Here is a 57,426-nt window from a genome sequence, read left to right on the forward strand (position 1 = left end):
TTCCTCGGGGCAGGCGATTTTCAGGCCCTGGCGCTTCTCCACGATGTGGATGAACTGCGATGCCTCGAGCAGCGATTCATGCGTGCCGGCGTCGAGCCAGGCGTAGCCGCGGCCGAAGCGTTCGGCGTGCAGCTCGCCATGTTGCAGGTACCATTGGTTGACGTCGGTGATTTCAAGCTCGCCGCGCGGCGACGGCTTCATCTCGCGCACGATATCGACGACGCGTTCGTCGTAGAAGTAAAGCCCGGTTACGGCGTAGTTGGATTTCGGCGCTTTCGGCTTCTCCACGATCTGCAGCGGCCGATGCGCGGGATCGAACTCGATGACGCCGTAGCGTTCGGGATCGTCTACCCAGCAGGCGAACACCGTCGCGCCGCTTGCCTGCTGCGCGGAGGTGCGCAACAGTGCGCGCAGATTGTCGCCGTAGAATATGTTGTCGCCGAGGATCAGCGCGGAGGATCCGCCGGCCAGAAAATCCCGCCCGATCAGGAAAGCCTCCGCGATGCCGCCGGGGTGATCCTGGACGGCATAGGAAAGCTCGATGCCCCATTGGCGCCCGTCGCCGAGCAGGCGCCTGAACTGGTCGATCTCCTCCGGCGTGGTGATGATCAGGAGCTCGCGCAGGCCAGCCATCATCAGCGTCGTCAGCGAATAATAGATCAGCGGCTTGTCGTAGACCGGCAATAGCTGCTTGGAGGTCGCGAGCGTCAGCGGATAAAGCCGCGTGCCGCGGCCACCTGCCAGAATGATGCCTTTGCGATTCATGCGCCGAACCCTTCGCCGTTGGCGGGGATTTGGCAGCCTCGTTAGCATGCGCCAGCGGGCCTACAAAGGGCCTTTTCTTGCTCTCCATAGCAGAAATATTTCAATGGCTTACGCCTGAAATGACTGCGTTGCGCCGTCTATGCTTGTGGGTTAGGAATGGCACCATCGCGGCGGTTGGCAACGCAATGTCGGTGACGGCAGCGCCATTCACGATCTGGACTGCGACGGAGATCATGGCCGACCGCCTTTATTGCACCTACTTCGATCACAACTACCTGCCGCGCGGGCTGGCGCTCTATCATTCGCTGCGACGCCACGCACCGGGTGCGGAGCTTTGGGTGCTGTGCTTGAGCGAGGCTTGCTATCGGGCCCTGAAGGCACTTGATCTTCCCAACCTGGTGGCGGTGCGCATGGCGGAGTTTGAAGCCGCTAATCCCGACGTCGCCGCGACCCGGCCGTCCCGCAGCCAGATCGAATATTATTTTACGTCTTCACCGGCCTGGATCCTCTTCGTGCTGGAAAGCAGCCGGGACGCGGAGTGGACAACCTATCTCGACAGCGACCTGTTCTTCTTTGCGTCGCCCGATCCGATCTATGCGGAAATGAAGGATGCCGCGTTCGGCATCGTTCCGCATCGCTTCTCCCGCGGCCTGGAAGATCAGCGCAGGTTCGGGCTCTACAATGTCGGCTGGGTCAGCGCGCGCCGGCGCGACGACGGCATCGCGGCGCTCCGCTGGTGGCGCGAGCGCTGCATCGAATGGTGCTACGACCGGGTCGAAGGCGACCGTTTCGCCGACCAGCGCTACCTCGATCGCATGCCTGAAATGTTCAGTGGCGTTCACGTGATATCGCATCTCGGCGCCAATCTCGCGCCTTGGAACATTGCCGATTGCCGCCTGGAGTGGAACAACGGCATGGTCGAGATCGAGCGGCGCGATCCTTTGCTGTTCTTTCATTTTTACGGGGTCAAACGCAGCGGCGGCCATTATTTCAATAGCCACCGGGTCTATCACGCGCCATTTTCCGGCCTGATGAGAGAAAAACTGTACAAACCGTACGTGGCGGCGCTCGACGAGGCCGAGCGAACATCGGCTCCTTACCTGCAGGGGGAGCAGATCGAAGCGATCCGAAAGCCGGTGGTCGCCAATCCGGTCGATCGGCTGTTCAACGCGTTGCGCAGGATGCGAATGATGGCCTATCGCGGGCTCGATATCGTCACCGGACGGGCTATCGCCGTTCGCTAGTCCGATCCATGATTTCGAGAGATTATTACGAATGCGGTTGCTGATCCTTGGCTACTCCTCGATCGTCGAACGGCGGGTGATGCCCTCCGCGGCGAAGGTCGGCCGCATCGAGGAGATTTCGATCGCAAGCAAGAGCCGCAAGAGGCCCGAGGGCTGGCCGAAGCAGGGGCAGTTCTTCGACGACTACGAGGCTGCCTTGCGCAGCAGCGACTGCGATCTCGTCTATCTTTCGCTACCCAACGCATGGCACGAGCACTGGGTCATGGCCGCGCTCGCCGCCGGCAAGCACGTCGTGGTCGACAAGCCGGCGCTGATGACATTGACGGGCAGCGAGCGCGCCGTGAGCGAGGCGCGGCGCGCTGGTCGCCTCGTCGCGGAGGCGACGGTATTCGGTTATCATCCGCAGTTCGAGACGCTGGCGGCCTTCATCGCCGAGACCGGTCCGTTGACGCAGGCGGCCGCGCAATTCATCATTCCGCCGCTACCGATCGGCAACTTCCGCAATCACGCCGAACTGGGCGGCGGCTGTCTGCTCGACATGGGACCTTACGCCGCCGCCACGATGCGAATCCTCGGCGGCGACGGCGTGGCTGACGTGACGGCGCTGGCCGGCGGCCGGCATGCCGAAACCGGCGTCGACATGGGATTTTCGGTGCTGGCCCGGCTTGGGAATGGCGGGGCATTTTCCGGTCATTTCAGCTTTGAGGGCGAGTATCAGAACCGCTTGCTCGTTGTTGGCCGTTCGGGGTCCGTGTTAATGGAGCGCGTCTTCACTCCACCCGCCGATCATCAGATGGAATGGCGCCGGCGCGTACGCAATGCCGATGATGTCGTGACCTTCGAGCCGGCCGATACGTTTGCACGTTTCCTCGAGGCGGTGACGGCAGCGATTGCGAGCGGCGATCACGAACGATTCCATCGCGATCTCCTGAGCGACGCAACGTGCCGGGACATGATCGCAACCGCACTCGCATCGCAAAATCCGGCGCAACCGTTCATGTGAGAGACATGCCAATCAACGTATGGGACTATTTGCGGGAATACGACGAGCTGCGCGAGGAGATCCTCGCTGCCGTCGACCGGGTATTCCGCTCCGGGCGGCTGGTGCTCGGACAGGAAGGCATCAGGTTCGAGCGTGAGATGGCGGCCTATCTGGGGGTCGCGGGCAGTGTCGGCGTGAACAGCGGAACGGATGCGATCTACATCGCGCTGGCCTCGCTCGGGGTCAAGGCCGGCGACGAGGTCATTACCGTGCCCAATACAGCGGTGCCGACGGTCTCGGCGATCCGCACGCTCGGCGCCAGGCCTGTCTTCGTCGACGTGCGCGAAGACGATTTCCTGATGGATGTCGCTCAGGTCGAAGCCGCGATCACGCCGCGCACCAGGGCGATCGTGCCGGTGCATCTCTACGGCCAATGTGTCGACCTCGATCCGCTGATGGCGATTGCCGAGCGGCACGGGCTGAAGGTGATGGAGGACTGCGCGCAGTCGCAAGGCGCGCTCTACAAGAACCATCAGTCCGGCAGTGTCGGTCACGCCTCGGCGTTCTCGTTCTACCCGACCAAGGTGCTGGGCGCCTATGGCGATGGCGGCATGGTGCTGAGCAACGACGAAGCGGCGATCAAGCTCGCGCGTAGCCTTCGCTTCTACGGCATGGAGACGCAGTACTATTCCGAGCGCCACGGTTATAATTCGCGTCTCGACGAGGTGCAGGCCGCGATCCTGTCGCTGAAACTGCCGCGCATCGAGGGCTGGATCGAGCGGCGGCGGGAGATCGCCGCGCGCTACAATCGCGGGCTTGCCGGTAGCGGTCTCGTGCTGCCGCGCGAGAACGCACACAGCCGCCATTCCTACTATGTCTATGTGGTGGAGCATCCGACGGACCGCGACGGGGTGCTGGAGCGGCTGGCGAAGCGCGACATCAACTGCAATGTGTCGTACCGTTGGCCGATACACACCATGCGGGGTAGCGCCGATCTCGGCTATTCCGAGGGGCAATTCCCGGTCGCGGAGCGCAAGGCGCAGCGGATATTCTCGCTGCCGATGTATCCGCATCTGAAGGAGGAGGAAGTCGATACCGTGATCGAAGTTCTCAGGGACGTGGTCTGATGGCCGAGCGCGCGCATCTTGACTGGTTTCGCAAACGGCTCGCAGCATCCGCCGCGATCGAGCCGAAGGATCCTGCGCCGATCCTGGCATGGCGGGACGAGCGCTGCCAGGCGATCCGCTTCAAGGCCGAATTGATCGGCCTCGACGAGGTTCGCGGCTGGTCGCGCGACGCCCAAGGTAATGTCCGGCACAAGAGCGGACAGTTTTTCAGCGTTGAGGGCGTACGGATCGAAAGCGGTGACTTGCGTGAGGTCACTTCGTGGGATCAGCCGATCTATACCCAGCCTGAAGGCGGCCTGCTGGGGTTGATCACCCGTGAGACAGGCGATAGCGGCGTGCAGTTTCTGCTGTATGCCAAGGCCGAGCCGGGCAACCTCGGCGTGCTCCAGCTCTCGCCCTCCGTGCAAAGCACGTGGTCCAACATCAGGCGCGCGCATGGCGGCAAGCTATCGCCGATGCTGGAGGTGCTCACCGCCAAGGCCGGCGTGCGGATCATCTACCGGGCCGCGCACAATGAAGAGGGGGGCCGGTTCTGGCGGAAGTCGAACGAGAACATCATCGTCTTCGTCGACGATGAGAGCGTGATCGAGTCCGACATGGCGATGTTTTGCTGGGCGAGCCTGAGCCAGCTCAAGGAGCTCGCCCTGATCGACAATGTGCTGAGCCCCTTCGTGCGGACGATCATCGCGCCGCTCTAGCACGAATGACGAACGGTCACGCCTTCGAAAACAGGTAGGTTTCTGTGGTCGAGTGGTGACCCGTCACGTCGGAAACGTCATAGGGGATGCAGGGCCATTGGCGCGCGAGCCGAAGCCCGGCATTGTTACAGAGCGACATCAATTCGCGCTTGCCGAACACGATTTCGACGACCGGTGCGCCATAGGCGAATTTGCTCAAATAGGTGGTTTGATGATCGTCGAACATCGGCACGGTGTGTAGCACGCAATACCGGCCGGCAACGCGCGCGGCTTCCCGGATCGCCGCCGGATAGTCGATGATATGCATCAGCGACACGCCGTTGAAGACGATGTCGAATGCATTGTCCGTATGCGGTAGCCGGGTCGCATCCGCGACCTCGAACGTAACGGACGGATAGTTTGAGCGGGCGCGCGCGATCATCGCCTCCGAATAATCGATGCCGGTGTAGCTGAGGCCGCCGGGAACGAGGTTGGCGAAGACCTCAGAATAGTAGCCGCTGCCACAGCCGATTTCGATCAGGCGAGGCCTGGCAATGCCGGTCGCCGCCACGGCCTCCGCGGCGACGGTGAAATCGAGCCGTGGTTCGCCGCTCTTCATGTCGGCGATCAACGCCCGATAGGCGCGCTCCTGGCGGGCCACGGTGCGCGCGGAAAGCCAGCCGCCCGATGATGCGGCTACATTGCGGGCTTCCTCCAGCCCGCCCAGCACCTTGTAGTCGGTCGAGGTCAGGATATGGCGGCGCAGGATCGGCGTCGCCTTGACGACGCGCTTGCCAATCTGCCTGACGAGGCGCGGCAGCTTCATCGCGATGGCCGCAACGTTTCGACGAAACCCAGGATCTCGGCGGCGCGATGGCGATAGGTATGCTGCGCCATGGTTCTCGCCTGGCCTGCGGCGGCCGTTGCGGCGCGGCCTTTGGCGTCATCGAGGACGCGGCCGATGACCTCAAGGCAATCGTCGACCGAGCGCCAGACGGCGACCTCGCGATCCGGCGCGAACAAGGTGTGCAGATTGTCCTTGAAGTCGGTCAGCAGGAAAGCGCCGACCCCGGTCGCCTCGAACAGGCGCATGTTGCCGGCTTCGCGGCCTGCCATGTCGATGTGGGAATTGAGCGTGATCTTCGAGCGCCGCAGCGCCTGATACATGTCGGCACCCCACACCTCGCCCTGGAAGCAGCGATGCAGCGGCGAAGAGGCCGGCAGCGTCCGCGGCGGGTTGCCGAACAGCTTGAGATCGTAACGTTCGGCGACCGCCTCGAGCAGCGCAATCCGCTGCTGGTGATCCGGCGACACCGTGCCGACAAAGGAAACCTCGATGTCGACGGCAGGCGCCGGTGGCAGCGCATCGAGAATGGCGGGCTCGAACGCCAGATGATTCACCTCCGCGCGCACGCCGAGGCGGCGGAAGAAATCCACCGTCGCCGAGAGCTGCGACATCATCAGATCGTAGACGGACCAGTCCACGCCGCGGGACGGCGCAATGCCGATCTGGCCGATCAGGATCGGGTTGCCGATCGCCTTGATGCGCCGCATCAGCCTGGGGTCGACGTGAAAAGTGTCCTGGTTGAGCACCACGTCGGGTGTGAAATCCTCGATCTGGGCAAGCAGGATTGCCTCGGCCTGCGCGTCAAGGCGCGGGCTGAGGCCGACCTTGCGGGCCAATGGCCGCAGCATCGGCTTCAGCGGCGTCACGGCGCGTTGCAGCCATGCCGGCATCGAGGTGCTTCCGCTCGTCGTCTCGGGCCCCGCCGCCTTGACGGCCATGCCATGCTCGCGCGCCCAGGCGGTCTGGAGCCAGGCATTGTTGACGTGGATCTCCGCCGCCGAATGGCCGAGCGCGGCAAAATTCCGCGAGTAGAAATCGGCGACGCCGAACAGGCTGTTGTTGCGCGCCACCATCTGGTCGGCGTAACCGGCGCTTCCGAGCCCCGGCTGGCGGCGGTACATCCAGCTCAGGAAGCGCGGGTAGTCCGCATTGAGCACGAGGATGCGCATGAGTGGCTAGACCGCGCGCCGGAAGCCGTAATTCTTGTCGATCCACGCCTTGTAAGCGCCGCTGGTGACGTCGCGCCACCATGTTTCGTGGTCGAGATACCATTGCACAGTCTGCTTCAGTCCGCGCTCGAAATCGACCTTGCAGCGACTGCCGAGTTCGGTTGCCAGCTTGGTGGCATCGATCGCATAGCGGTGATCATGGCCGGGGCGGTCCGTCACATAGGTGATGAGCGTACGGCAGGAGCCGGCGGCCGCGGCAGGACAGGTTGGAAAGCGCGCGGCGAGACGGGTATCGGATGCGAAGGCCGCATCGATCGTGTCGCAGATCAGGCCGACCACGTCGCGGTTGTTGCGTTCGTTGCCGCCGCCGACATTGTAGGTTTCGCCGGTGCGGCCGCGCTCGATCACGTTCATCAAGGCATCGCAATGATCGGAAACATGCAGCCAGTCGCGAACATTGGAGCCGTCCCCGTAAACCGGTAGCGGCTTGCCTTCCAGCGCGTGGATGATCATCAGCGGAATGAGTTTTTCCGGGTGCTGATAGGGGCCGTAATTGTTGGAGCAGTTCGTGATCAGCGCAGGCATGCCGTAGGTCGCGACGAAGGCGCGGACCAGGTGGTCGCTGGATGCCTTGCTCGCCGCGTAGGGCGAGTTGGGGCGATAGGGCGAGGATTCGGTGAAGGCGGGATCGGCCGGGCCGAGTGAGCCATAGACTTCGTCGGTCGAGACGTGGAGAAATCGCGCCGTATCAAGCATCGCAGCCGCGCGCCAAAAATCGAGCGCCGTTTTCAGAAGCGTGAACGTGCCGAGCACGTTGGTCTGCAGAAAGGCTTCGGGATCGCTGATCGAACGGTCGACATGCGACTCGGCGGCGAGATGCGCCACGCGCGAGAATTTGTGTTCGTCGAACAGGCGCTGCATCAGCGCCGCATCGCCGATGTCGCCCTTCACGAACTCGATGCTTCGATCGGCAATCAGCGGCTCCAGGCTGCGGACATTGGCCGCATAGGTCATGGCATCGACGATCGTCAGGCGGTCGGCCGGCTGCGCCGCCCGCCATGCATGCACCAGGTTCTGGCCGATGAAGCCAGCGCCGCCTGTAATCAGAACGCTCTGCATCGAAACCTCCGGTCACGAAGCCGCCGGCTCGATTCTGGGATCGAACATCGTGCGCGGCATGACGTACCACAGCAGAAACAGGAATACGGTGCCATGTGTCAATAATGCCGTCGTAAACGGCACATTGAGAAAGGTCTGGGGAAGCAGCGCGCCCGAGACCATCACGAAGGCCGGCGGCAGTCCGGCGGACACGCGATTGCCGAGCGCGATGACAAGCCCGCACAGCAGCGCCACCAGCGGCGCGAGATACAGCCCGACCGAGGCGATGCCTTCGGTCGCAAACAGGGACGCGTTGATGTTGCCGAGCTGGTAGGTCTTTTCCATCACCAGCGATAGCTGTTCCTGATAGGGGCAGCTCACCAGCGGCTTGACGAAGGATACCTGGCAGAACCAGGTGAGCGGATGGCTCGCGAAGAAGTCGTTATAGAGATCCATGGCGCTGGACGGCGCCGCCATCATTCGGATGTTTACCAGGCCGAAATAGAGCTGCGTATGGTTGTTGAGTTGCACCGACACCAGGATCACGCCGAGCAGCATCGGCAGGAGGGTCGACAGGATGGTGGCCGCGCGGGGATCGAAAAGCCTCGAAAGTATCAGCACGACAACTATCCACGCCGTCGAGAACAGCGCAAACTTGCTCAGCGTGATCGGATAGAACAGCAGCATCAGAACGAGCGGCACGACCGCCCACCAGCGGCGATTGAGCGCCAGGTAACAGGCAAAGGCGAACGGCAGCAGCACGGTAGATATAATTCCAGTCAGATAACGTATCGGCGCCGGAAAATAGAGTTCATTGCGAAAGTCGTAGATCTGCCTGATCGACACCAGATTGAAGTTGTAGAAGGAAGCCGCGACGATGGTGCCGATCGCCAGGGCCAGAATGGAATTCAGAACGTATTGGAGGGCGCGGGGCGAGAGCACATGCTTCTGCTTGAGCGGCCTGTTGATGAGCAGGGCGGGCAGCAGAAACGCCAGCGCGGAAGCGGCGGCCGAGAGACCGGCCAGCCGGTAGTCGTATTTGAATCTGGAGAAGTTCAGGAGCCAGATGAAGCCGAGCACCATCGTGAACAGGCTGAAGCCGACGAAGTAGCCGAAGCTGAAGCGGGCGAATATGAACAGCAGCGAGACGGTGGAGAAGGCCGCGACTGCAGCTATTGCGGGACGGAACCAGATGTCGTCGTACAACATGTACGACTGCCAGTTTGCGACCTGGACCAGCGAGAGACAGCATACCACGATATGAAGGCACACGAGCACGTACAGGCTGAAACGCGAGCCGGAGGCCAGCCGGATGCGTTCCACGATGGCTACGGCAGGCCTGCTTTCTGGTGAGTGCATCATGAACATCGCGCCGCCACGCGGTGTGTCTGAAACGAAACAGTCCTGTCCGGCCTATGTCAGTCCAGCGTACGCTTGAAATAGGCGATGGTCTCCTTCAGGCCATCGGCGAGCGGGACCTTGGGTTCCCAATTCAGCAGCGCCTTCGCCTTGGAAAGATCGGGCTGGCGCTGCCGCGGATCGTCCTGCGGCAGCGGCTTGAAAATGAGCTTGGAGCGCGAATTGGTGTAGCTGATCACCTTCTCGGCCAGTTCCAGAATGGTGAATTCCGAATTGTTGCCGAGATTGATCGGTCCCGTGCAGTCGTCGCCGGTCAGCATCAGCCGGGTAATGGCCTCGACGAGATCGTCGACATAACAGAACGACCGGCTTTGGCCGCCGTCGCCAAACACGGTGATCGGCTCGCCCCTGAGCGCCTGGACGATGAAGGACGAAACGACGCGGCCGTCATTGGGCTGCATCCGCGGGCCATAGGTATTGAAGATGCGGGCCACCTTGATCGGAAGCGAATGTTGCCGCCAATAGTCGAAGAACAGGGTCTCGGCGCAACGCTTGCCCTCGTCGTAACACGAGCGAATCCCGATCGGATTGACGTTGCCCCAGTAATCCTCGGTCTGCGGATGGATCAGGGGATCGCCGTAGATTTCGCTGGTCGAGGCCTGAAAGATCGGGGCCCGCAGGCGCTTGGCGAGGCCGAGCATGTTGATCGCGCCATGCACGCTGGTCTTGGTAGTCTGCACGGGATCGCGCTGGTAGTGGATCGGCGAGGCCGGGCAGGCGAGGTTGAAGATCGCGTCGACCTCGATGTAGAGCGGGAACGTCACGTCGTGCCGGATCGCCTCGAACATCGGGTTCGACAGGAGGTGGGCGATGTTCTTCCGGCTACCCGTGAAGTAGTTGTCCGCACAGACCACTTCCGCGCCGGCGGCGAGCAGCCGTTCACTGAGGTGGGAGCCGATGAAGCCGGCGCCGCCGGTGACGAGGATGCGGCTGTCTTTGTAGTTTCGGTCAAACGACATCGTGGTTCCCGGGGTTGCTTCACGGTCTGCGAGGGGCTGGCGGAGTGGTATCGGCAACGGCAAAGTTCGCCAATAGCATTATCCGGGATGGCAGTATCAAAATACCTTATACCCCAGTAAGTCCTTGAAGGGACCAGCAGGGCGACCAAGGCGCCGCCGATGGGCCAAGATCCGCCCACAAGCACCCGGCCGTGGGTCTCGGAGGCGCGGGCCGCCCGAATCCGGAGCGGTTTTCGCGGGTAGCGGTCTTCAGAAGTCTCGCCGCTTCAGCCAGGCGCGCGTGCCCCAATGCGCAAAGCACGAGGCGGATTTGACCGGCGAAAGCTGTTCCACGTTGCGGTAGATGTGCCAGACCCATCCGGCCGACCGGAGCGGGCGGCTGGAGACCGATGAGCCCCGCACGCGGTAGCGGGCGAGGTCCTCATTGAGCCCGTGGGCGAGGTGTCCCGGCTTGAGGATGCTCAGCCAGAGGCAGAAATCGTCATACGGCTCGTTCTTCATGGCGATGTTGCCGGCGATGTCGCGGTCGACCAGCGCGGTCAGCGTGGCGATCGAGGTGTTCTTGAGCAACTGCTCGTAGTTCAGGGAGGCCGGCACCTCGATCAGGCGGCCGGTGAGCGATCCCGTCTCATTGATGCGGCGGAATGCCGTGTAGCTCAGCGCGGCGCGCTTGGCCTGGGCGAAGGCGATCTGCCGTTCGAGTTTGGCGGGCAGCCACAGATCGTCGCTGTCGAGAAACGCGACGAAGCGGCCCTGCGCCTGGTCGATCGCGGCCTGGCGCGCCAGCGCTGGGCCCCCGTTACGTGGCTGGCGGATCAGCCTGATGCGCGGATCGCTCGCCGCATGGCTTTCCACGACGGCGGCCGTCTGGTCGGTCGAGCAGTCGTCGGCGATCAACAGCTCCCAGTCGGTCATCGTCTGGGCCTGGACCGATGCAATGGTTTCGCCGATCAGCGCGGCCACGTTCCATGACGGGGTGATGATCGAAACGAGCGGCATCGTAAAAAACCTTTCAATCCGCGCGGCGCGGTTCGCCGATCGCAGACAGCAACGAGGCCGCAAACGTATCGAGCTGTTTGGAATCGCTGATATAGAGTTCGCCGGGAAACGATTGCCGCCAGGCGGTTTCGAAATAGGGTGCGGTGTCGGCGGGGTCGAACGGCGGCGCCGCCAGCGCGTCGCGAAGCCGCTGCGGAACGTCGGCCAGGCGGTCGACGGCGAACACCAGCGGGCAGGAGCGGTAGAACGCATCGCCCATCACCACGACCGGCTTGCCGAGCAGCACCGCTTCGGCGCCCGACTTGCTGTTGACCGAGACGATCGCATCCGCGCGGCCAAGCACGGTGTAATTGTTGGTCTGCGGCGGCAGCAGGACGAAATTATCGAAGCGGCGCGCCAGTTCGAACAGGCGGCTGGCCGGAATCGCACCAATCTGGGCCGGGTGTTCCTTGACGACGAGGGTGTGCGTATCCGGGATGATGCGCAGCAGGAAGTCGATGGTCGCGACCTGGTCGAGATATTCCGGCGAGCGAAGTGTCAGCGCCATGTCGGCCGGCACGTGCAGGGGATAGTAGACGAAGGGGCCGTCCGGCATCGGGCGGTAGAGCTTTCGAAGCCGCGTCGCGCCGACCGCCATGGCGGCATGGGCGCGGGCATGGCGGAGATTGTGTCCGAACTCCTGATGCTTGCCGAGTGCGAACTGATCCCAGAGCTTCTCGACCAGGCGGCGTGCATTCCGCGCATTGGCGATCTTGTTGAACGCCGCCGAATATTGGTGACGGTCCTTTTGCGGAATCACGATGGATTGCTGCCGCAAGGTCTCATCGAGATAGCCGCGCACGTCGGTGGAGACGGAGTCTGCCGGCGTCCGCATGGTATCGGGGGCGGCAAGGCTGTCCGGCGTATAGTAGAGCCTGCCGCGAAAGAACGACGGCTCGATGAACCAGTTGCGGATGCCGCGCTTCTTGGCGGCGTAGAAGCAGGCGATCACCGAGAGAAAGCCGCCGAGCTCCTGAACGGCAACGGCCTGCCGCCCCGCGGCGGCGAGGCGATCTAGCGCGGCTTCCATCGCGTTGGTGTAGATCATGAACCGCCGGCGCAGTGCGGCGGTATCGCGAATGCCGAAGGTGACGCGCTCGTGGCTGAACAGGAAGTTCGATCCACCCAGGCCGTATTCGGCGATCCGTGCGGCGAAGGCGCGCTCGTCCTCGACCGGCGCGCCGCCCTCGAGGCCGGTGCGGTACATGTTGACGACGGGGATACCTTTCGCCTCCGCCATTTCGGCGCTGCGATCGTCGAATGCGAGCAGTTGCACCTCGCGCCCGGCGGTGCGCAACCGCTGCGCCACCGGAATCCAGAACCGGGTCTGGTATTCGGCAAGGGTCGTGATCAGGATTGTTTCGGACGAAGCGGTCATGCGCGCGTGGGACGTTTTTCGATGGCGATACTGGCGAGGGGCAGGCCGGTGGTCTGGCACCGGGCGCGCGCGGCGGTGAAAAGCGAGGGGGCCTGGCCGTCGTGGACGGCGATCCGCTCGAGCATGGCGGCTACCGTTGACGGCGCGATCCGCTTGTCGCGCCGGGCCGGACTGACGAAGGTGCGTAGCTTCTCGGTGGCGGCTGAGCCCAGCAGCACGCTCGCGGCACCCTTGGCGATTTGTCCGATACTCGGGTTCGGCCGCGTGCCGCGGAGCGCGCTGGAAAGCGACACAAAGGCATTACGGGGATGCGCGGCGCCGACCAGAACGTCGGCGACGCGCTCGGCGGCGAGGCCATCGTTGCGGTAGAAAAAGGCATCGATATCGGCGGCGTGGACGCCTGCGAAATCGAATCTGGCCGTTTCCGCGTCGAGGTCGTCGACCATGGCCAGCAGTTCGTCGAACGAGGCCGCCGCGCGGCTCACGCGCGCAGGCAGGCGGGCATGTCCGGCGGTTGTCGGCGTGTTCAGATATTCGAGCTGGATCGGAAGCTTTTCAAGCAGAACCGCTTCGACCGCCGTACCGCAATTGAGGTGAATGATTGCCGCGGCATTCTGGATCATGTCGAGCACGCTGCCGGTGCCGTCGACGGTCACATTGGAATATTGGCCCAGCGCATTCCGATAGACTTCCTCGCTCTCGAACGGGTGCGGCCGCACCAGAATCGCCTGGTCCGGCCGCGCGGCCGCAAGGCGGGCGATCTCCGCAAGGTAGTTGGCAAAGACCTGTTTGAGATCGATCAGGAAGCGGTCGATATAGGCGCCATCCCATCCGGCGCGAACCATGGTTTCGCGCTCGGCGCCGGGCTTGCTGGAGAAGCGGGAGTTCACCAGCGGGAAATTGGCGTTGACGAGCAGATAGCCGCGCCGCTTGCCGTCGAGCAATTTCCGCCATCGTGGCGCAGCGAAGTCGAAACGCGGGCAGCCGGTAAGGTGAAGCTGGCCGGGCGGCATGGTTTCGGTGTCGTTGAACGCCTTGTGCAACTGGCCGCCCCAGAAGAAATATCCCGACAGGATATCGGCGTAACCGCTACTGCGGATGTGCGCGGCCATCGCGGGCGGCGAGTTGCCGCCTTTTTCCGCCAGCACGCCGCCCTCGGTGTCGAGAACATAGAGCGCCAGTCCCGCCGCGGCAAAACTGCGCATCAGGTCGAGATTGGCGGCGCGGGCGTAGTTGGCGACCAGCGTATCGAGACCGAGCCGCGGCACGTCGACGCCCTGTTCATACATCGGGATGATGACGACGGAGGCGCCGCGCGAGGCAAGCTGATACGCAGCCAGGACGCTTCCCGCCAAGTCACGCTTGGGGTGATCGACCACCCATCCGATACGCACGATCGTCAGCTCCCCCAGCGCGCCCGCATCAGAGGCGCATCGCCGTGCGCTCGATTTCGTTCAAGGAACCGACGGCGCGGAAACGGGCGGGCGGCTCCGGATAGATCCGCGGCGGTTGAATGTAGGTCGCGGTGTAGAGCAGGCGGGTCCGGTCGGACAGGATGCGGCTGCCCATATGCAGGCAGCGTGCGGTGTTGACGATGAACGAGGACAGGCGCGGCGCGACCATTTCCTTGACCTCGGACCGACCCACCCGCGAGAAGACCTTGTCGTCGCTCATGTGGCTCTTGAGCGTGTTGCGGAACGGCTTCGAGGCCGGCGCCGGAATGAAGGTCAACGGTCCGTCGGCGGTGTCGCGCACGTCGGTGAGATAGATGAACAGCTTGCAGACCCGCTTGTCGTCGTGGTCGAGATGCCAGAGCTGGGAATAGCTCAGCGGCTGGTTCTCGGTCGGCCGCGACAGCGTTAACAGGACATCGGACAGTTGCGGCAATTCGTGCATGAAATCGCCGATGATGCGCAGCGCCGCGGGCTGCAGCGCGTAGCGCACGAACGGATGGTCGGTGGCGAAGGCGCCGTCGACCAGGTCTTCATCGAGCAGGCTCACCCAGAATGATTTGTGCCCAAGCACCTGCTTGCCGGCCAGTTCGTCGAGCCGGTCGACCTTGTTCTGCGCGACGGTGGCGACGGCTTCCGCCAGGCTGCGGTCGACGATCGAGGTGACGTCGACATAGCCTTGTTCGCTGAGCTGGCGGCTGGCCGCGCTCCATTCCGGCTTGACCGGCAGGGTCTTGAGCAACTCGATCCGCTTGGCGCGCGCGCCCAGTTGCAGGCTGGTGAGGGCGGTCTTCGTCACCCAGCCGAGATCGGTCCGGTTCATATGCCAGAGCAGGCGGCGGAACTGGCTGATCTTCTGCTTCTTGGCGACCGGTGCGGCGGAGGCGGCGTTGCTCATGGTCATATCGGCTCCCAGCAATACAGAAACCCGTCATTGTTGATCGATGGAGCAAATGGCATCCGCTCGCGCGCGATGATGCGAATCCGGCCCTGGCGTTCGAGTTCATCGAGCGTCGTGAACAGTTGCGTCTGGTAATCGACCGACCGGATGTAGAGCAGGCTGACCAGATCGCGGGGATGGGTGAGGCTCAGCAGTTCGGTCGTCGGCTCGATGTTGATGACGCGCTTCGGCCCGGCGGCGATGATGTTCTCGATCACTTTCCGCACGTCATAGGGAATCTGCTCGATGCAGAAATAGGTCAGAACGACCTCGTCCTTGATCTGTGCAAGGTTTGGATCCGAAGCGTCGGTCAGATCAATGCGGTCGAAGGAAATCTTGTCGGCCAATCCGAAATGATCGGCGATCTCGCGCCCGGCGGTGATGCCGTTCGGCGAGATATCAAAGCCCTTGAGCGTCCACTCGGGGTGGCTGTGATGAAGCGAAAACAGGTTGTAGCCGTAGCCGGTTCCCAGCTCCACGATTCCCCTTGCGTCACGGCAGTAGGGCGCGACCAGGTCACCCAGCGCGCCGATGCGATACTCATAATACTTCTGGGCGCTGATCCTGAGAATGCGATTGTCGACTTTTCTCAGGTGCTCGTTCATGTCCGGCGGGGCAAGAAAGCCGGGAACGTCTTTGGCCTTGAGCCACGCCTTGTTGGAAAGGATCTTCTGCCAGTGCAGCAGATTGTATTCGGAGTTCACCTTGTCCTGGGTGCGCTCCATCCGCCGCAGGATCAAGCGATAGACGCTCTTGGCGACATCGATGGAATAGGTGATCGCGCGGTCCGGCAGCGACGCCGGAGACGGCGATCCCAGGATGTCGTTCGCGCCAGTCGTCTTCATTCCGTAGGTCCAGTCAACGTTCGGTCAGTTGCTCTTTGGCGCCAGGCCCATCAGGTGGCCGATTGCGGGGAAAACGGCGCGGTGCCTTGCATCCAGGACGAGAAAATACTGTGCAAGCCAACTGGCAAGGCAGAACGTTCCCGCTACCAAGGCCAATTTTATCAGGCTGTCAACCCGAATATAACCGGCAACAAACCACAGCAGAATGCTTCCAATTATCAGGATGATGGCCTGGGTTCCGACCGCTTTGAGGAAGCTTTGGCGTTCGAGATTCAAGGCCCGGCGCAGCGTGCTGATCTGCCACGGCAGCACGGCGAGGCTTCCGACCGCCTGGCCGAGAATCAGCGACCGCTCGGCAAAGAATCCCAGCGTCGCGGCGGTGACCACGGCCCAGATCAGCAGTTGCAGGCTGAGCAGCCAATTCAGTCGGGCCTGCACGCCCGGGCGCGTCAGGAAGATAACGTTACCGATCACGAGATACTGCGTGCAGATCGGAATCACGAAGCTCAGGCCCATCCACAGCGCGTAGGGTGCGAGCAGGGGGCCGATCCACATCTGCAGGATCTCGGGCGAGAGGATCGCGGCGGCCGCGAGCGGCGGCAGCGTGAACATCGGCAGCATGATCAGGCCGAGTTCGCCGAGGCGCTGGAATGTCGTCGAACTGCCGCGCTCGTCGAGACGGCTTGCGACCGGCAGCAAGGCTGAGGTGAGAAGGCCGACCAAAACCTTGGATACGCGCGCGAGCCGGACCAGCGCGTCATAGGTGCCGACAGCCGTCGGCCCGAAAAACAGCCCGGCCACGAACGGCTGAATCGGCCCGGTGATTCCGCCGATCAGCTTGCCCTGGAGCAGCAGCAGGCATCGGTGCAGCAGCTCGCGACGAATCGGGGCGGTCCATGCGGCAAACCGCGCGCCTTTGGTCGTCAAAGCGGTAACGGTGGCAACCAGCACCGCGAGCGCCCGCAGCACGAGGGTGGCCAGATAGATGTAGGCGACGATTTCGAATGAGGCTGAAGCCGTGGAAGCCCAGACGGTCAGGCCGACATAGGCCAGGGTCGACGTGAATTCCGAAAATCGCAAAAGGTTGTAGCGCTCGAATCCCTTGACGGTTCCCTCCCAGACCAGCGCCGGCACCAGCACGAGATTGGCGAGCGCGGTGTAGTGCAGGATCTCGATGAACTTGTCGACATGGGCGGGGTCGACCTTCATCAGGACGGTAAGATACGGCGCGCCGAACCAGATCGCGCCGCACAGGGTGATGGCCAACGCGATCGACAGCGCCGTCAGGAACGAAAGCTGGCGGCCAACCAGGTTCCAGTCGCGATGTTCCCTGGCGCGGGCCACCACCTGGGTCGCGACCTCGGACAGGCCGAGGTCCAGAACCGCCATCATGCCGGACGGCAGCAGCAGCCGCGTGATAACGATGAGCCCGAACTCGGTGACGCCCCAGGTGCGGATGATCACCGGGATGACGATCAGACCAAGGATGGCGGCGGCGCCGAACGCGACGGTAGAGATGATCGTATTGTGGATCAGCCGCTTGATCATCGGGACCGCGTCACCATGCGCTCAGCCCGCCATCGACCGCGATATTCTGACCGGTGACGTAGGATGCGGCATCGGATACCAGGAACAGCATGGCGCCGACCATCTCGTCGGCGCGCGCCATCCGGCCGAGCGGGACCCGCGCGCCATAGCGCTGCTTGAACGTGTCGTTCTGTCCGCTCTCGACGCCGCCGGGGGTGAGCGTGTTGACGCGCACACCCTGCGCGCCCCAATAGGTGGCGAGGTGCTTTGTCAGCCCGATCACGCCAGCCTTGGAGGCGGTATAGACCGCGGGCGTGTTGATCGCGCGTCCGAGATATTCGGAACCTTCATAGATGCGCTGGTCCGGCGCCATCAGGCCGTAGATCGAAGCGGTCTGGACGATGCTGCCGTAGCCGCGTTCGGCCATCCGGGTTCCGAACACCTGCGCCACATTGAACATGCCGTCGAGATTGACCGACATGATCTCCCGCCAGGTTTCCAGCGAGAACGTCGCGACGGGCGCGAAGAAGGCATCGACGTCGCGGGTCTTGCTGGCGGCATTGTTGAGCAGGATCGAGACCGGACCAAGGGCGGCTTCGATGGCATCGGCGGTACGGCGGATGGCTTCAGGCTGGGTGATGTCGCAGGCATAGCCCATTGCATCAACGGAGAAGCGCCTGCCCAGCTCGGACGCCGCGGCCGCGACCGCCTTTTCGTCGAGATCGATGATCGCAACCTTGGCGCCGAATTCAGCCAGACCTTCGGTGAAGCGGCGTCCGAGGATTCCGCAGCCACCGGTCACGACGGCGGTGCGTCCCTTGAGGTCGAACAGATCCTTGAACGCGGTCATGATTGGGTCTCCGGGAGCGCCAGCCGTTTACGCAGCAGCAGTTCCACCAGCGTGAAATCGAGATCGGAATCGATGTCGACGGATCGCTCTTCCGGCATCTCGAACAGTTGCGTGTCCGGATAGAACACCGCCGGGCTTTCGAGGAACGGCGCAACGCGCCAGACATAGATCGAGGCGTTCATGTCGAAACAGCGCGGCGCATCCTGCCGGCGTACGATCGGGGGATCAGCCGATTTCGACAGGCCGACCGAACCATCGGCGCGCTCTTCAACCAGATTGAAATAGGGCGAACGGCGCGCCGGCGCGCCGGTGATGACGCTGCGCGCACCGGACCTGTTCAGGAGTTCCACCGCGCCGGCAATGTCGGACGGGAGCCGCAGCGGCGAGGTGACGTCGAGGTCGACGAATACATCGGGTGTAATTCCGGTGCGGGCGATTGCCTGTTCGAGGCAATGGCGTATCGCGGGAATTTTCGGGGCAGTGTCGGTGGCCATTTCGTCCGGGCGTTTGACGGCGAGGTCAGCGCCCGCCTGCAGCGCCGTTTCCAGCAAGAGATCGGAGTCGCTGCTGAATGCGATCGCTTCGAACAGCCCGGTCTGCCTAGCCTGCTCGATGCTCCAGGCGAGCAGGGGCTTTCCCAAGAGTTCACGGGCATTCTTGCCGATGACCCCCTTGGAGCCGCCGCGCGCGCACATCGTGCAGATCGACTTCATGCCGATACCCACATGCGCGACCGCAAGGCGCGTTCACTGGCGTCGATCAGATCCATGACGGCGAGCCCTTCGGCGAAGCTGCAGATCGGCGCGCGGCCCTCGATGGCGGCACGGTGCATGCTCCGGTAGCTCTCGTCGCGCTCGCTTTTGTATTCATGGGCCTTGCCGTTGACCGTGAGGCGTCCGCCGAGGATGTCGGCCTCGATGGTTTGTTCCGGCAGGTTTACGCGAATTTTGCGGATGCCGGGTTGATCCAGATAGTCCATGTGCACCTGAACCGCCTGCGACCGCTGCATTTCGAGCAGGAGTTCGAAATGATCGTCCACATCGACGTCCCGCGCGCCGGATGAGCCGCCGAGCGCCGCGACACGCTGCCACGGACCGAACAGCCATAGCAGATAATCCAGTTCGTGGCTGAGGTCGCGGAGTACGCCGCCGCCGGCTTCCCGCGTCGCCGACGCCGTCGTGCGGTGGTCGCGTCCCGGCCGCCAGTCGCGGAGATCCTGCCCGACATAGGCGGAGACGGTGATGGCGCTTCTTCCGCCGAGTCGCTCGGCAAGGGCGGTCATGACCGGATGAAAGCGCAGATTGTAGCCAACCACGAGGCTGGCGAAGGGATAATCCGGCGCAGGCGCGGCCTGCGCGAACAGCGGCTTCTCAACCAGGGCGGTCCCGCGGAAATCCGCCTCGGCGAGCTGACGAAGCGATTCGGCATGCTGCGATGTCTCAGTTGCGATAACCGCATATTCCGGACGGGCCGCGGCAATCGCGCCGGCGATGGAAGTGTGGTCGCCGTCGCCGCGACGGCTGACTGTCGTCACGCCGTGGCCGAGTTCTTTCAGCACGCGCGCATGCCGTTGCCCGATCGAACCGAGGCCGACGACAACGGCATGGATGGGGCTCACGGGAAGACCTCGTTGAATTCCGCGTGCGCCTGCTCAAAGTCTTCCATCCGGCCGATATCGAGCCAGTATTCGCGAATCGGATAGACGGCGACGCGGCCCTTGTTGGCGACGACGCGCTCCAGCACTGACGGCATGTCAATGCGCACGCCGCGTTCGACATGATCGAACACGGTGGGGCCTACGACATAGATGCCGGCGCTGACGTACCAGGATTCGGTCGGCTTTTCCCTGATGGTCTCGAGGTAGCCGTCGCTGGCGGTAACGACGCCATAGGGTACGTGTACCTTGTGCTCGCGAACCGCCATCGTGGCTTGCGCCGCGGTGCCGTTGTGGAAGTCGAGCAGGGCGCCGTAATTGATCGTGGTCAGGATATCGCCATTGGTGACGACAACAGGCAATTCGGGCCGCTGCGGCAACAGGCCGAGCGCGCCGGCGGTGCCCAGCCGTTCGGCTTCATGAACATACTGGATCGCAGCACCGACTGCGGAGCCGTCGCCGAAATGCTCGACGATCATTTCGGCCCGATAGTTCACCGAGATGAAGATGTTGCGGAAACCTTGCTGCACGACATTGCGGATGATGGTCTCGAGCAGCGGCCGTCCGCCGACATTGAGCATCGGCTTGGGCCGCTCGCGGGTTAGCGCTCCGAGCCGTTCGCCGAGTCCGCCCGCCATGATCAGAACCGGGTTTGGATAATGCGGCGCCTCGATCAGCTCGTCGAAGGTCTCGACACCGATCAGCTGGCCATTGCCATCGAGCAGCGGCAACTGCTTGATGGATTTCTGCCGCATCAGGTGCAGCCGCTCCTCGCGCGACAGCGTCGCCGGCGCCGATACGGCCGAGCGGTTCATGACCTCGGTGGCAAGCCCCGAGAGCTGCATGCCGCGCAAGAGGCCGCGGCGGATGTCGCCGTCGGTGACGATGCCGACGAGGCGGCTGGAAGCATCCAGTACCAGCGCTACCTGGATGCTGCCGCTCTCGATCGCGGCAATGGCTTCGCTCACCGTCGCGTCCGTTCCGACAATGGCTTTGCGCCAGGATTTCATGCCTTCAGGACCTTACAGCCGTGCTTTTGCCCGCGCCCGCGCGGCCAGCAAGAACCCCGGTATATCGCGGCTGCCAACCGGGGCGTCAATCCCCGCTTGAACGGATGCCAAGCCTTGATTCCAGCAACATAATTCGGGCCTCGGCCCGCGTGAGCTGCGCCTTGAGGTCGCGCCCAAGCCGCTGACCGCGCAGCGCATTCGGAACCGTGGCGGCGCCGAGCGACCCGTCGGGCTGAACCGCCGCCCAGCGTGTCAGCCGCAGGAACGTGTCGCCGGATTTGACGAGGATCCCGCCTTCGTCCCGCCCGATCACTTCGCCGGGCGCGCCGGCATAGGGTCTTGCGCCGTCGATCTTCTCGGCGGCGAGGATCGCATAGGGCGCGTCCTTCCAGGTCGTGCGCGCGCCGGGTCCCGGAGGCACCAGCGCGCGGATGAAGCGCTCGATGCTATCCGTGCCGGTAGTCCAGTCGATCTCCTCGTCGCCCTCGCGGCGCCGGCAGCAATACATGCCGACCGGATCGATCGTGTCCTGCACGATGCGCTGATCCCGGTCCTCGTAGACATCCGAGATCGCCTGGACCAGCGTGCCGGCACAGAGCTCTTCCGCCGCCGTCAGCAGCGTGGCGTAGGTGTCGGTTGGCCTGATCGGCGTCTTGACCTGCAGCACGATGTCGCCGGTATCGATTCCGAGATCGACCCAATGCACGGTGACGCCGAACTCCTCTTCGCCATTGATGATGGCCCAGGTCAGCGGATTGCGTCCGCGGTAGAACGGCAGGGCTCCGGCATGGCAGTTCAGCGTGCCGCGCGGCGGCAGGGCCAGAACCTTCTCGCGAAGGATCTGGTCGTACGACATCGAGACATGCAGATCGGCGCCGAACTTGCCGATCTCGGCAAGGCTCTCCTCCGAATTGACGGACGCCGGACACAGCACCGGGATGCCGCGGCTTTTTGCCATCTCGATCAGCTTTGGATCGGGCCTTGAGGCGCGCACCGCGACGAAGACGACGGTGTAACGGGAATCCTGGGCCAGCGGCAGGAGCGCGCGTTCGGCCCACGGCCCATCGCCGAAAAACCCGATCTTCATAACGGGTCTTCCTCGTCATAGGCACGCGCGGCCCTGGTGCCGATCAGCGACCAGTATTCGATCGGCGGGCGGCCTGAGCCGGGCCGCTTGCTCGCGATATCGCCGGGTCCCAGCACGTCGCCGGCCTTGATTGGCCTTGCCGCCACCAGGCTCTTGCGCGCGATCGGCATGTTCTTGATCTCGGAATTCTTCGGCGTCTTGATGCCGTCGCCGATCGCGCCCTCGATGTTGCGAATCGCCGAGACCATGCGGGCGAAATCATCGGGCTCCAGCGAGGCGGCGTGGTCCGGCCCCTCGGCGTTGCGGTCGAGCGTGAGGTGTTTTTCGATGATGGTGGCGCCGAGCGCGACCGCGGCCAGCGATACTTCAAAACCGTCGGTGTGGTCGGAGTAGCCGACGGGCAGGGCGAACGCCGCGCGCATCGCCTGCATCGCGGCGAGGTTCACGTCTTCGGGCGGGCAGGGATATTCGGTCGTGCAATGAAGCAGGCTGACTTTCGCGGCGAGATGCTGCCGTGCAACCGGATCGCGCCACGCCGCGCGGAACGCGGCAATGCCCGGGGCTTCATTGCTGCCGCCATAGCCATGGGCCAGTACGCCGAGAGCTTCCTCGACCTCGCCGAGCGTTGCCATGCCGGTCGACAGGATCAGCGTCGAGCCAGCCCTGGCGAGCGTATGCAGCAAGGGCGCATTGGTCAGGTCGCCGGAGCCGATCTTGATGCGCGGCAGGCCGAGCGACAGCAGGAATTCGAGGGATTTGGGATCAAAAGGCGTCGAGAGAAACTCGATGCCGCGCGCCTTGGCGCGCTCGATCAGCGGGGCATGCGCCGATGGCGGCAATTCCAGCCGCTTCAGCATGGCGCGCTGGCTCTCGGCCGCATCCGTAGTGCGCTGCTGATAATCGGCCTTCTGCGCCGCGCGCCCCGCCAGAGAATTGGCGTTGAAGGTCTGGAACTTCACGATGTCGGCGCCGGCATCCGCCGCGGCGTCGACCAGGGCCAGCGCGGTATCGAGGCTGCCGGAATGATTGACGCCGGCTTCAGCGATGATGAGCGTGCGGCCCGTCATGTCGCATCCCCGATGTCGTGAAAGCCTTTTTGCAGCAGCGCGCGAAAATCCGAAATCGCGGCGATGCCGTCGGCGATGCGCCGGCTGGCTTCGCCATCGCCATAGGGGCTGACCGTCGGCTGCCGGCCGCGGCCGAGCGCCGCTGCAATGGCCGCACTGATGGCCTGCCGTTCCGGCGCCGCGTGGAACACCGAGGCGGCGCGCTCGCGGCCCTTCTGCCGGTCGCCGATATCGACGCTCGGCGCATTCAGCGAGGGCGCTTCATAGACGCCGCTCGAGGAATTGCCGACGACGACGTCGACCTGGTTCATCAGGCTGATGTAGCGAAACTGGCCGAGGGAGGCGACGGCGATCGCGTTCGGCCGGCCGGCGACGAATGCCTTGATCCGCTCGTTCAGCGCGCGGCCTTCGGCATCGGCATTGGCCAGCGTGAAGAACAGGCGGTAGTCCGGGTCGAGGGAAGACAGTGCGGCGAACAGTTCGTCGAGCGAGCCGACCGAGCGGTCCGCTTCCACCGTGACGGGGTGGAAGGTCACGAGAACGTTGCGCGCGCCGAGCGCCATGCCGACTTCGCGGCCGATGGTCTCGCGGTCCATCAGCTTCAGCCGCTTGATCGAATCGATGCCGGGCGATCCGACCGTGAAGATGCGCGAGGGATCCTCGCCGAGCTGGGTCAGCCGCCGCGTGGAATCCGCATTGGTGGTGAAATGCAGATGCGACATCTTGCTGATGGCGTGGCGGATCGATTCATCGATCGCGCCTTCGGTGACGTCGCCGCCGAACAGATGCGCCATCGGCAGCCGCATGTACATCGCGGCCTGCGCCGCTGCGAAGGTTTCGTAGCGGTCGCCGAGCACGACGACGAGGTCGGGCGCGAGGCGGGCAAACGCATCGGCGAATCCGATGACGCCGAGGCCGACGGATTTGGCGACGCCAACGCCGGAATCGCTGCTCAGCAGCGTCTCGACGGTGTCGTCGACGTCAAACCCTTCGGCGCGGATATTGTCGATGGTGTAGCCGAACTCGGGGGAGAGGTGCATGCCGGTAGCGACCAGCTGCAGTTTCAGCCCGGCCGTCTCACGGATCGCGCGCATCGGCCATATCAGCAGGCCGAAATCGGCGCGGCTGCCGGTGACGAAACAGATTTTCCGGGGCGTGTCAGTCATCGCGGGCCTGAATGCTGGCGCTGCTTGGAAGGTTGATCAGCCGGCGCTCGATCGATTCGGCGGTGCCGAGATCGCCGCGCGGGCAGGTGGCGAACATCGGCAGCCGGTGCATTAGCGTCCAGGTCGGACGCGCGCCGAAACCGGAGGCGTTGAGCGCGGTCAGCACGTCATCGCGCAAGGCGGCATGCGCCTCGTCGAGCAGGATGGTGTTGAGCCAGTAATTGCTGGTGGTTCCTTCCGGCTCGCGCGAGAACTGCACGCCGGGAACGCCGGCGAAGGCGCGCTGATAGGCGGCCGCCAGGCGGCGCTTGCTCTTGAGGAAGCCGTCGAGCTGTTCGAGCTGGGCGCAGCCCAATGCCGCATTGAGGTTGGGCAGGCGGTAGTTGAAGCCGACTTCGTCGTGCACGAAGGCCCATTTGTGCGGCAGCTTGGCGGTGGTCGTAATGTGCTTGGCGCGGCGGCCAAGCTCCTCGTCATTGGTGAGGATCGCGCCGCCGCCGCCGGTGGTCACGATCTTGTTGCCGTTGAAGCTCAGCGCCGCGAGGCGGGCCTGCGAGCCGACCGCGTGACCCTTGTAGGTCGAGCCGAGCGATTCGGCGGCGTCCTCGACCACGGGAATGTCCCAGTTGCGGGCGATGGCGACGATCTCGTCCATGTCGACGGGATGGCCGAAGGTGTGCATCGGCGCGATCGCCGCGATCTTGCGGCCGGTCTCGCGGTTGATTGTGCCTTCGGGGCCGCGCTGCGCTATCGCATCGAGGCGGGCGCCGAGCGCCTGCGCATCCATGCCGAGCGTCCTGAACGAAGAGTCGATGAAATGCGGGCTCGCCCCGCAATAGGCGATCGCATTGGTGGTGGCGATGAAGGTCAGCGCCGGCGACATCACCTCGTCGCCGGGTTCGACGCCGGCGAGCCTGAAACAGGCATGCAGGGCCGCGGTGCCGTTGACGACAGCGATGGCGCGCTTGGCACCGGTGACTTCTTCCAGCATGCTCTCGAAGCGGTCGACGAACTTGCCGACCGAGGACACGAAGGTGCTCTTGATGCATTCCTCGAGGTAGGCGATTTCATTGCCGGCGAAGACCGGCTCGTGCAGCGCCAGCGTGCCATTGGGCGTGCCCACGGCGCGCTGAACGGCAGCAACGATCCTCTGCACGTCGAAGCGATCGGATTTCGTTGCCGCGATGCCCACATCCGCCTCATACATTGTAGACGTCTGCCTTGTAGCGCGCGAGGTTGGCCGGGTCCATGAACCATTGCGCCGTCTTTTCCAGCCCGCGGCGCATGCCGTCGAGCCCGCCGAATTCAGGCGACCATCCGAGCTGCTGGCGGGCCTTCGAATTGTCCGCCCACAGCCGTTCTACCTCGCTGTTGGCGGGCCGCAGCCGCGCCTCGTCGGTCTCGATTTCGAGTTCGGCCTGCATCACTTCGGCGATCATGCTTGCCGTGGCGCCGACGGAAATCTCGAAGCCGCTGCCCAGATTGATCGTCTGTCCGACGCTCTGTTCGGCCGGCGCCGTCAGGCCCGCGATGAGACCGCGCGCGGTATCCGTCACGAAGGAGAAGTCGCGCGTCGGGCTGACCGCGCCGAGGCGGATCTTGCGCTTGCCGGAAGCGATCTGGCTGATGATGGTAGGGATCACCGCGCGCGCCGATTGCCGCGGCCCGTAGGTGTTGAACGGCCTGACGACGACCACCGGCATGTCGAAGGAAGCATGAAACGACAACGCCATCTGGTCGGAAGCGATCTTCGAGGCCGAGTAGGGGGATTGTCCGACCAGCGGATGGCTTTCCTTGATCGGCACGAATTGCGCGCTACCATAGACTTCGCTGGTCGAGGTCTGGACGAAGCGGCGCACACCCGCATGGCGGGCAGCCTGCAGCACGTTCACCGTGCCGCGGACGTTGGTTTCGACATAGGAGTCCGGTGCGGCATAGGAAAAGGGAATCGCGATCAGCGCCGCCAGGTGCATGACGTCGGTGCAGCCGGCGGCAGCTGATATCATGAAGTGCGGGTCTCTGATGTCGCCGGCGATCACTTCCACCGATTTCATGATGTCGGCGGAAACGGTATCGAGCCAGCCCCAGGAGTTGAAGGAGTTGTAGAGCACAACCGCCTTGACCTTCGCGCCCGCGCGAACCAGTTCCTCGACGACGTGCGAGCCGATGAAGCCATCGCTCCCCGTAACGAGTACGCGGGCGTCCTTCAGATCTTCCATGCCGGACCCCAGAAAGGCGATTATTGCAGTCTTCGCAATGCGATGGCGCTATAGCACAATCGCTGCTCGCCGCAAACGAACGCGACTGATAACACGGGAAAACCCGGGGCATTCGGAGCAATCGGGCCGGCGGTGCGGACGCGTCCCGGATCGGGATCTGCGGCAGTTATGGCGCGCTGGCCGGCGGATGCGGCAGCAACCGCTTCACGAAGGTTTCGAGGTTCCCACCCGAAAACAGGTGCCCTCTCAGGCCGGCAGCATGGGCTGCCTCGAGATCGCTCACCTTGTCGCCAATCAGCAGGCTGTCATCGGCCCTGACGGCAAAGCGGCCGAGAAGATCCGTGATCATCCCGCAGCCGGGCTTGCGCCGATCGTTGACACGGCGATATCGCTCGACGGTCCCGTCGGGGTGATCCGGGCAGTATTCGAAGGCATCGATGTGGGCGCCGATGGAGGCCATTTCGTCCGCCATCCAGCGGTGCAGGGCGTGCACGTGGCCTTCCTCGTAGAAGCCCCTGGCGACGCCGGACTGGTTGGTGACGACGAAGGCGAAATAGCCCGCATCGTTGACCGCCTTCACGGCTTCGCGGGCGCCCTCGATCCACTGCAGCTTGCTGGCTTCGAACGTGTAGCCCGAATCATGATTGAGGACGCCGTCGCGGTCGAAGAAGACCGCGGGGCGCCGCAGTCTCTCGGCCAATTCGACATCGGCGCGCGCGAGATCGTCGGGGATGCCGATGTCGATGAAGTAACCGCGATAGGCGGTTCCGGTCATGGCGCCGTTGGCGGCCAACGCAGGGAATACGTCCTGCTCGAGCGAGGCGGGAAGTTTGTCGACGCGGCCAACGATCGAGCGGTCGATCACGTAGACGCCGGCGTTGACCGGACCGGTCGCGCCCTGGCCGGGTGCAATGAAAGACCTGACGCGGTCGCCATCGAGCACGACGCGTCCGTATCTGTCACCCACGACGTCCGCACGCAGCGCCATGTGAACGAGACTGCCATTCGCACGCGCGACCAGATCGAGGATGTTGAAGTCGAAGAACGAGTCGCCGTTGAGCAGCAGGAAACGTTCCTGCAGCCGCCCGGCGGCGTGAACCAGCGCGCCGGCGGTGCCGAGCGGAGCCTCTTCCAGCGACACGGCGAGGCGGGCGCGACCCCGGACCGTGCCGTCGTAACGCGCATGAATGCTCTCGGCCCTGTAGCCCGCGAGCAGCAGGATTTCGTCGAATACGTCGTAGCGTGCGAGTTCGTCGATCAGGCTGTCGAGGAACGGCCGGCCGCCGACCGGCAGCATCGGTTTCGGCGTCGTCTTGGTCCGCTCGCCGAGCCGGGTGCCGAGGCCGCCGACCAGAATGACAGCCTGTCTCAGCACAGTGCGTCCTCGACGAAACCGCAGAGCCGGGCGTGGCGCGCGCCCACGCTTAGTACTGGTATCCGACGTGCTCCGGCTGATCCCGGAACGGATCGATGCAAATTCCGGCATTGGTGCTGAGCAGGTTTCGGCTCCGGGCGAAGTGCGGCCGCCACGGGATGTCGGAGGGAATCAGCACGAACGTCACGACGTCGCGATGGCCGTGTTTCGGAGAGGTGGCCTTATGGATGCAGCCACCATTTTCGAACAGCAGCCGGGTCCCGGTCGGGCCCTCGAGCACCCGCGTGGTGCTGCGGTCGTCAAGGCGATCGACGAACTGGTTGATGCGCCTGCGGTCGAAGAAGCCTTCCTTGCGCAGCCCGACGCTGAACGGCTTGTCCTTGACGCTGAGCGCACCGGTGTCGGCGACGACGTCGTCGAGGTAGACCATCAGCTTGATTTCCTGCTTCGGGCAATTGTCGAGATGCCACAGGAAGCTCGAATCCGGCTTATCCGGTGTCGGCAGCGTGCGATAGAACGACACGGCGAAAATCTTGAAATGGCTGCCGTAATAGTTCTCGACGATGGCTTCCATGTCTTCGTCGATGAAGTCGATGATTTCAGGGATGAGCTCGAGCCCGTCGACCATGCGGAACATGCCGTAGTTGACGACGTATCCGTTGTTCTGCTCGTCGAAGCGGCGATTGACGGTTTCCCGGATCGCCTGCAGCTTTTCGGCCGTCATCCTGGCGGGGGGCGGGAGGGCGGCAAAGCCCTCGGTCTTGAAGCGGCCCGCCGCGGCGAGCTGTTCGGTGGTCGGCTTGGAGCGGGGTTTCCAGCTGCGCCGCGCCGCGCCCTCATAGGCCGCGTAGCGCATGTTGACCCTGAGCGAATGATTGTTGCCAAACAACGCAACGCGGGTCTGCGTACGTGCCCTCGACGCGATCTTGCGAAGCGATTGCATTTTCGGATCTCCGATTCCGACGATTTGGCCTGTTATTGAATTTATTGTTGAGCTTGGGGTTTGGTCAAACGGAACACGACGGAGGAAGTGTAGCTGCCGTCGTTCTCGAAATCTTCCTTCCAGAATACGTGACCCGCGTTGGCGCCGAATATCGCCAGCAGGTCGTCGGGGCCGTTGCTCAGATTGTTCTTGCCGAACCGGTTGCCTGCGCCGAGCGCAAGATGTTCGTAGACGAAAACAATCAGGGCGCCGTCCTTGGCGACGCGGATGGTCTCGGCAACGGCTTTCGGAATGTCGTCGCTGTAGGTGATCACAAACGCGCTGTAGACGGCGTCGAAGGAGCTGTCCGGAAATTTCAGCTCGTGCATGTCCATCAGGCGCACGGCGGGCGAATAGGAAAACAGATCAATCGCGGTCAGCTTGGCGGGGTCGAAGCCGTAGGACGCGAGCAGTAGCAGTTCGGCTTCGTTGCGAGGGCCGACGACAAGCGTCTTCAGCGCGCCGAGCTTGAGCCCGCGAATCGAACGCAGGATGGCGATGACGCGCTCGGTCCGTCCGCGGTTGATGATGTTGATGTTGCCGAGGTTGTACGGCAGCACCTTTTCGGCGACGAACCCGCTCTCGACGCCTTCTCCCTTGACCAGTTGCTGCAGCTTGTGTCCGGTGAGGCGCCAATAGAGCCGCCGAAGATGGAAGCGGAGCGCGAATACCGGCGGCGTCAGCAGGACATAATTCCTGATAGACAGCAGGACCGGAGATTTCGGTACCAGGGACCGTCCGACAAAGTTTCTAAACCTCCGCGCGTGCGAGGTTTCGACCCCGGCCCTTTCGGCCTTTTCCACTGTCACACCCATCCTGCAACGATTTCTGGCCGGGCCCCGCTCAGCCTGCATTTGGTCGGTCTCTTAACGGCATTTCGGCCGAACCGCAAGGATCGAGGCCCGATTCCCACGCCCGATCCGTGTTGCTCCTTTGAGCGGAATTCACCTGACAAAGTCGCCGCTTTGATGCTCTCTAACTAATCGGACCTAGGCCGCTCTTGCCTTGCGGAAGCTCGGAACCCGAAACAGGGCCCACGGAACCAATGGCAGTCCTTCCCGTGCGAGGCGCGCCTCCAACAGCAGCGCAGCGGCCAGAGCTGCGACCTTGACCCAGTAGAGCGGGGTCGAGACAAAGTTCAGCATTCCGCCGATATACATCACATAGAATCCGAACAGGACGTACAGCGACAGAAACGCGGACGCGTAGCGGCCCTGGATGACGCCCTTGATGGTCACCGCCGTCAAACCGGCAGCGATGTAGCCGGCTGCGAAAAGGAAAGGCCACGCATAGATCGGACCGAACAATTCGAAGAAGATTTCGGGAAATCCGCCGGCAAACTGAAAGCCGCCCGAAATGTGCTCATACGTTCGCGGCTCGCCGATGGTCTCGAGCATCAGAAATTGCGGGGTGGTGTTCCTGCTTGCATCCAGCGGCGCCTGAAACAGGAAATCGTAGACGCGGTCCGGCTGCCACTGGCCGAAGCTGAAGACCCGCTCGTAGGAGATCCAGCCAAGCTCGCTCGGCTGTACCAGAAGACGTTCCCAGAACTGCGAGAGGATTTCTTCTCCCTGGTACTGCCGGACGTTGGCCAGATTGTTGTAGATGCCCACGGTCGAAACGATCGCTGCAAGGACGAGGATCGTGCCGAACGCGATCAGGTCGCGGCGTTGAAATGCTTTTCCGACCCAGGAAAATGGAGCCGTGGATCTGTTATCGCGGATGTCCGCCGCGATGGCCGCTGCGAGAGGCATCACGAAGAAGCTGCCGAAACTGTAGAACGCCGAGAAGCGGTTTCCGGTGAGGAACATGTAAAGCATGAGGATGCCGAGCATTCCCAGGTGGCGGAAGTCGACCCGGTGATTGCGCAGGCGTTCGGCGGCAAACATGACGCCCCACCAGAACGTCACGAAATTTCCGTACAGGATCAGCCATCGGTGCGCGGCGCCCGCATACTGCGTCGTGTACACGAACCGTTCGAGACGGGCGAACAGCGGAATGGATCCAATGCGTATGAGATCGAAGTACAGATAGGAAAGAAAGCAAAGCGAGATGACGACGGTAATGCCGGACAGCGTTATCGTTCCGGGCGCGGCGGGCTCCCGGTCGGCGTCGGCCAGCCAGTACTGCACGGCTGCCGGTCTCAGCAGGAAGAAGAACGGCGCCAGCGTGGCGAAATAGGCCAGCACATGCAACGGCGTCGCCAGTCCTGGCCCGATATGGCGATCGGTCTGCGAGGACAGAACCGGTCCTGCGAGGTCGATGAACATGGTCGCGGCCGTGCGCCAGACCAGCGTAAAGAGGATGAAGAAGAAGCTGATGAGGATGATGGGTCGATAGGCGGAGACATACAGGATGCACAGCAGAAATGCGGCGCCGGAGGCCGCAACAGCGATTTGTTCTGGAAGCGTGGCCATCGCCTGAGCTTTCTGCCGCTGTCAGCGCTCGGTCAAATCGATCTTGCCCAACCTGCCGCTGGCCCGTGTCGGTGGATTGACGACGATGGTCAGGATGATCATCGCGACAAGCATGCCAGCTCCGGCCAGCAGCGAGGTCCGCAGCCTTTCGATCGAACGATGCGTGACGACAACGTGATCCGCTTCGACGCGCAGGGCGGTTTGCTCGCTCAACTGCTTCAGTATCGTATCGTTGCGTACCAGGCTTTGCAGTTCGTTCCATGCCGAGATCGTTGTCACCAGCATCGGAGAAATCAGCGAACGCTGGGACTCGTTCCTCCTGGGCGGCGGCAACGGCTTGAGCAGGCGTTCGTTCACCTCGTCGATTTCCTTCTCGATCGCGGCGATCCGTAGCTTGACCTCGTTGATTCTGCTTTCCACCACATCGAGCTGACGATCGAGGATCGCAGCATGTGCCGCGCCGACTTCGGCGGCAACCGCCCGAAACGCCGACTGTACATCGGCGGCCGAGCCGGCGGTCAGCTCAATTGCGACGTCGCGCTCCTTGTCCAGCGCGATTCCGCGCAGGCTGGATGCGACCATCGATCTTGAAATCGATGCCGTCGCCGGCTCGAACACCGCCCGCTTGACGATCAGCTCTCTGAAGGCCGGATCGGAGAGCCGTGCGATCGTTCGTCGCGGCGTCTCGATTGGCGCGACCGCCGGTCCGCTTTTCTGCGCAAGGAAGTCGCTGGCCGGTGCAAGGCCGATCGTCAGGTTGGCGCGGCCGCTCCAGGCCTCGATCTTGTCGGACGACATCAGCGCGAAGGTCACGGTGGCGGCGAGCACGGCCGCCGCCGCGATCAGCCACTTCGACTTCCAGACCAACGGAACAACAAATCTCAAGACGCTTCTCGCATCCGGCGCCGTGGTGGGAAGCTGATATTCCACGAATCCTCGCGAGGCTGGAAGGGTCAAATGACCCTTATTTCCTACTATCCTCGAATGCAAGTGGAACACGGATAAGGAAGCGTTATGCGGCTCCAGCCGTGTGCACCGACGCGCATCACCATACGCTTCGCCCGCCGTCCATGACCAAGTTCTGGCCGGTCATGTAGCTCGAGGCGTCCGAGCAGAGGAACTGGACGGCCGCGCAATATTCATCGACCCGGGCCATCCGGCCCATCGGGATCAGCCGCGTCAGGCGTTCGACGAAGGCGGGGTCCTGATTGTTGAAGACGCCACCGGGCGAGATCGCGTTGACGCGAACGCCCTGGTCTGCCCAGTAGGTCGCGAGATATTTAGTCAAACCGATCAGGCCATGCTTGATGACGGAATAGGTCACGGGCTTCACCGGCTGCTCTTCGTCGCGCGTGATGTTGGGCTGCCGGTAGAGCCGCTGATCCGGCGCGATCACGCCGAGGTCCGAGGCGATGTTGAGGATCACGCCGCGGCCGCGCCGGGCCATCGCGCCGCCGAACACCTGCGAGCACAGCATCGCACCCGTCAATCCCACCGCGATCTCGGTCTGCCATTGTGGAACCGGAAAGGCTTCGAAACGCGACGAATGCATGACGCCGGGAGTGGAGGTGACCTTTGGATCGATCGCGGCGTTGTTGACGAGGATATCGACGGCGATGCCGCGGCCGGCGAGATCATCGCCGGCCGCGGCAACCGAAGCTTGCGACGTCACGTCGATGGCGGCGGCAACAAGATCGGCCGCGGGCGCGATTTCCTTCACGGCCGCAATGGTCGCATCAGCCTGCGCCAGTCCGACGTCGCTGACCACCACGCGCGCGCCGGCATCGACCAGCGCGGCGACGTGCTGACGCCCCAGCAAACCACCGGCGCCGGTGACGAGCGCGGTTCGTCCGGTGAGGTCATATCGAGCGGGGGGGGCGGTCATGGAGCGCTCCTGTTCAAGCACGCAATTGTCCGCCGTCGGCCACGATCACGGTGCCCGTGATGAATGCGGCGCGGGGAGAGCCGAGAAACGCGACGATGTCCGCGACCTCTTCGGGTTTGCCCAGGCGGCGCAGCGGCACCTCGCGAATCAGCATCTCATCCACGGCGGTCTTGTTTTCGGCAATCTTGCGCGCCCAGGTCCCGTCGGCTGCGAGAATGTTGCCGGGCGCAACGGCGTTGATCCGGATGCCTTCGAGCGCCAGCGGCCGGGCGAGGCCGCGCACGGTCGCGTTCAAGGCCGCCTTCGCCGCCGAATAGGTCACCGGCGCGCCGAGCGCGGCAAGCCCGCAGATCGAGGACACGCAAACGATCGCACGGTCGCCGCTGCCGCGGTTCATCAGCGGGCGTGCCGCTTCGATCGTGTTGGTGGCGGCGAATAGGTTGATGTCCATCACCCGCGACCATTCGGTCGCGGTTTCCTTGCCCGGCGGCACGGAAGCGCCGCTGCCGACGTTGCAGACGAGGATGTCGATGTTGCCGTATTGCTTTTCGATCTCGCTCACCAGCGAAAGCGCTGCGGCGGGATCGGTGACGTCAGCGACGTGGAACGAGGCGCCGCGGCCGATTCTGTCGGCGGCCGATTTGATTCCATCGAGACCGCGGGCCGCCAGGGCCACTCTGGCGCCCTCGGCTGCTAGCGTGTCGGCGATTGCAAAACCGATGCCGCGGCTCGCGCCGACGACCAATGCGACCCGCCCCTCGATATCGAGTTTCATCGCCTTGCATCCTCGATCCAGCGAACGGTCATGTCGCGATACTTTGCCAGTACGCCGGCATGGTCGCCGTCGGCAGCGCGCGCGGTTTGCAGGACGTATTGCCCGCGATAGCCGGATTGCTCGATCAGCCGGATGGTTTTGGCGAGGTCCGCTGCCCCTGTTCCAAGCGGCACCGTGGTGCCGCCGAGCAGCCGGTCCTTGACATGGACATTGAGAATGCGCGGCGCATAGGCTGGAACCTCCTCGGCCGGGTCATGGCCGAGGGCGGCGCTGTTGCCGCTGTCGTAGTTGATGCCGAACACCTCGCGCGGGAATTTGTCGATGAACTGCGCGAGCGGGGCAGGGGGCAGATCGGATTCGAAGACGATCTTGACGCGCTGCCTCGACAGCGAGGCGGCGCGCTCGAGCAGAACGCGCAGCAAGGTCTCGGTCTGCGCGGTGCTCTCGATCCTGCCATTGTCGACCAGCGGAATGACGACGAATTCGATGCCGAGGGTCGCACAGGAGCTGAGCACCAGATCGAGATCGGCCACCAGCGATTTCTGCGTCTCGCCCTCGGCCTTCCAGTACGGCGCCTGCATGAAGCAATCGCCGGTCAGGCTTGCGGTTCTGAGCGCGTGGCGGCGCGACAGTTCGAGAATGTCTTTCTGCCCAGCAGCGGTGTTGAGCGGATTCTCGCGCAAGCGATCCTGGTCGATGGTCCATTCGATCCGGGTCAGGCCGAGCGCGTGGGCGCGGGGGAATTCCTCGCGCCATTCGTTCCACGGGAAGGCCTGGATCTTGCCGTCGACCATCGCCGACAGCCGTCCCTGCATGAAGCCGATGCGTTCGAGCGTCGTGGTCACGGCTTGTCACCTTCGCTGATCGCAAGGCCCTTGGTGGTCCAGCCGCCGTCGACGAACAATTCCTGGCCGGTCACATAGGCCGAAGCGGACGACGCCAGAAAGACGGCGGCGCCGGCGAGGTCGTCCGGGTTGCCCCAGCGACCGAGCATGGTGTGGCGGCGGCGGTCCTCATGCATGTCAGGATCGGCAAAGCTCTTCGCCGTCATCGCTGTCGCGACATAGCCGGGGGCGAGCGCGTTGACGCGAATGCCGTCGCGCGCATAGTCCGCAGCCAGCGCGCGGGTGAGGCCGGCAAGCCCGGCCTTGGCGGCGACATAGCCGGGGTTTCCCGGGAAGCCGCGCACCGAATTGATGCTGGTGACGTTGATGATCGAGCCGCCGTCGGCATGCTTGAGCAGCGGATAGGCCGCAAGGATCGTCGCATAGACGCCGCTGAGATCGACGGCCAGCGTGTCACGAAATCTTTGGAGCTCGTTCGTCGCGGAGGCTGGGAGGCTGATGCCCGCGGCATTGACCAGGATGTCGAGCCGTTCCCCGGTCTTCGCCAGATTGTCGAATACGGACTGGATGGCCGCATCATCGGCGAGATCGCACTTGAGCGCGGTAATGTGCGAGGGCGCCGTGCCGGTCCGGCTGAGGCCGAATACTTTTGCGCCGCTTGCCTGCAGGCCGCTCGCGATGGCCGCGCCGATGCCGCGCGAGGCGCCGGTGACGACGGCGGTCTTGCCTTCGAGCGAAAAGGCTGCCGGACTATGCATAGCCGTAGCTGCGCATGATGGCCGCACAAAGCTTGATGTCTTCCGGGCGGTCGATCTGGAACATTTTGTGGCGCTCCATCACATGCATTCCGATCTTGCCGCCGAGCCGGTTGTTATGTTCGCGCAGCAGCGAGGGAATTAGAACGTAGAACGAGCCGTTCTCCAAATAACGCTTCTCGATCTGCTGCCGCATTCGCCGGTTGCGGAAATCATAGTTGATCGGCTCGGGTCCGTCGGCGCCGACGCGCCAGTTGAAATAATCCTCGACCTCGCAGACCGAGAGCAGGCTGTCGAGCTCTTCACGCTCGAACGTCGCGAGCGCCTGTTCGATGTCGCTGGATTCGCGGATCGGCGAGGTCGCCTGCAACGCGACGACGCGTCCGAACGGGCCCTGCTTTGCCTCAAGCTGTTCCAGCGCGTGGAGCCAGGCCGATTCCGACGACGCCAGATCGCCGGAGATGTCGTCGGGGCGCCGGACGCAGACCGCGCCGGCAGCTTCCGCAGCTGCCAGGATCTGGTCGCTGTCGGAAGACACCGCGACGACGTCGACGCCATCAGCCGCGGCCGCCTGCATGACGGTCCAGGCAATCAGCGGCTTGCCGCAGAGGTCAATCAGGTTCTTGTGCGGGATTCCCTTCGAGCCGCCGCGCGCGGCGATGACGGCCAGCGTTCGCCCCGACGTGCGCCTTGTCATATCCGGCCCTCGAGGCGCTCGAGTGCTGTCCAGAATCCTTCGCCCATGTTCTTGTGGCCCTGCCAGATCTCGGGGATGAACGAGGCACCGGGCGCGTGCTTGCGCAGCACGGCGCCGATCGCATCGAAATCGATCTCGCCTTCGCCGATCTGCAGGCCTTCGCCGTCGAGACCCTTGGCGTCGCCGAAGTGGAGGTGGGCGGTATGCGGGCCGAGCTGCGCGAGGCCTTCGCCGAAATCGAAGCCAAAATGATTGGCGGCAAGCTTGGTGTGGGAGATATCGACGCACATCCGCAAGTCATGCTTGGCGCAGAAGGCGGCCGACTCCTCCGGAAAGATGAAGATATTCTGGTGACGCTGTCCGCCGAAATGCCAGGGGAACGGCGCCATGGTCTGCGGAATCAGCTCGACGCCGTCCATGTCGAGTTCCTTCAGGCTCGCGGCGAAGATGCGGTAGCACTCTGCTTTCCGCTCCGGCGACAGCGGCTCGTCCATGGTAAAGCCGCCGATATTGGCGACGATCGGCGGGCGCTTTGTCTTGGGAAAGAACTTCTTCAATCCGCGCGTGATGTCGATGACGGCCTGGGTCTGTTCCAGCGAATAGCGGCGCAGGACTTCGTCCGGCGTCGCCAGATCCATCAGCTTGCTGCCTGCAAAAAGCTCAGGCGCGTGCACCACAAAGCCGAGATCGTAGGTGCCGGACAGATAGGCGGCGGGATCGCGCTCCATGTCGCTGTAGCTGAGATGGAATTCGATGATGTCGGGCTGGCAGATTTCCAGGAATCTTTCGGTATCGTGATAGCGGACCGGTACGCCCCAGGGCCGGTCGAAACGATAGCGGCGCGCGGTGGCGGCGCCGTTGTCGAGGTCGCTCTGGAAGAAGTAATCGTCCTTCGCCATCGCGCGGTTGAGCGGGCGGCCGATCAGCGCCGGCATTTTCAGCGGCGACAGGCCCTGGCCCGGGCTCTTCACTGCGATGTCGCTCTCGGCGACGACGGTGCCGGCCGGAATGTCGCGCGCGGCCACCAGGCTCTTGGCGAGGTTCTCGCGGTTGATCAGTTCGCCCTGGCTGAGCGCGCGTTCGGCGAGCTTCTTGCCGCGCGCGGCCTCGACTTCGCGAATGCCCGAAACGAGCGCCTTGAACTCTTCCGGCTCCAGGCTCGCCGCGTGATCCGGACCTTCCATCTCGCGATCGAGCGTGATGTGCCGCTCGATCAGGACCGCGCCCATCGCGACCGCGCCGATCGAAACCGCGATCCCGCGCTCGTGGCCGGAATAGCCGACGAGGGGATGAATTTCCCGCAGCGTTTCCATGAAGCGCAGATGAATGTTGTGAAGCGCGGCAGGATAGGTGCTCTGGCAATGCAGCAGCACGTATGGCGCCGAGCGGTCGTCGAGAAATTTCGCGGCAGCCCGGATTTCATCCGACGTGCTCATGCCGGTCGAGACGATCAGCGCCTTGCCGGTCGCGGCAAGCTTCGCCAGCAGCGGCAGGTTGGTCAGATCGGCGGAGGCGACCTTGTAGGCCTGAACGCCGAAGGTCTCCAGCGTCGCCACGCTCGACGCATCCCAGGGCGTGCAGAGGTACTGGATGTTCTTCGAGGCGCAATAGGCCGCGACGCGGCGCTGCTGTTCGGTCGTCAGTTCGAAACGGCGCAGCAAATCGAGGGTGTATTCGACGGCGAGGTCGTCGTCCTTGCCGGAAAGGCTCGAGGCGCGGTAAACCTCGTCCAGCTTGCGCATCTGGAATTTGGCGCAATCCGCGCCGGCTGCGACCGCGGCGTCGACCAGCGCGATGGCGCGATCGAAATCGCCGTTATGGTTGTTGCCGACTTCCGCGATGATGAAACATGGATGGTCATCTCCGACCAGACGGTCGGCGATCGTCAACGATTGTTTCGGATTATTCTTCCCCGAAGATGCGTTCATTGCGCCGATGCGCCTTCCTTTTGAAACGCTTGGCGCTTTATCGCGTAGACGTTGTGCCCAAGCAGAGAGATGTTCGCAATTTCCAGCATTGCACGAGGAAAATACCGGTAGTCTGCCATGGTCAACGCATGGAAGGCAAACGGCTTCACGTCGAGCTTGCAGCTCGCAAACATTCGCCTCACGTCGCTCATTGCGAAATAGTTGATGTGGTCCGGCGGGATCCAGTGCCGGGCATCTCGCCAGCTCGGCACGATCTGCCGCAGGTCGTCGCGATTTGGAACGATCACGATCGCCAGCCCGCCATCGCGAAGGGTGGCCACGGCATCGGACAACAGGCCCTGGGGATCGAGGACGTGCTCGAGCACGTTGTCGATGACGATGGCATCAGCGGCGCCCGCCGTCTCGCCCTTGAAGAAGTCGTGGACGATGTTGACGCCGTGGTCCTGGCCGAACTTCGACAGTCCGTCCGCCGGCTCATAGCCGACATAGGTATATGGATCGTCCTTCATGATGTAGCCGAGTTCTCCGCGGCCGCATCCGATCTCCACGATGCGTGAACCGGGCTTCAGGTGCTGATGGATCAGGCGTCTGATTTGATGATGGCGGCTGCGGAAGCGCCAGTAGAGCGTGGATATTTCGCCGTGGTCTGCGGTGTCATATCGCGCCGTGGCGGCATATACGAAGCCGCAGCCTGCGCATTTGACGATCTCGTGGTTCGATCCAAGACGTGTAACCGTTCTGAACGGGCTTCGTTTGGAAGATGCGCAGAGCGGGCAGGCATCGCGTGAAATTCGTCCGGCCTCGTCGGCCGGAGCATCGAGCGCAATCGAACGATCGCTCTTGTCTTGCATCATCATATCCGGCCCGTGAGTATTCAGGTCTTGATCCGCGATTTCCAGGTCCGCAGGCCATTTTCCTCGAACGCGATGCGGGAGCAGGACAGGCCTTTCTGCTCCAGCGCCGCAATCAGCGGATAGCGCTGGAACGGTCGGACGAAGAAGATGAAATAGCCGCCGCCGCCGGCGCCGAGCAATTTGCCGCCGACCGCGCCGTTGGCCTTGGCGAGATCATAGATCGCGTCGAGTTCGGTGGAACTGATCAGCGGACTGAGGCGACGTTTGGCGTGCCACGCCTCGTCGATCAGGCGGCCGCATTCCAGAAGCTGGCCGCGCAGCAGATGATGGCGGATTTCGCGCGTCACTTCCTTTTGCTTGGCTGCGGCCGCGACGGCGTCGCTGGTCTCGTGCTGCTGCTTCTGGTCGCGGTGGATCGAGCCGGAATCGTGGTTGGAGCCAGTGTAGCAAAGCACGAGGCTTTCCTCGAGTTCGGCGACGATATTGGCCTCGAGCCGAAGCGGAACGATGGTGTTCTGCTCGGACGAAAACTCCATGTGATTGAAGCCGCCGAACACGGTGGCGTACTGGTCCTGCCAGCCGCCCGGAATGTTCAGCATCAAACGTTCGGCCTGAAACGCCATTTCCGCGATCTCGTGGCGGTCCCACCGGTCGGAGCGGAATTCGTTGAAGCAGCCGATGATGGCGGAGGACACCACCGCGGAGCCGCCGAGGCCGGAGCCGACCGGAAAATCGGCTGAGACGTCGAGATCGAAACCGTAGGCCGGCTGGATCAGGCGGACCACCGATTTGATCAGCGCCAGTTCACCGCCGCTGCCGAGGCCTGCGAGATTGTCGGCTTCGACCGTGCAGCGAAAATCATGCGAGTAGATTCGGATCCGGTTGTCGTTACGCCGGCGCAACGTCGCATGCGCGTACATCGCAATGGTCGCGTTGATGACGGAGCCGCCGTCATTGTCGACGAAATAGTGCGTGAGGTCGGTGCCGCCGCCGGAGAAGCTGATTCGTACCGGCGAGCGCGCACGGGCAAATACTTCGCTCTCCTCGCCGAGATTGAACAGATCGCGGCTGAATACGTCCACCAGGCGGCTGTCGGCATCGAGAATCGGAACGACATGGACCCGCTGGTCGAGCAGCTTGAGGATCTGTTCGCGGGGGGCGCCGGCGCGCGCCCAAACAAAATCGCGGTTGATGCAACTCGCCACCTCGCCCTGGATCGATATTCCCGTCAGCAGCCGCCGGCGGATGTCGCCGTCGGTGACGGCGCCGATCACGCGCCCCTCGGCGTCACGGGCAAACAGAATCCCCAGCTTGTTGGCATTGAGCCGCTGGAATGCCTGCTCGATCGTGTCGCTCTCGGCGATGGTAAGGTGGTTCTTGTCTGGCAATTTGGCGGTCCAAAGCGGCAACCCGGTTCCGGTTTCGGCCCGGAAAGGCCTCTATTTTCCGGTCGTTGATACGGCAGGGGGGCAGATCGCGCAAGGCTTCGATGCCGCTGTGGATTCCAGCTGGACATGCTGTTGCATGGTCATGGAATGACCAGCCTGCGGCACCGTCAGCGCCGCGTTTCACGCGGGCCGGGCAGTGTCGTGTTTGCGCCGCCGGGATCCTGAAGATCGGCGCTTCTTCAGGATGGCTTCCAGCCGATCGACAGCAGCTTTGTCGGAGGTGCGACCAGAGGCTCGCCGATCCGCTCCCAAATCGCGCCCTTGCCGGTGGCCCTGAGTGACAGCTTGATCCAGGTTTGAGGTACCGATATCAGCCAGGGAGCCCGGCCGCAGCTCGCACGGTGGCGTTCGATGAGACGGGCGACCGTGACAGGCGCCGGGTCGGACACGATAAAGGTTTCGCCGCGCGCACGCGGATTGCTGAGCGCGGTTGCGACGGCCGAGTTGAAGTTCTCGATTGACAGCACGGACCTTTGTGCCGATAGCGCCCCGAAGGGGAGCGGAATCGGCAGGCGCGAAATCCGATGGATGGTCGCAAAGTTTCCTTTCTCGCCTTTGCCGTAGATCACGACGGGACGCAGGATCGTAAACGAAATGCCGGCCGCACGTATCGCCTGTTCGGCGGCAAATTTGGACCGCCCATACGCATTGTTCGGCGTCGGAAAATCATCCTCGGTCAGCTCATGATCCGCACAGGAGCCGGACTGGGCGGCGATCGAGGAAATGAACACCAGATGCTTTGGCGCACCGCGCGATAGCGACTGCGCCAGCGCCGACGTCGCGTGATGATTGACGCGGTCATAAAAGTCGTCGCCTGCGTTCTTGTGAGCGATGCCCGCAAGATGAACCACGACATCGCTCCGGTCCAGCAGGGGCTGCCAGTCGAACGGTCGCGAGAGATCCGGTAGCCGAACGGCGGTCACGTTCGGACTGTCGACGGCATTCACGGCTCTCGACGCCGCGATCACCGCGTATCCCTGGGCGACGAGATAGGGAACCAGGTGATGGCCGACGAATCCGTCGGCGCCGGTTACCAGCACCCTGGTCCTTTTGCCGTTGCGGCTGCATTGCAAATCGGAGACCGCGCTCGACTGTGCGCCGGCAGCATCAGGGGCAGGTGAGGGGCCTGAATTCATCAGCCCAAGGCCACCTTTTCGCTGCTGAATTTCCTGTTGCATGAACCTGACAAAACCAGCTCCCACTATAGGCCGGCGAATCATATGAGAGCAACCAAGGGTTGACCCTCGCCGGCGAAAAGCGGCCTCCGACTGCATCAGCAGGGGATACCGCGCCCGGCCGTGTTTGGAAACTGAAATCCCATCGAGCTATTTAACCGGCCCGCCAAGGATTGAATTAACCGGCCCGCCAAGGATTGAAATCCTGCAATTGGTGGGGGCCAGTGCGGCAATGTTGCCCCTCTCGGGGGGGCAACGCCCGCGGACCGGCGAGAGAACCCGGGCCGTGCGGCCGGAGTCGTGGGGGTGTGCCGCCCTGGAGGGTTGGCGGGGGTCGATCAGGCGGCTAACGTCGATTCTGACGGCTAATGGAACAAGGCTCATGATCAGATTCGGCCTGCTCGGATGCGGGCGTATCGCCAAGCGCCACTCGGAACTTCTGGGCGGCAATCATATCGATAGAGCCAGGCTCGTTGCCGTGTGTGACACCGTTCGCAGCCGTGCCGATGCGATCGCGTCGAAGTTCGGTGTTCCGGCGACCTATGACGTGGATGACTTCCTCGCCCGGCAGGATATCGATGCCGTGGCGGTGCTGACGCCGAGCGGGATGCATCCGGCCCATGTCATCGCCTGCGCCCGGGCCGGAAAGCACGTTGTCGTCGAGAAGCCGATGGCGTTGCGGCTGCAGGATGCCGACGACATGGTGCGCGCCTGCGACGCTGCCGGCATCAAGCTGTTCGTCGTCAAGCAGAATCGTTTCAACGTGCCGGTGGTGAAGGCGCGCGAGGCACTGGAGGCCGGCCGCTTCGGCCGCCTGATCCTCGGCACGGTCCGCGTCCGCTGGAGCCGCGACCAGGCCTATTACGACCAGGATGCCTGGCGCGGCACCTGGGCCTATGACGGCGGCGTGCTCTCCAATCAGGCCAGCCACCACATCGACATGCTGGAATGGTTCTTCGGCGATGTCGTCAGCGTTCATGCCCGCGCCGTCACGGCGCTGGCAAAGATCGAAGCCGAGGACACCGCGGTCGCCACGCTGAAATTCCGCAACGGCGCGCTCGGGATCATCGAGGCGACAACGGCCGTGCGTCCGACCGACCTCGAAGGCTCGCTCTCGATCCTCGGCGAGAAGGGAACGGTCGAGATCGCCGGCTTTGCCGTCAACCAGATCCGGCACTGGCGCTTTGTCGAGGAACTTGCGTCCGACAAGGATGTGATCGAGAAGTTCTCAGTCAATCCGCCGAACGTCTACGGCTTCGGCCATCAGGCCTATTATCAGCACGTGATCGACTGTCTGGTGAACCAGCGCTCGGCGCTGGTCGACGGTCTCGAAGGGCGCAAGAGCCTGGAACTGATTTCGGCGCTCTACGAATCGATCGAGACCGGCGCCGAGGTGCCGCTTCGCTTCGCGCCGCGGCTGGGCCGGCTCGGTGTCGCGCCATGAAGGAGCCGGAGATCCATCAGGCTGGTATGCGCGACGTCGAATTCGGCACGGGCGTCAAGATCGTCGAGCCGTGCAATCTCTACGGCTGCAAGATCGGCGACGAATGCTTCGTCGGGCCGTTCACCGAAATCCAGAAAGGCGTCGTGATCGGCGCCCGCACGCGGGTGCAGTCCCATGCCTTCGTCTGCGAACTCGTCACGATCGGCGAAGACTGCTTTGTCGGCCATGGCGTGATGTTCGTGAACGACACGTTTTCGATCGGCGGCCCGGCCCGCGGCAACAAGGAATTGTGGCGCGAGACCGTGATCGGCAACCGCGTCTCGATCGGCTCCAACGCCACCATCATGCCGGTCAGGATCTGCGATGACGTTGTCATCGGCGCAGGCGCCGTCGTGACCAGGGACATCACGACGGCGGGAACCTATGCCGGCAATCCGGCGCGACGGCTGTTGACGGAGAAGTAGGGAAGACATCAATGCCGGTGCCCTTTGCCGATCTGCAATTGCAGTATCAGACCATCAAAAGCGAAATCGACGGCGCGATCGCCGCCGTCATCCGCGACAACGCCTTCATTCGCGGGCCCTACGTCGACGCGTTCGAACGGGAGTTCGCTGCGGCGGTAGACGTCAAGCATTGCGTGTCCTGCGCCAACGGCACCGATGCGCTGTATCTGGCCATGGCCGCGCTGAGGGTTAAGCCAGGCGACGAGGTGATCACCACGGCGCATTCCTGGATCTCCACCTCGGCGATGATCACGCATGCCGGCGGGACCGTGGTGTTTTGCGATACCGATGGCGCGACATTCACGATCGATCCGGCGGCGATCGAGGCCGCGATCACGCCGCGCACCGTCGGCATCATTCCCGTGCATCTGTACGGCCAGCCGGCGGATATGGATGCGATCATGGCGATCGCGCGCAAGCACAAGCTCTGGGTGATCGAGGATTGCGCGCAGGCGCATCTGGCGCGTTACAAGGGCCGGCAGGTCGGAACCTTCGGCGCGGCGGCGACCTATTCGTTCTATCCCGGCAAGAATCTCGGCGCGATGGGCGATGCCGGCGCCATCGTCACCAACGACGGCGCGCTCGCCGAGCACATGACCATGCTGGCGCGGCATGGCGGGCTGGTGAAGCATCAACATCATATCGAAGGCATCAACAGCCGGCTCGACGGCATGCAGGCCGCGATCCTGTCGGCCAAACTGCCGCATCTCGCGGCCTGGACCGAAGCGCGCCAGAACGCGGCTGAGGTCTACAATGCCGGCCTCAACCAGATCGAGGACGTGATCGTGCCTGAGGTCGCGCCGGAGCGCAGCCACGTCTATCACCTCTACACGATCAGGCATCCGCGCCGCGACGCGCTGGCCGCGCACCTGAACGCCAACGGCGTGCAGACCGCGATCAACTATCCGACGGCGCTGCCGTTCCTTGCCGCCTATCAGCGGTTCGGCCATCGTCCCGAGCAATTTCCGAATGCGGCCAGCGATCAGGGAAAAATCCTGTCGCTGCCGATGTTCGCGGAGATCACGTGCAAGCAGCAGGATGAAGTGATCGAACTGGTGCGCAAGTTCTGATGTGCCGGCAGACACGGGATGATCGCACGATCCGAAGTTACATCCCGTTAGACGGCGTCCTTGTCAACAGATGAGCTACGATCATGTTTCTTCAGTGGTTCGCGAAACCGGAACGCTGACCGAGATGTTGGATCAAGGAGCGCGCCACGCATTGGTGGTCAGGTTGCTCGAAAGGCTCAGTGTTGATGTTACCGGTGATGCACCGTGGGACAGTGAGGCTGCACCCAAATGCAGGCTGAAATCGAACGGTTGGGAGCTAATTCCCCGATTCGTTGGGAAAAAGACTTGCTTACTATTCTTGGGAGGCGCGCACGCAATTTGGAGATTCCAGTGCGGTTCCGATCTGCTCCGAGTGTTGAGCGAGTGTCCTCCGATAGAGTTCTATGTGTGTGACGAAAGCGCCAGTTATTTGTTGTGCAGCAATCACCATGATTTCGTTATTGGTTGGGGCGCAGCTTCGGCATGGGTGCAGCAATTAGATAGGACGTAGTCGCGTCGATAGTTCACGAAGTGCGCTCGTCTGATATCGCCTTGCCGTCGTTCGGCAGCGAGCCTGAAGCAACAAGTTCGACTTTGCCGCCGAGCTTGGTTACCGCGCGCAGCGTTGCCGTGAGTTCGTCCTGAAGACTTGCGGCAACCGAAGCCGTCTCCGCCTTTAGCGTCATCAAATCGCTCTCGCCGGATCGCGTGACCACGAGGCGCAGCCGTCCGAGCTCGGGGTGGCGCTTGCCGATCTCGGCGATCTGTTCGGGGCGGACGAACATGCCTTTGACCTTGGTGGTCTGATCGGCGCGGCCCATCCAGCCCTTGATGCGCATGTTGGTGCGCCCGCACGGGCTCGTCCCCGGCAATGTTGCCGTGAGGTCTCCGATTGCGAGGCGGATCCAGGGATGCTGCGGGTCAAGTGAGGTGACGACGATCTCGCCGACGTCGCCGGGCGCGACGGGATCGCCGGTGCCGGGACGCACGATTTCCATGATCAGATCTTCGTTGACCACCATGCCTTCGCGCGCCGGCGTCTCGAACGCTATCAGGCCGAGGTCGGCGGTGCCGAATGCCTGATAGGCATCGATGCCGCGCGACTTCATTTCGTCCTGCAGCGATTTCGGAAACGCCGCGCCGGATACCAGTGCGCGCTTGATCGAGGAGACGTCGCGTCCGGCTGACGCAGCGGCGTCGAGCAATATTTTCAGGAAATCGGGCGTGCCGCTATAGCCGACCGGTCGATAGGCTTCGATCAACTCGAACTGCTGCTCGGCATTGCCGGGGCCGGCTGGAATCACCGCGCAGCCCAATGCCCGCGCCGAGGCGTCGAAAATGAAGCCACCCGGCGTCAGATGGTAGCTGAAGGTGTTGAGCACCACGTCGCCGGGTCGGAAGCCTGCCGCGAACAGCGCCCGTGCGCCGCGCCATGGGTCGGTGTGAACAGGTTCGGGTTCGAAGATCGGCCCCGGCGAGGTAAACAGCCGTCCGAACGACCCCAGAGGTCCCGCGACGAGCCCGCCGAAGGGCGGCGCGGCCTTGTGCAGGGCAGGGAGTTCCGCCTTGCGCAGCACCGGCAGGCGCGCCAGCGCGGCCCGGCTGATCACGGCGGCGGGATCGATGCCTTGCAATCGCTCGGCATAGGCCGGTGCGGCCAGCGCCTTGCGCAGGACATCCGGCAGGCGTGAGAACAACTCGGCCTCGCGTTGGGCCGGCTCGCGCGTTTCGAGGGCGTCGTAGTGGTCGGTCATGACGGATGCCTTAGATTTACATCGATTGCGTGCCGCCTCTGACGTGCTATCAGACGGCTACTACCGGTGTTGATGTTCCAGGGAACGCAATGGCTGAAAGAGATACCGCTGTGGCGGCAGATGCGCTGGATTCGGCCGATATCGTCGCGCGGCTGAAGCTTCGCATGATCGAGCATTGCCTGCCGCTGTGGTCGAGCGAAGGCTGGGACGGCAGAGCGGGCGGCTTTATCGATCGGCTCCACGCCGACGGGCGCGCCGATCCATTGGCGCCGCGGCGGGTTTTCGTGCAGGCGCGCCAGATCTATTGCTATGCCAAGGCGGCGCAGATGGGCTGGTATCCGGAAGGCCGCGCGGTCGCGCTGAAGGGGCTGGAGCACCTTCTGGCGAAGGCGAAAGCACCCGACGGCAAGCCCGGCTTTGTGCACAGGCTGAAGCCTGACGGCACGGTGCTGGACCCCTTGCGCGATTCCTACGACCACGCCTTTATCCTGCTGGCGCTTGCCACCGCCTATGGTCTCGATCGCGATGCGCAGATCCGCGCCGAGATCGATGCGCTGTGCCGCTTCATCGAGACGGAGTTGCGCTCGCCGCATGGCGGGGTTCACGAGGGACTGCCGGTATCGATGCCGCGGCGGCAGAACCCGCAGATGCACCTGTTCGAGGCGATGATCGCCGCGTTCGACGCGACGCACGACCTCGTGTTCCAGAACCGGGCCGGGAGTTTCTTCAGCCTGTTTCTGGCCAATCTCTACGACAAGCAGCGGCAGGTGCTGGGCGAATATTTCGAGGAGGACTGGTCGAAAATCGAGCCGGTCAGCGTCGAGCCCGGGCATCAGGCGGAATGGGCCTGGCTGCTGAAGGGTTTTGAACGCATCACGGGCTGCCCCACGGGGCGCTACCGCGGCGAGTTGCTGGCATCGGCGCTGCGTTATCGCGACGAGGCGACCGGTTGTCTCGTCGACGAGGGCGACGCCAATGGCAAGATCAGGCGGCATACGCGGCGGCTGTGGCCGCAGACCGAAATCGCCAAGGCGTGGATCGCGCAGGCCGAAGCCGGCGAGGCGGGCGCGGCCGATGAAGCGCGCGCGGCGCTGGCGCGGCTCGAACGGCATTATCTCAGCCACCCTGTCGCCGGCGGCTGGTACGACCAGTTCGACCGCGACGGCAATTCGCTGGTTGCTACGATCCCGGCGTCCTCGTTCTATCACGTGCTTTGTGCGGTCGCGGAAGCGGAGCAGGTGATCGGCTAGCTGATGGATGGCGCTCACAGCCACCGCTTTCGCCGCTTGAAGCTCTTCAGGTTCTTGAAGCTCTTGCGCTGGTCGCCGGCGCCGCCGAGATAGAATTCCTTGACGTCCTCGTTGTCGCGCAATTCGTCGGCCGTGCCGTCGAGCACCACCTTGCCCTGTTCCATGATGTAGCCGTGGCTCGCGACCGATAGCGCTGCGCGTGCATTCTGCTCCACCAGCAGGATGGTGACGCCGAGATCGCGGTTGATCTCCTTGATGATGGAAAACACTTCCTTGACCAGGAGCGGGGAGAGGCCCATCGACGGCTCGTCCATCAGGATCATTTTCGGGCGCGCCATCAGCGCGCGGCCGATCGCCAGCATCTGCTGTTCGCCGCCGGAGAGGTAGCCGGCAAGACCGGTGCGCTCCTTCAGCCGCGGGAAATATCTGAACACCATGTCGATGTCGTCGGCGACCTCGTTGTCGGTACGGGTGAAGGCGCCGAGCTTGAGATTTTCGATCGACGTCATGTCCGCGATGATGCGGCGTCCCTCCATCACCTGGAAGATGCCGCGGCGGACGATCTTGTCGGGATCGATGCCGTTGATGCGCTCGCCGTCGAAGACGATCTCGCCGCGGATCACTTCGCCGTCCTCGGTCTTGAGCAGGCCCGAGATCGCCTTCAGCGTCGTCGACTTGCCGGCGCCGTTGGCGCCGAGCAGCGCCACGATCGCGCCCTTCGGCACTTCGAGGCTGAGCCCCCGCAGCACCAGGATGACCTTGTCGTAGACCACCTCGATGTTGCGGACGCTGAGGAGCGGGACGGTTTGCACGGTGGTTTTCGCGGGACGATTGAGTTCGGTTGCTTCAGTCATGTCCGATCACCTCTTGCCGTCATCACCCGCGAAATGCGGGTGATCCAGTATTCCAGAGGCGCCTGTGCTCAATCGAGAAGCCGCGGCGTACTGGATCCCCGCTTTCGCGGGGATGACGGGGAGTGTTGGGGTTGCCCGGAGGCAACCCATGAAATTACCAGCCGAGCCAATCGGGTTTGCGCGGCAGGTCGATCGTCTTCACCTTTTCCATCTTGATGCCGCCGTTCTTGACGAGATCGTTGAGCGGGGCGTCGGTCGCGCCGGCGACCTTCATGCGATAGAGATCGACCTTGAGCGTGCCGCGGTGATCGGTCTCGGTGAAGGTCGAGGGGTTGCAGATGCCTTCGCCGCCGGCGGGCACCCAATCCTTCTTCTGGTAGAAGCCCTTCTTGACGTTCTCGCCGGTGGCGCCGCCGTTCTTGGCGGCCCATTCGACGGCTTCCTTCATGTAGAGCGCGGTGCAGACGCCGGCGATGTAATGCACGGGACGGTAGGCTGTGCCGGCCGTATCGGACATCTTGGAGATTTCCGTAAAGGTCTTCATGCCGGGCGCATTGCCACCCCATGCCACCGCGGTGCGCAGCGGGAACACCACGCCGTCAGCGGCTGCGCCGGCGGCCTTGGCGGCGTTCTCGTCCATGCCCCAGACATTGCCGAGGAACTGCACGTCGACGCCGGCGGCCTTGCAGGCGTTGAGCACGGAGATGTTCGAGCCGGCGGTATTGCCGAGATAGGCGTAGTTGGCGCCCGAGCTCTTCAGCGTCAGGCACTGCGCGCTGTAGTCGCCGGGCGTCAATGCGAACACGATCGGAGGCAGGGTCTCGAAGCCGAGTTCGGCGGCAATCGCTTCACCGGCCGCCTTCGGCGCGTTCGGATAGGGGTGGTTGGCACCCATATGGACGTATTTCGGCTTGCCAGGCTTGCCCTTGGTCTTCCAGTCCTCGGCTGCCCAGGTCAGCATGCCGCGAAGCGCGTCCGAATAGCTCGGGCCATAGAAGAAGTTGTAGGGCGCGGGCTTGGCCTTGCCGCCGGCGCCGGTCGGATCGGAGAGCGCCGCGGCGTAAGATGCCGAAATATCGGGGATCTTGTCCTGGGCCAGGAATCCCGTCAGCGCCTCGGTGTCGGCGGTGCCCCAGCCGAGAATGGCGGAGACCTTGTCGGCGCCCGACCATTTCTTGTACTGGGCGATGGCGCGCGGCACCTGGTAACCGTAATCGACGGTGTCGACATTGACCTTGGCGCCGCCGATGCCGCCGTTCTTGTTGATCCAGGCATACGTGTCCGCGACACCCTGTCCGAACGGCGTTCCGACGTCCGAAGTGGGCCCCGAATAGTCGGTGAGGTGCCCCAGCGCAATCGGCGCCTGGGCCGATGCCGCGGTAGAACCCACCAGCAAAGCGAGCGAGGCTGTGCTCAATAGAGTCTTCATCGTCATGGACATAGTCCTCCAGTTGCTTCTCGAGGTCTTCTCGTTGTTGGTCCCGTTCCGACCTCAATGCGAGAACGGGTAGAGTTTCCAGTATGCCTTGATCTGCCGCCATCGATGCGCCAATCCATCCGGCTCGAACACCAGAAAGACGATGATGATCACGCCGATGGCCATTTCGCGCAGGAAGGCGATGTTGTTCTTCAGTCCAAGGAATTGATCGATCGGGCTGTCGCGCAGCGCGACGCTCAGCCATTCCATCGATTCCGGCAGCAGCACCATGAAGGCCGTGCCCATCAGCGTGCCCATGATCGACCCGAGTCCGCCGATGATGATCATCGCGAGGAAGATGATCGAGCGATCGATGCCGAAACCTTCGTTGGAGACCACCTGATTGTAATGCGCATAGAGCGCGCCGCCGACGCCGGCAAAGAAGGCGGCGAGGCCGAACGACAGCGTCCGGTATTTTGTCAGGTTGATGCCCATGATCTCGGCGGACAGATAATGGTCGCGCACCGCGACCAGCGCACGCCCGTCGCGCGAACGGATCAGGTTCGTCACCAGGAGATAGCAGACCACGACATAGGCCAGCACGACGTAGAAGTACTGCTTGTCGCCGCGCAGCATGTAGCCGAAGATCGAGAACGGCTCGGCGCTGGCGGGTACGCTGCCGCCGGTGAACCATTCGGCGCGTGCAAAGAAGTCGAGCAGGATGTACTGCGCGGCCAGCGTCGCGATTGCGAGATAAAGCCCCTTCAGCCGCGCGGCGGGCAGGCCGAAGATCAGGCCGACGGCTGCAGTGACGACGCCCGCGAGCGGAATGCAGAAGAAGACGGGTATGCCGAACCGGTTCGAGAGATAGGCCGACGTGAACGCGCCGAAGCCGAAGAAGGCGGCGTGGCCGATCGAGATCTGGCCGGTGAAGCCGACGACGATGTTGAGCCCGAGCGCGGCGATGCCGAAGATGCCGATCTGGATCAGCAGGCTGAGGACGTAAGCGCTGACGACATGGGGCGCAAAGCAGATCAGGACGATGCCAAGGATCATCGCGTTGCGGCTGGTCGTGGTCGGAAACACGGTGGTATCCGCCGCGTAGCTGGTGCGGAAATCGCCGGCGGGAATGAGGGTTTGACCAGCCATAATTACACCCGCTCGATGTCTTTGGTGCCGAACAGGCCGTACGGCTTGATCATGAGAATAATGATCAGCGCATAGAACGGTGCGATCTCGTAGAGATTGCCCCAGTGCAGATATTCGCTGTCGAGAAAGTGCGCGACGTTTTCCAATAGCCCGATGATGATGCCACCGAGCACCGCGCCGCCGACACTGTCGAGGCCGCCGAGGATCGCGGCCGGAAACACCTTCACGCCATAGGCGGAGAGGCCGGCCGAGACGCCGTTGACGACGGCGACGACCACGCCCGCGACGGCGGAGACGGTGGCCGAGATCGCCCAGGCCATCGCGAACACGCTTTTGACGGAAATGCCGAGCGATTGCGCGACCTGTTGGTTGAAGGCGGTGGCGCGCATCGCGAGACCGTATTTGGAGAGGCGAAAGAACCACGCCATGCCCACCATCATCGCCACCGAGACCGCAAGGCTCATCAGATAGACGGTCTGCACCTGCAATCCGAGGATATTGATGTTCTGAGTCTGGAAGATGCGCGGGAACGGCTGCAGATTGACGCCGAACATCCACTTCATCAGCGCTGAAAACACCGTCGACAGCGCGATCGTCACCATGATCACGGAAATGATCGGCTCGCCGATCATCGGCCGCAGGATGACGATCTGGATGGCTATGCCGAACAGGAACATGAACACCAGCGTGATCGGCATGCCCAGATAGAACGGCACCTGATATTTGGTGAGCAGCCACCAGCACACCCAGGCGCCGACCAGCAGCAGTTCGCCTTGCGCGAAGTTCACGACCTGGGTTGCCTTGTAGATCAGCACGAACGACATCGCGACCACGCCGTAGAGCGTGCCGACCACGAGGCCGTTGACCAGGAGCTGGATCAGGAGCTGGGTGTTCATGCGTTACAACGGGCGTGAGTTGCGGGGTTCTTTCCCTCTCCCCTTGTGGGAGAGGGTGGCTTCGCGAAGCGAAGACGGGTGAGGGGTTGTCTCCGCATGCGCAATTGTGGAGAGAGACCCCTCACCAAAGTGAGTTCGTGACGACCGGTGGTGTAGCCCTCTCCCACAAGGGGAGAGGGCGCATCAACTGGCACCGCGCAGTGTTGTTGCGCCATCATTCCGCGGCCTCCGCTATCGGCACAGGTCCGCCGAGATCGACCACCCGGAGCGTGGTGCGGATGCGCTGGGTGGTGCCGTCCTGGAAGCGGATCACGGTGTCGACCGGGATGTCGTGCTTGCCGGCATAGATCGCGTCGATGATATCTGCGTATTTCTCGTTGATGACGCTGCGGCGGACCTTTCGGGTGCGCGTCAGCTCGCCGTCATCGGCGTCGAGCTCCTTGTAGAGCAGCAGGAAGCGGGAGATGCGCTGCGCCGGCGGCAGCGTCGCGTTGACGCTCTCGACCTCCTTGCGCAATAGCGCATAGACTTCGGGGCGCGAGGAGAGGTCGGTATAGGTCGTGAACGAGATGCGGTTCTTCTCCGCCCATTTCGAGATGATCGAGTAACGGATGCAGATCATCGCCGCCAGTGTGTCGCGGCCGGCGCCGAGCACGACGGCCTCGGCGATGTAGGGCGAGAATTTCAGCTTGTTCTCGAGATATTGCGGCGAAAAGCGCTCGCCGCGCGAAGTCTCGGCGAGATCCTTGATGCGGTCGATGATGACGAGCTGCCTGTCGCGGTTGTAATAGCCGGCGTCGCCGGAGTGCATCCAGCCGTCCTTGATGTCGGCAACGGAGGCCTCGGGATTTTTGTAGTAGCCCAGGAACATGTTGGGGTGGCGCACGACGATTTCGCCGACGCCGTTGACGTCTGGGTTGTCGACGCGGATTTCGATATCAGAGGCCATCGGCACGCCGGTCGTATCCGGATCGACCTTGCCGGCCGGATGCAGCGTGTAGGCGCCCAACAGCTCGGTCTGGCCGTAGAGCGTGCGCAGCGGCACGCCCATCGCCTGGAAGAACTTGAAGGTATCCGGTCCGAGCGCCGCGCCCCCGGTTGCGGCCGAGCGAAGCCGCGTGAAGCCGAGGCGGTCGCGCAGCGCGCGAAACAGCAACTGATTGGCAAATATCGAATGCTTGCCCTGCGCCAGCGCCGAAAGCCCGCTCTTCATGCCGATGTCGAACAGCTTTTGCTTCAGCGGCGAAGAGTCCATCACGCCGGCACGCACGTCGGCGGCGATTGATTCCCAGAGCCGCGGCGCGAACAGTACGAAGGTCGGCGCGATCTCGCGGAAATCGTGCATCATGGTCTCGGGCTCTTCGACGAAGTTGACCTTCATCCGGCAGATCAGCCCTTTGCCGAGTGCGTAGACCTGTTCCATGATCCAGGGCAGCGGCAGCACCGAGACGTATTCATCGTCCGGCCCCTTCGGATCGAACGCCAGATAGGTCGCGCAATGTTTCAGCACGCGTCCCGCCGCCAGCATCGCCAGCTTGGGATTGGCCGTCGTGCCCGAGGTGGTGCAGAGGATCGCGACATCCTCGCCGCGGGTCTCGTCCACCAGCCGATCGTAAAGACCGGGCTCGCGCGCGGCGCGGTCGCGGCCCATGGTGGCGAGCTTCTCCGCCTCCATCAGGCGCGGATCGTCGTATTTGCGCATGCCGCGCGGATCGGAATAGACGATGTGCTTGAGGTTCGGCGCGCGGTCGGCGAGCACGAGCAGCTTGTCGACCTGCTCCTCGTCCTCGGCGAACACCAGTTTGGCTTCGCCGTAGCTGAGCAGGTAGGCGGCTTCCTCGTCCAGCACGTCGCGGTAAAGGCCAAGGCTCATGGCGCCGATGGCATGCGTTGCGATTTCCGCCGCGACCCAGTCGGGGCGGTTGTCGCCGATAATGCCGATGACGTCGCCGCGCTTGAGACCCAGCTCGACCAGGCCAAGCGCCAAATCATGTGTGCGGGTCTGGTAGTCGCTCCAGGTGAAGATGCGCCACAGCCCGAGGTCCTTTTCACGTAGCGCGATCTCGCCGCCGTGCTCTTTGGCGTTGAGGCGCAACAGCTTCGGAAACGTATCGGCCTTGGCGACGCGTCCGGCGTAATCCATCATGCCGCGCACTCCGGAGCGGCGGGCTTGTCGTCGGGATCGACGAGGACCTCGTCCTCTTCGCCGAGATAGGCGCGCTTCACATGGGGATCGGCGAGCACGGACGCCGGATCGCCCTCGGCGATCTTGCGGCCGAAATCCAGCACCATGACACGGTGGGAGATGTCCATCACCACGCCCATGTCATGCTCGATCATCATCACGGTCATGCCGAACTCTTCATTGAGATCGACGATGTAGCGGGCCATGTCCTCCTTCTCTTCGAAGTTCATGCCGGCCATCGGCTCGTCGAGCAGGATCAGTTGCGGCTCCAACGCCATCGCACGGGCGAGCTCGACACGCTTGCGCAGCCCGTAGGGCAGGGTGCCGGCGGTCGCCTTGCGCACCGACTGCAGGTCGAGGAAGTCGATGATTTCCTCCACCTTGTGGCGATGCTCGAGTTCCTCGCGCCGGGCGCCGGTCAGCCAGTACAGCGAGCCCGTGATGAAGTTGTTCTTCAACAAATGGTGCCGCCCGACCATGATGTTGTCGAGCACGCTCATGTGGTGGAACAGCGCCAGGTTCTGGAAGGTGCGGCCGATGCCAAGCTGTGGCCGCGCGTTCGGATTGAGGCCGGTGATGTCCTTGCCGCGGTAGAACAGTTTGCCTTCGGTCGGCTTGTAGCGGCCGGAAATGCAATTGACGATCGAGGTCTTGCCGGCGCCGTTCGGGCCGATGATCGAGAACAATTCGCCCTCGTTCACGCCGAATGAGACCTCGGTCAGCGCACGGACGCCCCCGAAGCGCAGCGACACCCCGCGCACTTCCAATGTATGAGCCACTCTTCCCTCCAGATGTGGCGCCTGGGCAGCGCTCTTTATATCGTTCGTGATTCTACATCGGCCGTGACCTGCGGGCCATCCGACTAACGATGACGGCCAACGCCGGCTTCGCGCGCGGTAACGCCGCACCCCGCCGCCGCGCCCGCTCGCACGTGCCGAGGTGGCCCTCCTTAGGGCAATGCGGTAGTTTGAAATGTCTTTTGCCTGACAATTCGTCGGGAAATTTCGCCAGCTGTACTCCTGTTGCGGTGCAGCAAGAGAATCGATGGGGACGCGACGGTTGATGCGGTCATGATTGCTGCGGAGTACCTCAAGCGCATCGCGGCCTGGTCGCGTGAACTGAACGAGCGGGAAATCGAGGCCGCGCGTGCCGGCATCGTGGAGAAATCCTATCGCGCCAACGAACACATCTTCATGCGCGGCGATCCCTTCGACTACTGGACCGGCATTGTGACGGGCCTTGCCCGGATGAGTACGGTGTCGAGCGGCGGCAAGGCGGCGACCTTCGCCGGCCTCACGGCCGGCGCCTGGTTCGGCGAGGGCTCGATGCTCAAAAGCGAGCCGCGCCGTTACGACGTGGTCGCCTTGCGGGACACGCGGCTGGCGCTGATGGACCGCGCCACCTTCTTCTGGCTGTTCGAGAACAGCGTTGCGTTCAACCGCTTTCTGGTCCGGCAGCTCAACGAGCGGCTCGGCCAGTTCATCGGGGCGCTGGAACATGGCCGCACGCTCGATGCGACCGGCCGCGTCGCGCGCTCGATCGCCTCGCTGTTCAATCCGATCCTGTATCCGGACCTGACGCGTCATCTGGAGATCACCCAAGAGGAGATTGGTGCCCTGTCAGGCCTGTCCCGGCAGAATGCCAACCAGTGCCTGAAGCGGCTGGAGAAGGAAGGTCTGCTGCGACTGGAATATGGTGGGGTGACGATTCTCGACCCCGAAAAGCTGCGCGATTACGGCGAATGAAATCGGCCTCGACGTCTTCTGAAAATTGATAAAGGGCAACATCCTGCGGGATCGCTCGCGTTGTTGTGTTTACATCGGATACGGTGCCGTATTGAAAACCAAAACTGCAAGTGGTATTGATACGGCGCCGTATCAAAGATGCGTGATCGGTTTCGGACCACAGCCAGGCGGAGGTGTTCAATGAGCAGGCAGGATCAGGTCAACCTGTTGAAGCGGCTGTTGCACTACGTGGAGACCCGGACCACGGCGATGGCTGACAGCCCCTGGCGCAACGAGGTGTCGGCCTACACGGATGCAGAGCGCCTCAAAGAGGAACAGCGGGTTCTGTTTCGCAAGCATCCTCTTGTCATGGGCTTCGGTTCGGACTGGCCCACGCCGGGGAGTTTTAGCACCGACGACTATGCCGGTCTGCCCGTTCTGATCGTGCGGGGACGCGACAGCAAGTTGCGCGCATTCCTGAACGTGTGCCGCCATCGCGGCGCCAAGGTCGCGCAAGGCTGCGGCAAGGCGCGGCTGTTCTCATGCCCCTATCATGCCTGGACCTACGATCTCGCCGGCCAGCTGATGGGCATTCCCGACGAGCGCTGCTTTCCCGACGTGCGCGGCGAGCGCGCATCGCTCGTCGAGCTGCCGCTGTGTGAGAAGCATGGTCTTGTGTGGGTGATCCCGACCGCGGACGGTTCGACGGACTTCGACATCGATCCATGGCTTGGGGGGCTCGCAGACGAACTCGCTTCGTTTGGATTTGCGTCCTGGTCGTTCTACGACCGGCGCGAGATTCCGGAGACCATGAACTGGAAGATTGTCGTTGATACCTTCAACGAGGGCTACCACATCGGCTTCCTGCACCGGGATTCCCTGCGCGACATCCTGCATGGCAACGTGAACGATTTCGAGGCGTTCGGTCTCAATCACCGCCTGACGTTTCCGCGCAGGAAACTCGAGCGGCTCAAGGCCGAGCCCGAGGACAGCTGGGATTTGATGTGGAACACGACGCTGGTCTATTCGCTGTTTCCCAACACGGTTCTGCTCGTGCAGGGCGACCATGTCGAGCTCGCGCGGGTGTTTCCCCGTGACGGACGCACGGACCGCGCCGTCATGGACCTCGGGCTTTACGTGCCGAAGGCGCCGAGCACCGAGGAAGAGCGCATCCATTGGGACAAGAACATGCAGCTCGTTCTCGATGTGGTCACCGGCGAGGATTTCCCGACCGGACGCAGCATCCAGATCGGCCTGACTTCGGGGGCGCAGACGCACACGGTCTACGGCCGCAACGAGCCGGCCATGATCCACTACCATCAGTCGATGCGGACGGCACTCGGCCTAAATGTCTGAAATTGAGCGGCCTTCGGATTAGACTTGGTCTCTGGCGGATGCTATGGCCTGCGCCACGCAGGAAGCTTTCGGCACAGAGACCATGACGGCTCAAAATCCAAATCGGGTGGCGCTGATCACCGGCGTTACCGGCCAGGACGGCGCCTATCTCGCCGAATATCTGCTCGGGCTCGGCTATGAGGTCCACGGC

General features: G+C 63.3%; 53 protein-coding genes. 11 read left to right on the plus strand and 42 right to left on the minus strand.

What is annotated here, in order from left to right; translation table 11 throughout:
* Nucleotides 1-765, minus strand: a 765-nt coding sequence (gene rfbA, locus CQ14_RS12625) for a glucose-1-phosphate thymidylyltransferase RfbA (protein WP_245320320.1), incomplete at its 3' end; no start/stop codon positions are given.
* 185 nt (nt 766-950) lie between these two features.
* Between rfbA and CQ14_RS12630 the strand changes: the two genes are divergently transcribed.
* Genes CQ14_RS12630 through CQ14_RS12645 form a run of 4 tightly spaced genes read left to right on the plus strand, consistent with a single transcriptional unit; the run spans nt 951 to nt 4,816 of the window.
* Complete coding sequence (locus CQ14_RS12630) at nt 951-2,009, plus strand: hypothetical protein (RefSeq protein WP_057858210.1); 1,059 nt, start codon at nt 951-953, stop codon at nt 2,007-2,009.
* A 31-nt stretch (nt 2,010-2,040) separates the two neighbouring features.
* Entirely contained in the window at nt 2,041-3,012 is a 972-nt protein-coding gene (locus CQ14_RS12635) for a Gfo/Idh/MocA family protein (RefSeq protein ID WP_057858211.1), read from the plus strand.
* Nucleotides 3,013-3,017: 5 nt separating this feature from the next.
* Entirely contained in the window at nt 3,018-4,118 is a 1,101-nt protein-coding gene (locus CQ14_RS12640) for a DegT/DnrJ/EryC1/StrS family aminotransferase (RefSeq protein WP_057858212.1), read from the plus strand.
* Nucleotides 4,118-4,816: an NDP-hexose 2,3-dehydratase family protein gene (locus CQ14_RS12645; RefSeq protein WP_057858213.1), complete on the plus strand. Its 699-nt coding sequence runs from the start codon at nt 4,118-4,120 to the stop codon at nt 4,814-4,816. Before CQ14_RS12640 ends, CQ14_RS12645 begins: the two co-directional genes overlap by 1 nt.
* A gap of 16 nt (nt 4,817-4,832) precedes the next feature.
* On the opposite strand, the gene CQ14_RS12650 is transcribed toward CQ14_RS12645, so the two are convergent.
* The 34 genes from CQ14_RS12650 to CQ14_RS12815 form a co-directional block, all read right to left on the minus strand.
* Nucleotides 4,833-5,621 carry a class I SAM-dependent methyltransferase gene (locus CQ14_RS12650; protein WP_057858214.1) on the minus strand — a complete coding sequence of 263 codons (789 nt, stop codon included), beginning with the start codon at nt 5,619-5,621 and terminating at the stop codon, nt 4,833-4,835.
* Nucleotides 5,618-6,811, minus strand: coding sequence for a CgeB family protein (locus tag CQ14_RS12655; RefSeq protein WP_057858215.1), 1,194 nt, complete (start codon nt 6,809-6,811; stop codon nt 5,618-5,620). Before CQ14_RS12655 ends, CQ14_RS12650 begins: the two co-directional genes overlap by 4 nt.
* A gap of 6 nt (nt 6,812-6,817) precedes the next feature.
* Nucleotides 6,818-7,930, minus strand: a complete 1,113-nt coding sequence (gene rfbB / locus CQ14_RS12660; RefSeq protein ID WP_057858216.1) for a dTDP-glucose 4,6-dehydratase — start codon at nt 7,928-7,930, stop codon at nt 6,818-6,820.
* A gap of 12 nt (nt 7,931-7,942) precedes the next feature.
* Entirely contained in the window at nt 7,943-9,271 is a 1,329-nt protein-coding gene (locus tag CQ14_RS12665) for a hypothetical protein (RefSeq protein ID WP_245320321.1), read from the minus strand.
* 56 nt (nt 9,272-9,327) lie between these two features.
* On the minus strand, nt 9,328-10,287 hold the full coding sequence (locus CQ14_RS12670; protein WP_057858217.1) for a UDP-glucuronic acid decarboxylase family protein: 960 nt from the start codon (nt 10,285-10,287) through the stop codon (nt 9,328-9,330).
* A gap of 249 nt (nt 10,288-10,536) precedes the next feature.
* Complete coding sequence (locus tag CQ14_RS12675; protein WP_057858218.1) at nt 10,537-11,286, minus strand: glycosyltransferase family 2 protein; 750 nt, start codon at nt 11,284-11,286, stop codon at nt 10,537-10,539.
* Nucleotides 11,287-11,299: 13 nt separating this feature from the next.
* Entirely contained in the window at nt 11,300-12,703 is a 1,404-nt protein-coding gene (locus CQ14_RS12680) for a capsular polysaccharide export protein, LipB/KpsS family (protein ID WP_057858219.1), read from the minus strand.
* Nucleotides 12,700-14,097, minus strand: coding sequence for a surface carbohydrate biosynthesis protein (locus CQ14_RS12685; RefSeq protein WP_057858220.1), 1,398 nt, complete (start codon nt 14,095-14,097; stop codon nt 12,700-12,702). Before CQ14_RS12685 ends, CQ14_RS12680 begins: the two co-directional genes overlap by 4 nt.
* A gap of 28 nt (nt 14,098-14,125) precedes the next feature.
* The gene (locus CQ14_RS12690; protein ID WP_057858221.1) at nt 14,126-15,058 is read right to left on the minus strand and encodes a phytanoyl-CoA dioxygenase family protein; all 933 of its coding nucleotides are present in this window, start codon (nt 15,056-15,058) and stop codon (nt 14,126-14,128) included.
* Nucleotides 15,055-15,939 carry a class I SAM-dependent methyltransferase gene (locus CQ14_RS12695; RefSeq protein WP_057858222.1) on the minus strand — a complete coding sequence of 295 codons (885 nt, stop codon included), beginning with the start codon at nt 15,937-15,939 and terminating at the stop codon, nt 15,055-15,057. The genes CQ14_RS12690 and CQ14_RS12695 overlap by 4 nt, the downstream gene beginning before the upstream one ends.
* Before the next feature lie 24 nt (nt 15,940-15,963).
* Nucleotides 15,964-17,487 (minus strand): lipopolysaccharide biosynthesis protein, encoded by a 1,524-nt coding sequence (locus CQ14_RS12700; protein ID WP_057858223.1) that lies wholly within the window; start codon nt 17,485-17,487, stop codon nt 15,964-15,966.
* A 10-nt stretch (nt 17,488-17,497) separates the two neighbouring features.
* Nucleotides 17,498-18,316, minus strand: a complete 819-nt coding sequence (locus tag CQ14_RS12705) for an SDR family oxidoreductase (protein ID WP_245320322.1) — start codon at nt 18,314-18,316, stop codon at nt 17,498-17,500.
* Nucleotides 18,313-19,029 carry an acylneuraminate cytidylyltransferase family protein gene (locus CQ14_RS12710; protein WP_057858225.1) on the minus strand — a complete coding sequence of 239 codons (717 nt, stop codon included), beginning with the start codon at nt 19,027-19,029 and terminating at the stop codon, nt 18,313-18,315. The genes CQ14_RS12705 and CQ14_RS12710 overlap by 4 nt, the downstream gene beginning before the upstream one ends.
* A complete protein-coding gene (locus CQ14_RS12715; RefSeq protein WP_057858226.1) occupies nt 19,026-19,934 on the minus strand; it encodes a Gfo/Idh/MocA family protein in 909 nt (302 codons plus the stop codon). The genes CQ14_RS12710 and CQ14_RS12715 overlap by 4 nt, the downstream gene beginning before the upstream one ends.
* Nucleotides 19,931-20,980, minus strand: a complete 1,050-nt coding sequence (locus tag CQ14_RS12720; protein ID WP_057858227.1) for a nucleotidyltransferase family protein — start codon at nt 20,978-20,980, stop codon at nt 19,931-19,933. The genes CQ14_RS12715 and CQ14_RS12720 overlap by 4 nt, the downstream gene beginning before the upstream one ends.
* 85 nt (nt 20,981-21,065) lie before the next feature.
* The gene (locus CQ14_RS12725; protein ID WP_057858228.1) at nt 21,066-22,067 is read right to left on the minus strand and encodes a methionyl-tRNA formyltransferase; all 1,002 of its coding nucleotides are present in this window, start codon (nt 22,065-22,067) and stop codon (nt 21,066-21,068) included.
* Nucleotides 22,064-23,134 (minus strand): N-acetylneuraminate synthase, encoded by a 1,071-nt coding sequence (gene neuB / locus CQ14_RS12730; RefSeq protein ID WP_057858229.1) that lies wholly within the window; start codon nt 23,132-23,134, stop codon nt 22,064-22,066. The genes CQ14_RS12725 and neuB overlap by 4 nt, the downstream gene beginning before the upstream one ends.
* Complete coding sequence (neuC, locus tag CQ14_RS12735; RefSeq protein WP_057858230.1) at nt 23,131-24,300, minus strand: UDP-N-acetylglucosamine 2-epimerase; 1,170 nt, start codon at nt 24,298-24,300, stop codon at nt 23,131-23,133. Before neuC ends, neuB begins: the two co-directional genes overlap by 4 nt.
* Complete coding sequence (locus tag CQ14_RS12740) at nt 24,293-25,507, minus strand: LegC family aminotransferase (RefSeq protein ID WP_057858231.1); 1,215 nt, start codon at nt 25,505-25,507, stop codon at nt 24,293-24,295. Before CQ14_RS12740 ends, neuC begins: the two co-directional genes overlap by 8 nt.
* Nucleotides 25,500-26,519 (minus strand): NAD-dependent 4,6-dehydratase LegB, encoded by a 1,020-nt coding sequence (locus CQ14_RS12745; protein WP_057858232.1) that lies wholly within the window; start codon nt 26,517-26,519, stop codon nt 25,500-25,502. The genes CQ14_RS12740 and CQ14_RS12745 overlap by 8 nt, the downstream gene beginning before the upstream one ends.
* 166 nt (nt 26,520-26,685) lie before the next feature.
* Nucleotides 26,686-27,894: an HAD-IIIA family hydrolase gene (locus CQ14_RS12750; protein WP_057858233.1), complete on the minus strand. Its 1,209-nt coding sequence runs from the start codon at nt 27,892-27,894 to the stop codon at nt 26,686-26,688.
* A 49-nt stretch (nt 27,895-27,943) separates the two neighbouring features.
* The gene (locus CQ14_RS12755) at nt 27,944-28,837 is read right to left on the minus strand and encodes a phytanoyl-CoA dioxygenase family protein (protein ID WP_057858234.1); all 894 of its coding nucleotides are present in this window, start codon (nt 28,835-28,837) and stop codon (nt 27,944-27,946) included.
* 41 nt (nt 28,838-28,878) lie between these two features.
* On the minus strand, nt 28,879-29,679 hold the full coding sequence (locus CQ14_RS44625; RefSeq protein WP_199805518.1) for a class I SAM-dependent methyltransferase: 801 nt from the start codon (nt 29,677-29,679) through the stop codon (nt 28,879-28,881).
* 186 nt (nt 29,680-29,865) lie between these two features.
* Entirely contained in the window at nt 29,866-31,293 is a 1,428-nt protein-coding gene (locus CQ14_RS12765) for a DUF6418 domain-containing protein (protein WP_057858236.1), read from the minus strand.
* A 21-nt stretch (nt 31,294-31,314) separates the two neighbouring features.
* Entirely contained in the window at nt 31,315-32,178 is an 864-nt protein-coding gene (locus tag CQ14_RS12770; protein ID WP_156434934.1) for a hypothetical protein, read from the minus strand.
* Between the two features lie 160 nt (nt 32,179-32,338).
* On the minus strand, nt 32,339-33,178 hold the full coding sequence (locus tag CQ14_RS12775) for an SDR family oxidoreductase (protein ID WP_057858238.1): 840 nt from the start codon (nt 33,176-33,178) through the stop codon (nt 32,339-32,341).
* A gap of 13 nt (nt 33,179-33,191) precedes the next feature.
* Nucleotides 33,192-33,953 (minus strand): SDR family NAD(P)-dependent oxidoreductase, encoded by a 762-nt coding sequence (locus tag CQ14_RS12780; protein WP_057858239.1) that lies wholly within the window; start codon nt 33,951-33,953, stop codon nt 33,192-33,194.
* A complete protein-coding gene (locus tag CQ14_RS12785; protein ID WP_156434936.1) occupies nt 33,950-34,798 on the minus strand; it encodes a sugar phosphate isomerase/epimerase family protein in 849 nt (282 codons plus the stop codon). The genes CQ14_RS12780 and CQ14_RS12785 overlap by 4 nt, the downstream gene beginning before the upstream one ends.
* Complete coding sequence (locus CQ14_RS12790) at nt 34,795-35,556, minus strand: SDR family oxidoreductase (protein WP_057858240.1); 762 nt, start codon at nt 35,554-35,556, stop codon at nt 34,795-34,797. The genes CQ14_RS12785 and CQ14_RS12790 overlap by 4 nt, the downstream gene beginning before the upstream one ends.
* The gene (locus CQ14_RS12795) at nt 35,549-36,250 is read right to left on the minus strand and encodes an acylneuraminate cytidylyltransferase family protein (RefSeq protein ID WP_057858241.1); all 702 of its coding nucleotides are present in this window, start codon (nt 36,248-36,250) and stop codon (nt 35,549-35,551) included. Before CQ14_RS12795 ends, CQ14_RS12790 begins: the two co-directional genes overlap by 8 nt.
* Nucleotides 36,247-38,139 (minus strand): N-acetylneuraminate synthase family protein, encoded by a 1,893-nt coding sequence (locus tag CQ14_RS12800; protein ID WP_245320324.1) that lies wholly within the window; start codon nt 38,137-38,139, stop codon nt 36,247-36,249. The genes CQ14_RS12795 and CQ14_RS12800 overlap by 4 nt, the downstream gene beginning before the upstream one ends.
* A 35-nt stretch (nt 38,140-38,174) precedes the next feature.
* Nucleotides 38,175-39,029, minus strand: coding sequence for a class I SAM-dependent methyltransferase (locus CQ14_RS12805; protein ID WP_199805519.1), 855 nt, complete (start codon nt 39,027-39,029; stop codon nt 38,175-38,177).
* Nucleotides 39,030-39,052: 23 nt separating this feature from the next.
* Complete coding sequence (locus CQ14_RS12810) at nt 39,053-40,420, minus strand: GHMP family kinase ATP-binding protein (RefSeq protein WP_057858258.1); 1,368 nt, start codon at nt 40,418-40,420, stop codon at nt 39,053-39,055.
* Between the two features lie 239 nt (nt 40,421-40,659).
* Entirely contained in the window at nt 40,660-41,616 is a 957-nt protein-coding gene (locus CQ14_RS12815) for an NAD-dependent epimerase/dehydratase family protein (RefSeq protein ID WP_199805520.1), read from the minus strand.
* A 421-nt stretch (nt 41,617-42,037) separates the two neighbouring features.
* On the opposite strand from CQ14_RS12815, the gene CQ14_RS12820 reads away from it, so the two are divergent.
* Genes CQ14_RS12820 through CQ14_RS12830 form a run of 3 tightly spaced genes read left to right on the plus strand, consistent with a single transcriptional unit; the run spans nt 42,038 to nt 44,672 of the window.
* On the plus strand, nt 42,038-43,099 hold the full coding sequence (locus tag CQ14_RS12820) for a Gfo/Idh/MocA family protein (protein ID WP_057858245.1): 1,062 nt from the start codon (nt 42,038-42,040) through the stop codon (nt 43,097-43,099).
* Nucleotides 43,096-43,563: an acyltransferase gene (locus CQ14_RS12825; protein ID WP_057858246.1), complete on the plus strand. Its 468-nt coding sequence runs from the start codon at nt 43,096-43,098 to the stop codon at nt 43,561-43,563. The genes CQ14_RS12820 and CQ14_RS12825 overlap by 4 nt, the downstream gene beginning before the upstream one ends.
* 11 nt (nt 43,564-43,574) lie before the next feature.
* Nucleotides 43,575-44,672 (plus strand): DegT/DnrJ/EryC1/StrS family aminotransferase, encoded by a 1,098-nt coding sequence (locus CQ14_RS12830; RefSeq protein ID WP_057858247.1) that lies wholly within the window; start codon nt 43,575-43,577, stop codon nt 44,670-44,672.
* A gap of 503 nt (nt 44,673-45,175) precedes the next feature.
* On the opposite strand, the gene CQ14_RS12835 is transcribed toward CQ14_RS12830, so the two are convergent.
* Entirely contained in the window at nt 45,176-46,405 is a 1,230-nt protein-coding gene (locus tag CQ14_RS12835) for a phenylacetate--CoA ligase family protein (RefSeq protein ID WP_057858248.1), read from the minus strand.
* A gap of 89 nt (nt 46,406-46,494) precedes the next feature.
* Here CQ14_RS12835 and CQ14_RS12840 point away from each other — a divergent pair, with 89 nt between their 5' ends.
* On the plus strand, nt 46,495-47,655 hold the full coding sequence (locus CQ14_RS12840; RefSeq protein ID WP_057858249.1) for an AGE family epimerase/isomerase: 1,161 nt from the start codon (nt 46,495-46,497) through the stop codon (nt 47,653-47,655).
* A 14-nt stretch (nt 47,656-47,669) separates the two neighbouring features.
* On the opposite strand, the gene CQ14_RS12845 is transcribed toward CQ14_RS12840, so the two are convergent.
* The 6 genes from CQ14_RS12845 to CQ14_RS12870 form a co-directional block, all read right to left on the minus strand.
* Entirely contained in the window at nt 47,670-48,509 is an 840-nt protein-coding gene (locus tag CQ14_RS12845; protein ID WP_057858250.1) for an ABC transporter ATP-binding protein, read from the minus strand.
* 154 nt (nt 48,510-48,663) lie between these two features.
* A complete protein-coding gene (locus tag CQ14_RS12850) occupies nt 48,664-49,944 on the minus strand; it encodes an ABC transporter substrate-binding protein (RefSeq protein WP_057858259.1) in 1,281 nt (426 codons plus the stop codon).
* 57 nt (nt 49,945-50,001) lie between these two features.
* Complete coding sequence (locus CQ14_RS12855) at nt 50,002-51,075, minus strand: branched-chain amino acid ABC transporter permease (RefSeq protein WP_057858251.1); 1,074 nt, start codon at nt 51,073-51,075, stop codon at nt 50,002-50,004.
* A 2-nt stretch (nt 51,076-51,077) separates the two neighbouring features.
* Complete coding sequence (locus CQ14_RS12860) at nt 51,078-51,971, minus strand: branched-chain amino acid ABC transporter permease (protein ID WP_057858252.1); 894 nt, start codon at nt 51,969-51,971, stop codon at nt 51,078-51,080.
* Between the two features lie 214 nt (nt 51,972-52,185).
* Nucleotides 52,186-54,117, minus strand: a complete 1,932-nt coding sequence (locus CQ14_RS12865; protein WP_057858260.1) for a long-chain fatty acid--CoA ligase — start codon at nt 54,115-54,117, stop codon at nt 52,186-52,188.
* Complete coding sequence (locus tag CQ14_RS12870; RefSeq protein WP_057858253.1) at nt 54,114-54,935, minus strand: ABC transporter ATP-binding protein; 822 nt, start codon at nt 54,933-54,935, stop codon at nt 54,114-54,116. The genes CQ14_RS12865 and CQ14_RS12870 overlap by 4 nt, the downstream gene beginning before the upstream one ends.
* Before the next feature lie 291 nt (nt 54,936-55,226).
* On the opposite strand from CQ14_RS12870, the gene CQ14_RS12875 reads away from it, so the two are divergent.
* From CQ14_RS12875 to CQ14_RS46145, 3 genes are all read left to right on the plus strand, one after another.
* Nucleotides 55,227-55,901, plus strand: a complete 675-nt coding sequence (locus CQ14_RS12875) for a Crp/Fnr family transcriptional regulator (protein WP_057858254.1) — start codon at nt 55,227-55,229, stop codon at nt 55,899-55,901.
* A gap of 180 nt (nt 55,902-56,081) precedes the next feature.
* Nucleotides 56,082-57,236 carry an aromatic ring-hydroxylating oxygenase subunit alpha gene (locus CQ14_RS12880; RefSeq protein WP_057858255.1) on the plus strand — a complete coding sequence of 385 codons (1,155 nt, stop codon included), beginning with the start codon at nt 56,082-56,084 and terminating at the stop codon, nt 57,234-57,236.
* An 82-nt stretch (nt 57,237-57,318) separates the two neighbouring features.
* Nucleotides 57,319-57,426: GDP-mannose 4,6-dehydratase (locus CQ14_RS46145; protein ID WP_245320325.1), on the plus strand; the 108-nt coding region annotated here is incomplete at its 3' end.

It is taken from the genome of Bradyrhizobium lablabi (assembly GCF_001440475.1).
Taxonomy (GTDB): domain Bacteria; phylum Pseudomonadota; class Alphaproteobacteria; order Rhizobiales; family Xanthobacteraceae; genus Bradyrhizobium; species Bradyrhizobium lablabi.

Excerpts from the sequence above, each read along its gene's own strand:
- CQ14_RS12865 (WP_057858260.1), bottom strand. The coding sequence starts at position 54,117 with ATGATGGATTACGCCGGACGCGTCGCCAAGGCCGATACGTTTCCGAAG.
- rfbB (WP_057858216.1), bottom strand. The coding sequence starts at position 7,930 with ATGCAGAGCGTTCTGATTACAGGCGGCGCTGGCTTCATCGGCCAGAAC.
- CQ14_RS12820 (WP_057858245.1), top strand. The coding sequence starts at position 42,038 with ATGATCAGATTCGGCCTGCTCGGATGCGGGCGTATCGCCAAGCGCCAC.
- CQ14_RS12855 (WP_057858251.1), bottom strand. The coding sequence starts at position 51,075 with ATGGCTGGTCAAACCCTCATTCCCGCCGGCGATTTCCGCACCAGCTAC.
- CQ14_RS12655 (WP_057858215.1), bottom strand. The coding sequence starts at position 6,811 with ATGCGCATCCTCGTGCTCAATGCGGACTACCCGCGCTTCCTGAGCTGG.
- CQ14_RS12835 (WP_057858248.1), bottom strand. The coding sequence starts at position 46,405 with ATGACCGACCACTACGACGCCCTCGAAACGCGCGAGCCGGCCCAACGC.
- CQ14_RS12690 (WP_057858221.1), bottom strand. The coding sequence starts at position 15,058 with ATGACCATGAGCAACGCCGCCTCCGCCGCACCGGTCGCCAAGAAGCAG.
- CQ14_RS12840 (WP_057858249.1), top strand. The coding sequence starts at position 46,495 with ATGGCTGAAAGAGATACCGCTGTGGCGGCAGATGCGCTGGATTCGGCC.
- CQ14_RS12850 (WP_057858259.1), bottom strand. The coding sequence starts at position 49,944 with ATGACGATGAAGACTCTATTGAGCACAGCCTCGCTCGCTTTGCTGGTG.
- neuC (WP_057858230.1), bottom strand. The coding sequence starts at position 24,300 with ATGACTGACACGCCCCGGAAAATCTGTTTCGTCACCGGCAGCCGCGCC.
- CQ14_RS12630 (WP_057858210.1), top strand. The coding sequence starts at position 951 with ATGTCGGTGACGGCAGCGCCATTCACGATCTGGACTGCGACGGAGATC.
- CQ14_RS12775 (WP_057858238.1), bottom strand. The coding sequence starts at position 33,178 with ATGACCGCCCCCCCCGCTCGATATGACCTCACCGGACGAACCGCGCTC.
- CQ14_RS12710 (WP_057858225.1), bottom strand. The coding sequence starts at position 19,029 with ATGAAGTCGATCTGCACGATGTGCGCGCGCGGCGGCTCCAAGGGGGTC.
- CQ14_RS12765 (WP_057858236.1), bottom strand. The coding sequence starts at position 31,293 with ATGGCCACGCTTCCAGAACAAATCGCTGTTGCGGCCTCCGGCGCCGCA.
- CQ14_RS12795 (WP_057858241.1), bottom strand. The coding sequence starts at position 36,250 with ATGACAAGGCGCACGTCGGGGCGAACGCTGGCCGTCATCGCCGCGCGC.
- CQ14_RS12700 (WP_057858223.1), bottom strand. The coding sequence starts at position 17,487 with ATGATCAAGCGGCTGATCCACAATACGATCATCTCTACCGTCGCGTTC.
- CQ14_RS12805 (WP_199805519.1), bottom strand. The coding sequence starts at position 39,029 with ATGCAAGACAAGAGCGATCGTTCGATTGCGCTCGATGCTCCGGCCGAC.
- CQ14_RS12860 (WP_057858252.1), bottom strand. The coding sequence starts at position 51,971 with ATGAACACCCAGCTCCTGATCCAGCTCCTGGTCAACGGCCTCGTGGTC.
- CQ14_RS12705 (WP_245320322.1), bottom strand. The coding sequence starts at position 18,316 with ATGACCGCGTTCAAGGATCTGTTCGACCTCAAGGGACGCACCGCCGTC.
- CQ14_RS12845 (WP_057858250.1), bottom strand. The coding sequence starts at position 48,509 with ATGACTGAAGCAACCGAACTCAATCGTCCCGCGAAAACCACCGTGCAA.
- CQ14_RS12665 (WP_245320321.1), bottom strand. The coding sequence starts at position 9,271 with ATGATGCACTCACCAGAAAGCAGGCCTGCCGTAGCCATCGTGGAACGC.
- CQ14_RS12720 (WP_057858227.1), bottom strand. The coding sequence starts at position 20,980 with ATGAAATCCTGGCGCAAAGCCATTGTCGGAACGGACGCGACGGTGAGC.
- CQ14_RS12755 (WP_057858234.1), bottom strand. The coding sequence starts at position 28,837 with ATGCAATCGCTTCGCAAGATCGCGTCGAGGGCACGTACGCAGACCCGC.
- CQ14_RS12640 (WP_057858212.1), top strand. The coding sequence starts at position 3,018 with ATGCCAATCAACGTATGGGACTATTTGCGGGAATACGACGAGCTGCGC.
- CQ14_RS12825 (WP_057858246.1), top strand. The coding sequence starts at position 43,096 with ATGAAGGAGCCGGAGATCCATCAGGCTGGTATGCGCGACGTCGAATTC.
- CQ14_RS12670 (WP_057858217.1), bottom strand. The coding sequence starts at position 10,287 with ATGTCGTTTGACCGAAACTACAAAGACAGCCGCATCCTCGTCACCGGC.
- CQ14_RS12740 (WP_057858231.1), bottom strand. The coding sequence starts at position 25,507 with ATGTATGAGGCGGATGTGGGCATCGCGGCAACGAAATCCGATCGCTTC.
- CQ14_RS12680 (WP_057858219.1), bottom strand. The coding sequence starts at position 12,703 with ATGACCGCTTCGTCCGAAACAATCCTGATCACGACCCTTGCCGAATAC.
- CQ14_RS12830 (WP_057858247.1), top strand. The coding sequence starts at position 43,575 with ATGCCGGTGCCCTTTGCCGATCTGCAATTGCAGTATCAGACCATCAAA.
- neuB (WP_057858229.1), bottom strand. The coding sequence starts at position 23,134 with ATGACGGGCCGCACGCTCATCATCGCTGAAGCCGGCGTCAATCATTCC.
- CQ14_RS12790 (WP_057858240.1), bottom strand. The coding sequence starts at position 35,556 with ATGCATAGTCCGGCAGCCTTTTCGCTCGAAGGCAAGACCGCCGTCGTC.
- CQ14_RS12815 (WP_199805520.1), bottom strand. The coding sequence starts at position 41,616 with ATGAATTCAGGCCCCTCACCTGCCCCTGATGCTGCCGGCGCACAGTCG.
- CQ14_RS12645 (WP_057858213.1), top strand. The coding sequence starts at position 4,118 with ATGGCCGAGCGCGCGCATCTTGACTGGTTTCGCAAACGGCTCGCAGCA.
- CQ14_RS12635 (WP_057858211.1), top strand. The coding sequence starts at position 2,041 with ATGCGGTTGCTGATCCTTGGCTACTCCTCGATCGTCGAACGGCGGGTG.
- CQ14_RS12675 (WP_057858218.1), bottom strand. The coding sequence starts at position 11,286 with ATGCCGCTCGTTTCGATCATCACCCCGTCATGGAACGTGGCCGCGCTG.
- CQ14_RS12880 (WP_057858255.1), top strand. The coding sequence starts at position 56,082 with ATGAGCAGGCAGGATCAGGTCAACCTGTTGAAGCGGCTGTTGCACTAC.
- CQ14_RS12650 (WP_057858214.1), bottom strand. The coding sequence starts at position 5,621 with ATGAAGCTGCCGCGCCTCGTCAGGCAGATTGGCAAGCGCGTCGTCAAG.
- CQ14_RS12695 (WP_057858222.1), bottom strand. The coding sequence starts at position 15,939 with ATGAAGACGACTGGCGCGAACGACATCCTGGGATCGCCGTCTCCGGCG.
- CQ14_RS12875 (WP_057858254.1), top strand. The coding sequence starts at position 55,227 with ATGATTGCTGCGGAGTACCTCAAGCGCATCGCGGCCTGGTCGCGTGAA.
- CQ14_RS12780 (WP_057858239.1), bottom strand. The coding sequence starts at position 33,953 with ATGAAACTCGATATCGAGGGGCGGGTCGCATTGGTCGTCGGCGCGAGC.
- CQ14_RS12725 (WP_057858228.1), bottom strand. The coding sequence starts at position 22,067 with ATGAAGATCGGGTTTTTCGGCGATGGGCCGTGGGCCGAACGCGCGCTC.
- CQ14_RS12745 (WP_057858232.1), bottom strand. The coding sequence starts at position 26,519 with ATGGAAGATCTGAAGGACGCCCGCGTACTCGTTACGGGGAGCGATGGC.